Below are 57,671 nucleotides of genomic sequence, written 5' to 3'. Positions count from 1 at the left end.
TTTCCACGCTCAGGTCGATCGGGCTGTGCAGCAGGGAGCAAGAGGAGCCAATCCACAGTTGCGGGCGTTGCCCCACCAGCGGTTGCAGGCGCTCAAACCAGCGGCTGAGATCAGCACGCCAGACGTTGCGACCGTTGATCACCCCGACCGACAGCAGCCATTCGGCAGGCAGTTGTTGGTGGAGTTGTTGAATATCGTCTTTGCCGTGCACCAGGTCAACGTGCAGGCCCTGCACCGGCAGCGCTTTGATCACTGCCAGGTTTTGACCGATGCTGTCGAAGTAGGTGGTCAGCAGCAGTTTGGTTGCCCCCTGTAGCGCGTCATAAGCGGGTTGAAACGCCGCGCGCCACGCCGCTGGCAGTTCCAGCGACAGTGCCGGTTCATCAATCTGCACCCATTCGATACCGCGTTTTTTCAGTTCAGCCAGCACCTGTTGGTAGACCGGCAGGATCGCTGGCAGCAATGACAGGCGGTCAAACTGTTCACCCTTCACTTTACCCAACCACAGGTAAGTCACCGGACCGAGCAGCACAGGTTTGACGTTGTGACCGAGCGCTAGCGCTTCGTCCACTTCGTCCAGCAATTGGGTCCAGGTCAGTTTGAACTGCTGCCCACGGGTGAATTCCGGCACCATGTAGTGATAGTTGGTGTTGAACCATTTGGTCATCTCCGCGGCAGCCGCTGGTTCACCGGTCGGAGCACGGCCACGGCCCAGGCGGAACAGGGTATCGAGATCGACTGAACCCGCTTTATTCTGATGACGTGCCGGTACGTTGCCCAGCAGCAGGCTGGTGGTCAGTACGTGATCGTACCAGGCGAAGTCGCCCACGGGCAGCAGGTCCACACCCGCATCTTTCTGTTGTTGCCAGTGGCGCGCGCGCAGTTCACGGCCCACAGCCAGCAGCTCTTCCTGTGAACTGTTACCTGCCCAGTAGCTTTCCTGAGCTTTTTTCAATTCACGACGCAAACCGACGCGAGGGAAACCGAGTGTGTGGTTCAGAATGGTCATTTGTTGTTCTCCAGGTATTCTTAACTGTGCAGCACGCGCTTCAAATCAGGGCCAACATAGACTGGTCACCACGCTTGCTGGAGATGTTTAGCCGTCCAGATGTTTACACCGCTATATTCTGCGGGTACTGTATGTTCCTCAAGCGCAAATTGTTCAATCTCGATGTGAAGGATTCTCATGATCGAACTCAAACACCTGCGAACGCTGCAAGCGTTAAGGAATACCGGTTCGCTGGCTGCCGCCGCTGCCCAGCTTCATCAAACGCAATCGGCGTTGTCTCATCAGTTCAGCGATCTGGAGCAACGGCTGGGCTTTCGCCTGTTTGTGCGTAAGAGCCAGCCGCTACGCTTTACGCCACAGGGGGAGATCCTGTTACAACTGGCTGAGCAGATCCTGCCGCAGATTCAGCAAGCCTTGCAGGCTTGTCATGAGCCGCATCAAACCACGCTGCGTATTGCGATTGAGTGTCACAGTTGCATTCAATGGCTGACGCCTGCGTTAAATAATTTCCGTCAGAGTTGGCCCCAGGTAGTGATGGATTTTAAATCTGGCGTGACCTTTGACCCACAACCAGCCTTGCAACAGGGTGAGCTGGATGTGGTGCTGACCTCGGATATTCTGCCGCGCAGCGGTTTGTTCTATTCGCCGATGTTCGATTTTGAGGTGCGTCTGGTGATGGCCCCGGATCATCGACTGGCAAACGTTGAGCACATTTCACCGGAAGATTTGGCAGATGAAGTGCTGATGATTTACCCGGTGCAGCGTCAGCGTCTCGATATCTGGCGAAACTTCCTGCAACCGGCAGGCATCAGCCCAGCCCTGAAGAGTGTCGATAATACCCTGTTGTTGATTCAGATGGTGTCAGCCGGTATGGGCATTGCAGCGTTACCACATTGGGTAGTGGAGAGTTTTGAACAACAGGGTTTGGTGGTGACGAAAACGTTGGGGGATGGGTTGTGGAGCCGTTTGTATGCGGCGATGCGCGATGGTGAGCAGCGTCAGCCGGTGCTGGAGGCGTTTGTGCGCTTTGCCCGTCAGCATGCCTGCGAACATTTGCCTTTTGTACGTGATGCTGCGCGCCCGGGTTCGTTACAGCCCCTGTCTTCCTGAGTTAGCCTGCTCTATAATGCGCCGCCTTAACCCGCGACCAGGAGATTTTCACCATGACTAATAACGATGTGCTGCGCAGTGTGCGCTATATGCTGGACCTGAGCGACAGCAAAGTGGTGGAGATTTTTGCTCTGGCAGGCAGCGATGTGCCGCTGGAAGATGTTCAGGCATGGCTGAAGAAGGACGATGACGCTGCATATCGTCCTTGCCCGGACGTGCTGATGGGGTATTTCCTTAACGGTTTAATTTTCCATCGTCGTGGTAAAAGCGAAGATGCGCCTGCGCCGTCGATTGAGCGCCGGATGAATAACAACATTTTCCTGAAAAAACTGCGCATCGCGTTTGCCCTGAAGACCACGGATATCCCCGAGGTGTTGCTGAAGGCGAACTTTAAAGTTTCTCAGGCGGAGATTGGCGCGATTTTCCGTAACCCGGATCATAAAAACTATCGCGAGTGCGGTGACCAGATTCTGCGTAACTTTTTGAAGGGGTTGACGCTGGTGCAGCGTCCAACCCCCGTCAAAAAGGCTTAATGGCTGGTGGTGGTTTTTCCCAACACCCAGCGTTTATGAACGTAAAGTGACGCAAAAATCACGATGGCTCCAGCGATAAAGCTGGGCCAGTGCGGTTTTTCCTGCCAGATCGCCAGGTTCACCAGCAAGCCAGCCGGAACGTGCATATTGTTCATAATCCCCAGCGTCCCCGCATCCACCTGGGTCGCGCCGTAGTTCCACATAAAGTATCCCAGGCCAGACGCCGCAACGCCGAGCCACACCAGAATGCCCCATTGCAGCGAAGTGGTCGGCAGTTTGTTGGGATTACCCCACAGGCTCCAGGCAATCACCGCAATAATCACCGCGCCGAGGTAGAACCAGGAAAAGGCGGTGTGCTGCGGCATCGGACGTGTTTCCTGCAAACGCTTGTAACCTACCATGCCGATGGCAAAGCAGATATTCGCCGCCTGCACCAGCAGCAGGCCAAACCAGAAATGATCGCTGACTTTGTCGTAACGGATAATCGCCGCGCCAATCACCGCCAGCATGGCGCTAAAGGCATAGCCGATGCGCAGTGGACGCCGACTGAGCAAATCATAAATCAAAGTGACATACAGCGGTGTCATCACAGTGAACAGCAGGAATTCGGTGACGCTCAGATAGAGATAGGCTTCGAAACTCAGCAGGTACATGACACCCAGTTGCAGCATTCCCACCAGCATATACAGCAAGATGGTTGAAGCGCGATAGCCACGCCAGCGCAGGAAGGGCAGGAACACAATGGCTGCCAGCGCCAGGCGCATCAGCACCGAGAACCAGGAATCCACCTGACCCGCCAGATATTCCCCGATTAAACTAAAGGAAAAAGCCCACAGAATGGTGGTAACGATCAATAACAGCACGGTAACGATCCCAAAATGAACAGTGCCGCTAGTGTAAACAAACTGTCGCTGCCTCGTTGAATTATCTGGTTTACAATCGGATAAAACACAAGCACCCGTAGCGGCGCGATTATCGCGCGGGTTTTTCCTGCAACGCACACGAAATTGCGCGATAAATCGCGCCGCTACGGGTCAGGTTATGCCAGGAACAATTTACGCAGCGTCTGCGGCACAGCGTCTTCGGCATTGCTGCCAATCACTTCCAGCGCAGGCAAGGTATCTTTCAGGCGCTGATGGGCATTACGCATGATGCAGCCCTTACCGGCCATGCTGAGCATCTCGACATCGTTCATGCCATCACCAAACGCGATGCACTCTTTCAATGAATAGCCGAGCTGTTTTGCCACCGCTTCCAGCGCATGTCCCTTGGAGACACCCCCCGCCATCACTTCGAGACAGGTCGGCAGCGAGAAGCTGACGTTGACCCGATCGCCCCAACGCGCCTCAATCGCCTGCTCCATCGGGATCAGATGCTCAGGATCGTCGCAGGTAAAGAACACTTTGCTGATGCCATCACTCGGCAGCATCCCCGGCTGGTAAACCTGGTAGTTAAACACCGATTCACGAAAATAATCCTGCTCCGCCGGGCGGTGACGGCTGATAAACCATTCGTCGTCACGGTAAACGTGGGTCAGAACCTGTTCATCGTGGTATTTCAGGCCATACAGATCCTGGGCGATGTCGGCATCCAGGTTATGGCTGAAGATCAACTCGCCGTCAGCATTGTGCACGCGTGCGCCGTTGGAGGTAATCATATAAGCCGGGATGCCGAGTTTGTCGCGCATCTGGCCCACATCGATATAGTGACGACCGGTGGCAAAAACGAAATGGACATCGCGTGCCACCAGCTCCTGCAACGTGGTGCGTGCGAAAGGGGTCAGACGATGGTCCGGTGAGAGCAGCGTGCCATCCAGGTCGGATGCGACGATGTGGTACATGGAAACCTCTGGTATTAATGTCGGTTGGCCGTAGCCGGAAAATAAAAAATCAATTAAACGTGGCGCGCAAAAAAATCCACCACCGCATTTAGCGCCTGGGCGCGCATCGCGTCTGTTTCAAACAGGATCTCATGGCGCGCGCCTTCAATCACATAAGGCGTGACACCCTCGCAGGGATGCCCTGCTGCTGCCATCGCCTCACAAAACAAATCCTGCGAGCGGTTATCCACCACCCGGTCTTCGCTGGCCTGCATCAGCAGCATCGGCGTGGTGATGTTATTCACCTGACTGATAATGCTGCGCCCCGCCTGTACCCCTTCACGTACCCAATGGTAAGTCGGGCCACCGACGCGAATCGCCGGATCGTCAGCGTAAAAACGTAAGTTGCGCTGATAACGTTCCCGGCTGTGGGTCAGCTGGTTGATGCCGAAGGGATGGGCCCGCCAGCGCCCGGTGCCGAGGGCATAACCATCGCGCAGCGCGGGCATTTTCTCTGCCCAGTCAAGAATGCGGTGCGCGAGGAAAGGCGGCAGCGGCAAGGTAATACCAAACATCGGTGCCGCCAGCGCCACGGCGTGAAACGCCCGTGGCTGACGCGCCAGAAACAGCGCAAGGATCGCCCCGCCCATCGAATGCGCCAGCGCATAGCGCTGCCGGTAATGACCACTGACGATCTCTTTCAGATAAAGCGTTTCCAGATCGTCAACGTAATCATTGAAATCCACCACATGCCCGCGGTGGGAATCTTCCAACAGACGATCGGAGCGTCCCTGACCTCGATGGTCAATAATCACCACATCAAAACCACAGTGGAACAGGTCATAGGCCAGCTCCGGGTATTTGATGTAGCTTTCAATACGTCCGGGAACAATCAGAATGACACGATGATGTTGCGGAGAGGTGAAACGAACATAGCGCAGGGTGAGATTACCCACGCCGGTAAATTCACACTCTTCACGACGGTGCCAGAAGTCGAGCAGCGGACCGGTAGCAAAGGAGGCAAACGCCTTTTCACGCCTGAGCCAACTCTGTTTTATCTTCTGCATCCGCCCTCCTGAAAAAAACGTCAACGCCACACGTCCACTCCATAGCGTGCCGCGATTTTCTGGCGTATTGTGTCACACTTCGCTTACATCAGGGAATGTCACACATGACCATTGAATGGTGGTTAACCTACCTGCTTACCACAACCATCCTTAGCCTCTCGCCGGGTTCCGGCGCGATTAACACCATGAGCACCGGCATCAGTCACGGCTATCGCGGCGCAGTGGCCTCGATATCTGGCCTGCAAATTGGTCTGTCGGTACATATCGTGCTGGTGGGTGTGGGTCTTGGCGCGCTGTTTTCTCAGTCGCTGCTGGCGTTCGAAATCCTGAAGTGGGCCGGTGCCGCCTATTTAGTGTGGCTGGGTATTCAGCAATGGCGCTCGGGTGGCGCGCTGGATCTCAATGCTGTCGCCAAAGCGATGCCGCGTCGTCGCCTGTTTAAGCGCGCGGTGTTGGTTAACCTGACTAACCCCAAAAGCATTGTGTTTCTTGCCGCGCTGTTCCCGCAGTTCATTCAGCCGCACCAGCCACAGCTGATGCAATATCTGGTGCTCGGCGTCACCACGGTTGTCGTAGATATTATCGTGATGATTGGTTATGCCACCCTCGCCACCCGCATCGCCGGTTGGATTAAAGGGCCGAAGCAGATGAAGGCGATGAACCGAACGTTTGGTGGTTTGTTTATGGCCGTCGGTGCGTTGTTAGCCAGCGCACGCAGAATCGCCTGATAGTTCGTAGCGGTGCGATTTATCGTGCGCCTATAAACCCGCGCGATAAATCGCGCCGCTACGGATAAAATTACCGTGAAATGATCAGGTGGATGCCGAAGCCGGCAAACAGGACACCCGCCATGCCATCAACCCACTTCGCCATGCGCTGATATTTATCACGCATCCACGGCAGAGCAAAAATCGCCGCCACCACGGTAAACCAGGCGAAGGTTTCCACCAGAATCAGCAGGAATAATCCCCAGCGCTCCATTGCGCCGACATCATTGCCAACAAACAGCGAGAATACGCTGCCGAAATAGATAATGGCTTTCGGGTTGGAGAGGTTGGTCAGCAAGCCTTTAAGGAAGCTCATCCCTTTTTTCGGCAGCTCCACGACGGGTGCTTCGCTGTTTGGCTGCTGATGACGCTGACGCGCCGAACGCATCAACTGCCAGCCCATCCACAGCAGATATAAGCCGCCACCCACCATGATGATTTGATGCAGCCACGCCATTTTTTCCAGGATCAGATGCAGGCCCATCAGCGCCACACCGGCCCACACCATTACCCCCAGCGTGATCCCCAGCACACCCATCATCGCTTCTTTACGCGAGCGGCTGGCAGCGGTCTGCGAGACAAAAAAGAAGTCCGGGCCAGGACTCATCAGCGCGACCAGATGTACCAGTGCGACGGTAGCGAATAACATCAACATGCTTTTTTTCCTTTACTCTTCATCAAGATGTTCTTTGATCATCACCAGGAACGGTTTACCAAAACGTTCCAGTTTGCGATGGCCGACACCGTTCACGCTCAGCATTTCTGACGCGCTCACCGGCATCTGTTCCGCCATCTCAATCAACGTGGCGTCGTTAAACACCACATACGGCGGAATATTCTCTTCGTCAGCAATCGCTTTACGTAACTTACGCAGCTTGGCGAACAGTTTGCGATCGTAATTGCCGCCATAGACCTTCGGCGAGCTGCTGCGTGTTTTCACCGTCACAATGCGCGGCACCGCCAGCATCAGCGGGATTTCTGCACGCAGCACCGGACGAGCCGCTTCGGTAAGTTGTAACGCGGAATGCATGGCGATATTTTGCGTCACCATGCCGAGATGGATGAGCTGACGCAGCACGCTGACCCAATGTTCGGTGCTGTTATCACGGCCAATGCCGTAAACCGGCAATTTGTCGTGGCCGTTGTCGCGAATACGCTGGTTGCTGGCACCGCGCAAAACTTCAACAATATAGCCCATGCCGAAGCGCTGCCCGGTGCGATAAATGCTGGACAGCGCTTTCTGCGCCTCCACCAGACCATCGTAACGACGCGGTGGATCGAGGCAGATATCGCAGTTGTCACACGGCTGCTGACGTCCCTCGCCAAAATAGTTGAGCAGCACCAGACGACGGCAGGTTTGCGCTTCAGCAAACGCGCCCATCGCATTGAGTTTATGGCGTTCAATATCCTGCAACGGCCCAGGCGTTTTCTCTTCCAGACATTTACGCAACCAGGCCATATCGGCCGGGTCGTACAGCATCATGGCTTCGGCAGGCAAACCGTCACGTCCGGCGCGGCCCGTTTCCTGATAATAGGATTCGATGTTACGCGGAATATCAAAGTGCACCACAAAACGGACGTTGGGTTTGTTGATGCCCATACCGAACGCCACGGTAGCCACCACGATTTGCAGGTCATCACGCTGGAAAGCCTCCTGCACCCGCGCACGCTGAGCGCTGTCGATACCAGCATGATAAGCACCCACGCTCAGACCACGGCTTTGCAGGCGGGCAGCGGTGTCTTCCACCTTGGCGCGGCTGTTGCAGTAAATAATGCCGCTTTTGCCGCGCTGGTCCTGAACATAGCGCAGCAGCTGCTCGGTCGGTTTGAACTTCTCCACCAGCGTATAGCGGATGTTCGGTCGATCGAAGCTGCTGATTTGAATCAGGGGATCGTGCATCTGCAACAGATGCGCGATGTCATTACGCGTGGTTTCGTCAGCGGTGGCGGTCAGCGCCATCACCGGCAGCTCCGGGAAGCGCTGGCGCAGTTGGCCCAACGCACCATACTCCGGGCGGAAATCGTGGCCCCATTGCGAGATACAGTGCGCTTCATCCACCGCCAGCATCACCGGATTCCAGTGGTGCAGGCTGTCGAGGAAGTTATCCATCATCAGGCGTTCAGGCGCGATATAGAGCAGTTTCAGGCGACCGCTACGACAATCGGCAAACACCTGCTGCTGCTCTTCACGCGTCTGGGTGGAGTTAAGGCAGGCCGCAGCCACACCGTTAGCCAGCAATTGATCGACCTGATCTTTCATCAGGGAAATCAACGGCGAAACCACCAGCGTTAATCCCTCACGCACCAGCGCCGGAATTTGATAACACAGCGATTTGCCGCCGCCGGTGGGCATAACCACCAGGCAATCGCGCCCTGCCAGCGCCGTTTCGATGATGGTTTGCTGGCCGGGACGAAATTGCTGGTAGCCGAAGGTATCCTGTAATACCTGCTGCGCCAGCGTTTCCTGATTGAGCACTGCCGATGTTGCCACGGTAATCCTGTTGTTTGCTTATCAGAACAGATCGTTGAGCGTTACGCCGACACCCACACGCGTCTGGCGGTGGTTGTAGTCGATGAGCGATTCACCATAGCCGCTAAACAGCTGCGTGTAAAAACGCACATGCTCGCTGATCGGGTAGCTCCAGGCAAAGGTTGCACCGCCGTAGCCACTGTTCCAGTTGTAATTGCCTTCCACGCTAAAAATGCTTTCGCCGTACATGTAACCCAGCTTCGCGCGGTAATAGCCCATGTATTTGGTGATATCCGGGTTGTCATCATTGCTGGCGCTTTCCGGGATACGATACCAGGGTTTGATCTCAGCGAGGAAATTGCCGTTCTCCGCCATCAGGCGCGCATATACGCGGTTCCAGCTACGAGAAGTCGGATCGCTGCGGCCGTTTGACTGATGGTTCAGACCCATCTCCACATCGCGCAATGTCCAGCCACCCAGCGAGTAATCCGTCGCCCAGCCGAGGAAAATCTGCGGCTCATAGTTGGTTTCACGAAACGGTGAAGAGGCGCCACGATTGGAGAGCTGCCACCAGGAACGCTGGGTATAAGACGCCGCCAGTACCGAATTGTCGCCCAGAATACCGCGCCACAGCGGAAAGGCCAGACTGAGCTGGAATTTTACTTCATCCTTTTTGGCTTTGTCTGCCCAGTCGTAAGAGGAAATGGCCTCTTTGTTCATGTCGCTGGTGTAGGTGTAAAGCAGATAGTTGTTTTCGTAGGGATAAAGCACGAATGGGTTATCGTGTTTCTCCAGCAGGTTAGCAATAATACTGCCCTTTACCGTTGGTGCATCATGAACATCTTTAATCGTGGCTTCATCCGCCTGCGCCATAGCAGGAATTAACAGAGCCGCTGCCAGCAAGGCGCGCTGCTTACGCATAGAATTCTCCAGTGGGCACTGCATAGTCGTTTGGTAACGGTTTAAAAAAGCAGGTCATTCTACACACAAACTTAACCCTTGATTAGCGACGATTTCTGAAACTGGAAAGCGGCTCTAACGCGGCATAATATACACAATTCTTTAACATCCATCGCCCCGTACAAGGGGTTGTTTGAAGGCCACCACCATGTCATCACCGATGCTGACACCGCAGGAAGCACGCCGTCTGATTGGCGAAATTTTTGTTTATCATATGCCGTTTAATCAGGCACTTGGGCTGGAACTGGATCGGCTCGAACCCGATTACGCCGAACTGGGTTTTGCCAATAAAACCATGCTGGTGGGGAATGCCGCGCAAAGTATTTTGCATGGCGGCGTGATCGCCTCGGTACTGGATGTTGCCGCTGGCCTGGTTTGCGTCAGTCATTCGCTGACGCGCCAGGAGAACATCAGCGAAGAGGAGCTGCGCCAGCGCTTGTCGCGGATGGGTACGATTGATATGCGCGTGGATTATCTGCGTCCGGGTCGCGGCGAGCGTTTTGTCGCCACCAGCAGCCTGCTGCGTGCCGGTAATAAAGTCGCGGTCGCCCGCGTTGAAATGCATAACCAGCAGGGTGATTACATCGCTACCGCCACTGCGACTTACCTGATCGGTTAGGAAATCATGGATACACAACAAACGCGCCAGGGTATCGGCTACGCACTCGGCGCCTATTTCCTGTGGGGGGTGGCACCGGCCTACTTCAAGCTGGTCAAGGTTGTCCCTCCACTTGAAATCATGACGCATCGGGTGATTTGGTCAGCATTGTTTATGCTGCTGTTGATCACCCTCAGCCGTAACTGGAACCAGGTATGCAGCGTGATGCGCCAGCCAAAAAAAGTGCTGTTGCTGGCGTTCACCGCCTTCACCATCGGCGGCAACTGGCTGCTGTATATCTGGGCGGTGAATAATCAGCACATCCTTGAAGCCAGCCTCGGCTATTTCATCAGCCCATTGTTTAACGTGGTGCTGGGGATGTTGTTTATGCGCGAGCGCTTCCGTCCCCTGCAATGGTTGGCGGTACTGCTTGCCGCGCTCGGGGTGCTGGTACAGCTGTGGAAGTTTGGTTCGGTGCCGATGATTGCCCTCGGGCTGGCGCTGACCTTTGCGTTTTACGGCCTGATGCGCAAGAAAATTCAGGTCGATGCGCAGAGCGGTATGCTGATTGAGACGCTGTGGATGTTCCCGCTGGCGGCGATTTATCTGTTTGGTTTTGCCGATAGCGCCACCAGCCATCTGAGCGCCAACCCGCTAAGCCTTAACCTGAAACTGGTCGCCGCCGGGATTGTCACCACGGTACCGCTGATGCTGTTTGCCGCCGCCTGCACGCGTTTGCGTCTCTCAACGATCGGTTTTTTCCAGTATCTCGGTCCGACGCTGATGTTCCTGCTGGCGGTGGTGTTTTATGGCGAAACCGTCACGCCAGATAAAATGGTGACCTTTGGCTTTATCTGGCTGGCGCTCGCCTTTTTTATTGTCGATGCCGCGATTGCCTCAGCTCGCACGCGCGTGCGCGTAGCGTGAGATAAAACGTGCCAGCGCCGGGCCGGTAAGCAAAATGGTGAACAGACGCAAGGTCTGCAACGCCATCACAAAAGCGATATCGACCCGGCTGCCTGCGGCAATGATCGCCACCGTATCCAGCCCGCCAGGGCTGGTTGCCAGATAAGCCGTCATCAGATCGACGTGCAACACCCGCGTCAGCATCCACGCCAGCCCACCACACAGCAACATCAGACCAATAATCGACACCACCATTTGCGGCAAAGTGCGTAGCGCCAGCAGGAAAATCGGGCGGGTGAAGCGCAGTCCGACGCTCCAGCCGATTAACGCATAGGCCAGCGCCAACAGCCATTCCGGCACCTGTAACGTTGCCACGCCCGTGCCCTGCATCGTGGCGCCAATCAGCGCCGGTAATAACAACGCGCCAGACGGAATCCGTAACTTTTGCCCCAGCCAGGCACCGGCCACCATCACCACCAACGTCAGAAGAAAGCTGCTGTTGAGTGCAGGAAACCAGACCAGCTCGGCGTTACCGCCGCTGCTACCCAGCCCGATACGCGCCACCACCGCAGCGGCCGTGGCAACAAACAACACGCGCAGATACTGCATAAACGCCACCAGCCGCACGTCAGCACCAAAATCACCGGCCATCGCCACCATCGCCGAGGCACCACCGGGAGAGGAGCCCCAGGCACCGGTTGGTCCGGGCAGATTACTGAAACGCACCAGCAGGAAACCAGACAACCCACTGGCGGCCAGCGTCAGTGCCAACACCGCCAGCACCACCGGCCAATCCTGCAACAGGGGTGGCAGTATCGCCGGTGACAGGGTTTGCCCAATCATGCACCCCAATACCGCCTGAGCCAGCACAAACAAGCGTTTATCGATGCGCACCGACGCGCCAGAGAGTCCCATGACGGTGCCGACAATCATCGGGCCGAGCAACAACGCCGCAGGCAGGTGAAACAACTGGAAGATAATTCCCAGAATCAGTGAAGCAATCAGCAGAATGGTCCACTGCTGTCGCAAAGAGAGACGCGCCATAAGGTGGGATACAACGAATTAGTTAATCAGCAGGAAAGAACAGGTTACGCAGAATTGTGATTTATAGCCAGAAAATCGGGCCGTGTAGACGGCCCGACAATTGTTACATATTGCATGCGTAGCGGCGCAATTTATCGCGCAATGTTACAACCAGTTTTTACGTTTGAAGTAGAGATAAGGTGCCAGACCCGCAAGAATCATCAACCCAATCGCCGCCGGGTAGCCGAAGCTCCACTTCAGTTCTGGCATAAATTCGAAGTTCATCCCGTAACTGGACGCCACCAGCGTGGGCGGCAGGAACACCACCGACACTACCGAGAAGATTTTGATGATGCGGTTCTGCTCGATGTTGATAAAGCCCATCGCCGCCTGCATCAGGAAGTTAACCTTCTGGAACAGCGATTCGTTGTGCGGCAGCAGAGACTCGATATCGCGCAGGATCTCACGCGCCTGCTCCAGTTGGTTCGCCGGTAGACGCGCTTTGCGCACCAGGAAGTTCAGCGCACGCTGGGTATCCATCAGACACAGACGGACCTTCCAGCCGATATCTTCCAGTTCCGCCAGACGCGACAGCGCTTCGTCGTACTCTTCGCCCTGCTGCCCTTCCATAATCACGCGGCTCAGCTTTTCCAGCGCGCTGTAGATGTTTTCGATCTCATCCGCCAACTGTTCGATTTTGGTTTCAAACAGATCCAGCAGCAGTTCAAACGCATTACCGTCAATCAGGGTTTGGTTACGGGCGCGCATACGATAGAGACGAAACGCGGGCAGTTCACGCTCGCGCAGCGTATAGAGGCGATCTTCACGGATGGTGAACGCCACGGTCGAGTTACCGGCATGATCTTCCGCATCTTCATAAAAGAAGAAGGAGTGAATATGCAGGCCATCTTCGTCTTCAAAGAAACGCGCCGAGGCTTCGATGTCTTCCAGCTCCGGGCGTGTTGCCAGGCTCTGGCCCAGCTCACTTTGCACCCGTTCGCGCTCGCCTTCATCGGGCTCGATCAGATCAACCCACACGGACGCGTTGAGTTTGTCGTTATGGTCTTCCAGTTCGAGACGCGTCAGGCGGCTGCGATCCAGTTTAAATGCGCTCAGCATAGCAATACTCCCCATTGCAGACTTAATGGGACAAGGCGGTGAACCGTTGCGCTTACGCAAAACGGGCACGGCAAAGCCTGAACACCGAAACTTTCGCCTCAAGGTATACCCTAAATAATTCGAGTTGCGGGAAGGCGGCAAGGATGTGAATCCCCGGGAGCTTACTGTAGTAAGTGACTGGGGTGAATATCCGCAGCCAACGCACCTGCAACTTGAACTATGACGGGTATAATCAGTGCTGACTCATGCGACGGGACAAAAAGGGAGGTCGCTGATAACCGCTAAGGCTACCAGCTAAGAGGTAGCCTTAGATGTTATTCCTGTGAACCAGGGGGTTGAGCCAGCATCGACTGGGCGTGTCCAAGGCATTGTCCTCTCATGATAATAGTGGGCGCATGTTACGCTGAGACGAAAAAGTCGTCAAGGCAGCGCAACCGCGCTACACCGTTTCCAGCCGGGCATAGGCAGCAACCAGCCATTTGATGCCCTGTCCCTGAAAAGCGACCTGCAAACGGCTGTGCTCGCCGCTGCCTTCGAGGTTGATAATGGTACCTTCGCCAAATTTGGCATGGCGTACACGCTGGCCCAGCGCGAAGCCGCTGTCGTTTTGCGCGATCGGTGTTCCCATGCGCTGATGATTGACCGGACGGCTCACGCTGGCACGTAAACGTACCTCTTCCACGCAATCTTCCGGCAGTTCACCAATGAAACGTGATGGCCGGTGATACACTTCCTTACCATAAAGGCGCCGTGTTTCCGCATAAGTCAGCGTCAGCTTTTCCATCGCACGCGTCACGCCAACATAAGCCAGACGACGCTCCTCTTCGAGACGGCCACCCTCATCGAGTGACATCTGACTTGGGAACATGCCTTCTTCCATCCCGACGATAAACACCTGGCTGAACTCCAGACCTTTCGCCGAATGCAGCGTCATCAACTGAACAGCATCCTGCCATTTGTCGGCCTGGCCTTCTCCTGCTTCCAGCGCTGCATGGGAGAGGAAAGCCTGCAACGGCATCAGATCTTCGTCTTCATCCTGATAGCTGAACTGACGCGTTGCCGTCACCAGTTCCTCAAGGTTTTCGATACGCGCCTGGCCTTTTTCGCCCTTCTCCTGCTCGTACATCAGCCACAGCCCGGAATCTTTGATCACCCGGTCAGTTTGTACATGCAACGGAAGTTCTGCGGTTTCACTGGCCAACGCATCCACCAGTTCGCAGAAACGTTGTAGCGCCGAGGCTGCACGCCCCGCCAGCACCCGATTTTGTAGCAGTTCACGCGTTGCCTGCCACAGAGTCAGCTGTTGTTCGCGCGCCGTCTGACGTACCACGTCAAGGGTACGATCGCCCACGCCACGGACCGGGGTATTCACCACGCGTTCAAACGCCGCATCATCGTTGCGGTTCGCCATCAGACGCAGGTAAGCCAGTGCGTCTTTGATTTCCTGACGCTCGAAGAAGCGCATGCCGCCATAGATCCGGTATGGCATGCTGCCCTGGAGCAGCGCCTCTTCCAGCACGCGTGACTGGGCGTTGCTGCGATACAGAATCGCGCAGTCGGCCAGCGCGTTACCGTTCTCATGCCAGGCTTTGATGCGGTTGACCACGAAGCGCGCTTCATCCAGCTCGTTAAAGGCGCAGTAGAGGGAGATCGGTTCGCCATCGCTGCCATCGGTCCACAACTCTTTACCGAGGCGGCCATTGTTGTTGGCAATCAGGGCGTTCGCCGCTTTCAGGATGTTATTGGTGGAACGGTAGTTCTGCTCCAGGCGGATGGTTTCTGCGCCAGGGAAATCCTGCAAAAACCGCTGGATGTTTTCCACCTGCGCACCACGCCAGCCGTAGATCGACTGGTCATCATCGCCAACGATAATCACCCGGCCAGTATCACCCGCCAGCATACGAATCCATGCGTATTGAATGTTGTTGGTGTCCTGGAATTCGTCCACCAGCACGTTACTGAAACGCTCGCGGTAGTGATTGAGGATATGGGGTTTATTCAGCCACAGTTCGTGCGCACGCAGCAGCAGCTCGGCAAAATCCACCAGACCGGCGCGATCGCAGGCTTCCTGATACGCCTGATAAATCCGCAGCCAGGTTTGCTCCACCGGGTTGCCGTAGCTTTCAATATGTTTGGGGCGCAGACCTTCATCTTTCTTGCCGTTGATGTACCACATGCCCTGACGCGCAGGCCATTGTTTTTCATCGAGGTTCATCGCTTTGATCAGACGCTTCAGCAAGCGCAGCTGATCTTCGCTGTCGAGGATCTGAAAATCCTGCGGCAGCCCGGCATCAAGATGGTGGGCGCGCAATAAACGGTGCGCCAGGCCGTGGAACGTGCCGATCCACATGCCGCCCTGGCTGGTGCCGATCAGTTGATCGATACGATGGCGCATCTCTGCGGCGGCTTTGTTGGTAAAGGTCACCGCCATAATTGAGTAAGGCGAGCAATTCTCTACCGACAACAGCCAGGCAATGCGATGCACCAGCACACGGGTTTTGCCACTGCCTGCTCCGGCCAGCACCAGCAGGTTGCTGCGCGGTGCGGCGACCGCCTCGCGCTGTTTGTCATTTAAGCCGTTAAGCAGATCAGAAACGTCCATAAGCACCGTTTAAAAAAAGAAGATCACCCAATAGCTGGGTAAATATACAGCCATTATAGCAGCGAGGTCAGTGATGCCAACTGCGAAATTTCAACATGCGGCAGCAGGCGCGCATCATCAATGTGCATCAGGTTGCCGTCGCGCAGGTTAATCCAGCACGCTTGCATCCCGGCACGTAGCGAACCGGCAACGTCGGTGGTGAGATCGTCACCCACATGCAGAATGTGTTCCGGGGCAATGCCTAAACGTTCAGACGCCAGCTGATACATATCCTGCCACGGCTTCGCGCGGCCATGTGGTCCGGCGCGCAGCGCGAACTCAAAATAGTGTGAGATCCCAAGTTTTTGCGGATCGGCATTGCCATTGGTGATCGCCACCAGCGGGACTTTATTACCGAGCGCGGTCAGGGTCGCATGCGTTTCTTCCGGCATGTCCACTTCGCTGCGCCAGCGATGGAACACACTCATCACTTCACTGGCGCCTGCGGTCGCTTCCGCTGTGGATAAACCGACGTTGATCAACGCCAGTTCGACCGAACGACGCCGCCACTCGGACACGTCGTGATAAATCTCCGGCTCGCGCGCCAGCAATTCATCACGCAGCGCCTGATATTCTGCCGGGGTGAAATCGCATAAGGCCGGATGATAAGCCTGTAACGCCGCATGGGATTCTGCGGTGGTTTTGCGGATCACCGGATGGTTGTCATATAAGGTGTCGTCGAGATCAAAGGTGATCGCTTTGATCGCACGCAGTGGACGGTAAAACTTCATTACGACTTTCCTCGTTTGGCGCGTGGGTGTGCGGAATCGTACACCGAGGCCAGATGCTGGAAATCAAGATGGGTATAGATTTGCGTGGTCGAGAGATTAGCGTGGCCGAGCAGCTCCTGCACCGCACGTAGATCGCCGCTCGATTCCAGCAAATGCGTAGCAAAAGAGTGGCGCAGCTTATGCGGGTGGATGTGGCTGGCGACGCCTTGTTTGATGCCCCATTCGGCAAAGCGTTTTTGCACGTTACGCGCCGAAATGCGGCTTCCACGGCTGGAGACAAACACCGCGTCATCCTGCGGTGCAAAGCTGGCACGCAGCGGCAGCCAGTGCTGCAACCAGGTGACTGCGGTGCCACCAATCGGCACGCGGCGTTCTTTGCTGCCTTTGCCCAGCACCCAGACTTCGCCCGCCTCGAGATCGAGGTGGCGGATATCCATATGCACCAGCTCCGACAGACGCAACCCTCCACCATACATAGTTTCCAGCATGGCGCGATCGCGTACCGCCAGCGGATCGTTGAGGTCAATTTCCAGCAGTTGATTGACCTCGTCGACATCCATATTTTTCGGCAGATGACGCGCATTACGCGGGGTGGCGATGCCTTTGGCCGGATTACCGCTCAGCATCCCCTGGCTGACCTGCCAGTCAAGGAAACTGCGCAACGCTGACAAGCGTAACGCCAGGCTACTGGCACCTAAACCCGCACGGCGACTGCGCGCGGCGATGTTACGTACCTGCGCCGGTTCCAGCTGTGTCCAGGCGGTGATTTTCATCTCATCAGCCATCGGGATGATGGCCTGAAGCTGGCGAGCATAGTTTTGCTGCGTCAACGGGCTAAGCTGGCGCTCGACTTTCAGATAACGCAGGAAGCCCTCAACGGCGGGAAGCAGCGGGCTGTCGCTGCTCATGCACGTTCGACCCAGCGTGACAGCAATTCTGGCAGCATCAGCGCCAGATGTTGCAGCAGCAACGTTCCCATGCCCGCCTGATAATGCTGGTTGTCACGGCTGCTGAAGATCAACACGCCCAGTTCACCGCGATCGCCCATCAGCGACATGGCTACGGAACCGATGGCTTTCGCCTGTGGCAACAGCAGCAGCAACTCAGGACCATTGAGGTGACCAAGATAATGGTGTTCATTGCCGAAGCGCTGGATACGCAACGGCTCAAACGCCTGGCGTGACAGGCCCAATTGGGTGAAATCGGACGGTGCGCCGATGTGCCATTTGTCGCTGAACAAGCGTACATTGGCTCCGGCAAGGCCCAACTCACGCGCCCAGCGATGCAGACGCGTCAGCATATCTTGCAGGCTATCTGCGGCGGCGAGATGCCCCTGTAACGACAGCAGGCGATCAAACAGTTGATGGTTGGCCGTTGCCTGCTCCATCAACAGCGTGATCTCCTCTTCCAACTGCTGGATATGGTTACGCTGCCGCGCCATATGCCATTCCACCAGCGACACGCTGCCGCGTACCGGATGCGGCACCATCATCTGTTCGACCTGGCGCGCATTGCGAATAAAAAAATCGGGGTTCTGACGCAGAAATGCGCTGACCGCCTGATCGTCCAGCAGCACCGCGCTGTCGGTCTGCTCTTCGACATTTTTCATAGATGAATAAACCCATCGTAGACGTGTGTGGCTGGCCCGGTCATAAACAGCGGTTGACCGGCCCCTTTCCAGGCAATATGCAGCGTTCCGCCGGGCAGATCAACGCGGACTTTCTCCGCCAGAATGCCCTGCTGAATACCGCAGGCAACAGCGGCACACGCGCCACTGCCGCAAGCCTGGGTTTCACCCGCGCCGCGTTCATAAACGCGCAGACGAATGTGTTCTGGATTGACCACTTCCATAAATCCGACATTCACGCGCTCCGGAAAACGTTCATGGCTTTCCAGTACCGGGCCGAGGGTTTCCACCGGCGCGGTTTTCACGTTCTCAACCTGGATAACACAATGCGGATTACCCATCGACACGGCGCCGAACATCACGGTCTGGTCGGCCACGCGCAGCAGATAGAGATTCTCGGCTTTGTTGGCGCGGAACGGGACCTGCTGGGGTTCGAAGTTTGGCTCACCCATATTGACGCGCACCAGCTCGTCATTGGTGACGCTCAGCACCATCCGGCCAGTTTGGGTACTGACGCGGATATCGCTTTTGTTGGTCAACCCTTTCAGACGCACGAAACGGGCGAAGCAGCGCGCACCATTGCCACACTGCGCCACTTCACTGCCATCAGCGTTGAAAATTCGATAGTGGAAATCAAGATCCGGATCGTAAGGCGGTTCGACAATCAGCAGTTGATCGAAACCGATCCCCAGATGGCGATCCGCCAGACGGCGAATCAGCTCCGGCGAAAAAAAGACGTTTTGCGTCACGGCGTCCACGACCATAAAGTCGTTGCCAAGACCGTGCATTTTCGAGAACTGCATTTTCTGCTCCGCCGGATTACTCATGGGAGATTAATTCCCCTGCATGCCTTGTTTGTCGGTAACTAAACCACCCACATCCGCACTTTTCGCTGCTTGCTGCTGCTGTTCAGTGGGCTGGGTATTGGTTTTTTTCGGTTGTTCCGGAGGCGGAAAATATAAGGGGCCTTTCAGACCACAGCCTGCTAAGCCGACCAGTGCCAGCGCCATTCCCAGCTGACGTATCATTTGTCTCATTCTGTCTGCTCTTTCTGTCCTTTCCTGGATGCTTATCATCGCAGTTGACGTTGTAAAAGCAACAGGAAATACCGGCAAACACGTTACAGGTCCGACACCTGCCACGCGAGCGCGGGCAGGATCAGTGCATTTGATAACGCGGCTGGAAATCGCCGTTGTCGTTGTCAGGCTGTGTGGCGCACAGCTGCGTCAGCGTCTGACTGCGGAAGGGGATCACCTGGAAGCGATCGCCAGCATTCACAATCTGATAGAACTGCGGCAAGTTGAAGTTGATAAAGCTGGAACCGTAGGTAAAACGGTCATGCGATGACGAGTAGAAACGGCTGACGTCACGCACCAGTTCTTCTTTGCTGCCTTCGCAATGATGGTACACCTCAACGCGGTTGGTTTCGTCGAGGATATAAATGTTGAAGCCGCGATCATCATTGGTATCTTCAAAGAAGAACTGGATGATGCCTTCGCTGGCATAGCCGTTGACCACCGGTGGCAGCGGCGTCTGGTTCGACTCCACTTTAATCGACAGTCCATGCAGCTTGTTATTGGAAATCGCGCCGTAGAACTCGACCGCATTTTCCAGTTTCTGCACCGACACGCTCATGCGTTCAAAGAACAGCCCCCAGGTCTGGCCCGCCATGCGCAATGCTTTGAAGCGCCCCGGTTCCTGACGGGTACTGGAAAGACGCAACTCGATGCATTCTGACACCAACTGCTGGACGCGGGTACGAATCAGGCCGCGCAGATGCTGGCTGTAGCAGAACACCTCTACCGTATCCGGCGGGGCAGCATCCTGATGCATTTTACCAAGGATGGTTTTCAGCGCTTCGATCATCGCCTGCTCGCCGCTGAAGTGCAGCGTACGCACCTCATTCCACGAGTTGCGGTACAACAGATCGATGCTGCCAATCAGGCATTGCTGCTGCTGACCGAAACTGAACACGTCCAGTTTACGGAAATCGAAATGCACCACCTGATTGCGGAACGCGGAGGTGGGATCGTGTTCGAGGTTAACGATAATCGCCAGGTGTCGAATTTCACACGGGCTGTAGAGCGCTTTTGGCGTCGGTGCCGGTACGCGCAGCGGGAAATGATGCGAGACATCATTCACCAGCTCCTGCAAACGCGGCAGATCGCAGAGTTCATTGCCCTTGATATGCAGCCGGGTTTTGCTGGTCATCAAACCGTTAAACCACGCCCACGCCACCAGTTTGTTCAGGTAGCGGTTATATTCCAGCGGCTGATGGCTGATGATGGAACTCATGTCCGGCGACTGGTTATACAGATACCAACCTGCGCGATTGGCGCGACCAGCCGGGACGTGAATAAAGGTCAGATTATCTTCCGACAGGTCGGGCGAAATCTGCGGGTTCACCAGCGTCACCTTGCCCGGTAGCGCTTCAAAGGCAGCATACAGTTTACGCGTCAGCACGCCGATGTCCTGCGGGCTGGCGCTGACGCTTAAATTGTTTCGGCGTGCGAAACGGATCAGGTTGCGATAGCTCTGCATCATCGCATCCAGCAATTCATTGTGCGCTTCACGCACGCGCTCGATTTTCCACTGCGCGCGGTTATCCAGCACCGCCAGCTTCTCGTCGTCCCAGCCCCACTCTTTCACCAGCTGCGACAGGATTTCGCGACGCCAGCCGGAGCGGTGATGGTTCTCTTCACTGGAGAGTTTTTCACATACTTTGAGGTAGAAGCAGCGACGCACCAGATCAAGACGTGCCAAATCGTCGATGCTGGTGAGATAACGCGTCACGCGTTCCAGCATCATGCAGTAGGGATCAAGACCGAAGCAGACAATTTCGCCGTCGTGCAGGCGCTGCTTGATGTCCATCGCCAGCAGTTGGGTATTGGGATATTCCCAGCTATAGGCTTCCAGCAGCAGCGTTTTCAGCACTGCTTTGTACGGTGAATCGATGCTTTTATACAGCTGCCACAGGCTGGCACCGAAATACTCTTCGGCTGACAGGGTACCGAGGCCACCCAGATCAAGCCATTCGTTCGGTGTCAGCACGCCCTGGGCGTACAGCGACATGACGTAATCGTCGTAATGATGCTCCTCTTCACCGGGCACCATGTTCCACAGGATACGTTTACCGGCCATACGCACAGCGGTACGGTAAAATTCATCCAGCAGCAAAATATGTTGGGTCGAGCCGCAATCTTCTGCACCGAGACTGCCGCTTTCGTTATGACGGAAACGGTTCTCATCGATCAGGAAGAAGCTGACTTCCACCCCCATTGAGACGCACCATTTCTGCAACAAGGTACATTTACGTTGCAGGTTGAGGCGCTCTTCATTATCCAACCAGGATTGATGACAAACCCAGATATCAAGATCGGAGACGCTGTTCTGGCCGACAGAGGAGGTGCTGCCCATTGAGTAGATGCCGGTGATCGGCATTTCGCCTTTGGCACCGGTGCTGAGATGCAGCGGCTGTTTACCCGCCAGATCCTGCAACAGTTGCTGTTGGTTTTCATCAGGCGTGTAAAAGCTGATGCCATGTGGAACGTTACCCTCAAGGTAACCCGGCATCAGCGGATGATGATAATGCAGTAATGTTGGCAGCAGACTGTAGACGTGCTGGAAAGCAGGTCCCATCGCAGCCAGCGCGCGATCTACACGCAGCTGGTTGATAGCATCCAGTCTCTGTTTCAGTGTCTCAATGTAGAGGTACAAGACGTTTCGCCTGATTGTCCCAGTGTTAAGCACCCTGTTTCCGAAACCTGCCACTTAATAATAAAGATATCGGGCAAATTATTGCTGGAAACGTGATCAATCTAACACCTGGCAGATTGACCGTAAAGAAAGTTGCGCTACTTAACAGTTTAGCACGTTCCGAACTAACCCCTGTGTTTTCGGACTATGACCTCAGATTATTCCCCGGTGATCGCGGTGAAATCTGACATCAGAGTCTTTTCAATCCGTTGAAACTGACAGCATTCCCCTATCGATGGTAGGATATTCGATGAACGATCAAAACGGTTAACAGCATGTTAGACAAAATTTTCAGAATTGCTACAAGACAAAGTCCCCTCGCACTCTGGCAGGCACAATATGTCCAGCAACGCCTGATGACGGCGCACCCTGGTCTGCGCGTAGAGCTGGTGCCTATGGTCACCAAAGGTGATGTCATCCTTGATACGCCGCTGGCTAAAGTGGGGGGAAAAGGGCTTTTCGTCAAGGAGCTGGAGTTGGCGATGCTGGAAAATCGCGCCGACCTCGCCGTGCATTCGATGAAAGATGTGCCGGTAGATTTCCCTGAAGGACTCGGCCTGGTCACCATCTGCGAGCGCGAAGACCCGCGCGACGCCTTTGTCTCCAATCATTACGATTCTATCGATGCACTGCCGCAGGGCGCGGTCGTCGGCACCTCAAGCTTACGCCGTCAGTGCCAGCTCAGCGCACGCCGTCCCGATCTGGTGATTCGCTCGCTGCGCGGCAATGTCGGTACCCGCCTGGGCAAACTGGATGCCGGTGAGTATGACGCCATCATTCTGGCTGCTGCGGGCCTTAAGCGTCTTGGTCTGGAAGAACGCATCCGCTTCGCGTTACCCGCTGAAATCTCATTACCGGCCGTCGGTCAGGGCGCAGTCGGCATTGAATGCCGCCTCAACGATGCCGAACTGATTGCCCTGCTCCAGGCGCTGAATGACGGCGATACCGCGGTTTGCGTTCGCGCCGAACGCGCCATGAACACCCGTCTGGAAGGCGGCTGTCAGGTACCGATTGGTAGCTTTGCGGTGCTGGAAGGCGATCAGCTGTGGCTGCGTGGTTTGGTGGGTTCACCAGATGGCAGCCAGATGATCACCGGCGAACGTCGTGGCCCGCGTGATCAGGCGGAGCAAATGGGTATTTCGCTGGCGGAAGAGCTACTGGAAAATGGCGCACGCGAGATTCTGCGTGAGGTTTATCAGGGGCAGCCGCCTGCATGACCATTCTCGTGACCCGTCCCGAGCCAGCAGCCAGTGAACTGGTCGCACGTTTGCGAACCCAGGGGAAACTGGCGTGGATCTTACCGCTGATTGAGTTCACACCGGGTCGCGATATTGTTCACTTGCCACAACAACTTGCCGCACTGCAACCCGGTGACCTGGTGTTCTTGTTGTCACAACAGGTGGTGACCTTTGCCCACCCGGCGTTGCAAAGTCAGGGCTTCGCCTGGCCCACGCATCTTGATTACTACGCCATTGGCCGCAGCACCGCGCTGGCGTTGCATACCGTCAGTAATCTGAAAGTAGACTATCCTCATGCGCGGGAAACCAGCGAAGAACTGGTGCGTCTCAACCGTTTACAACAGGTGAACGGCAAACGTGCCTTAATTCTGCGCGGCAGTCCCGGTCGTGAGTTGCTGGCAGATACCCTGACGGAACGCGGTGCCGATGTGCGTTACTGCGAATGCTACCAACGTTGTGAAAAAACCTATGACGGTGCCGTTGAGGGGCGTCGCTGGCGCGATCGCGGAATTACCACGCTGGTGGTGACCAGCGGTGAAATGTTACAACAACTGTTTGCGCTGTTTCCGCCAATCGATCGACGGGAATGGTTATTACACTGTCGGCTGGTGGTCGTCAGTGAACGTTTGGCTACCCTGGCGGCCACACTGGGCTGGCAGGATATTGATGTAGCCGATGGTGCCGATAACGATGCGCTGCTGCGTGCGTTACGCTGAACTTAACATTGGGATGAGCCGCAATGACGGAACAAAAAGCCTCCTCCGCCGTGGTTGACGCAACCACACCAGCGGGCGACAACGCTACTCCTCCAGCTAAAAAATCACCGCGCGACAACAAACGCGATGGCAAGGTGCTGGGTGCGGTGGCGATTGTGATTGCGCTGGCGATTGGCGCGGGCCTTTACCTGAATGGGAAACACCAGGCCGACTTACAGGCTCAGACTAACCAGAATCTGAGTGAGCAACTGAGCGCACTGCAACAGCAACTGGGCAGCGATAAACAACAGCTGACGCAGCAACTGGAAAGCGCCAACAGCGCCTTGCAGGAAGCACGTAACCAACAAGACGCCAGCGCCAAAGAGCTGGAAGCCTTACGGCAAAAAGTCGCCACTATTTCGGGTAACGATACCCGCACCTGGCTGCTGGCGCAGGCTGATTATCTGGTCAAACTGGCGGGGCGTAAGCTGTGGAGCGATCAGGATGTCACCACCGCAGCCGCGTTGCTGAAAAGCGCAGACACCAGCCTCGCGGAAATGAATGATCCGAGCGTAATGAATGTACGTCGCGCCCTGACTCAGGATATCAGCTCGCTTTCAGCCGTCAGCCAGGTCGATTACGACGGCATCATCCTTAAGCTGAACCAACTGTCGAACGGCGTGGATAACCTGCGACTGGCAGATAACGACAACGACGATTCGCCGATGGATGCCGACAGCGGCGAGCTTTCCAGCTCACTGCATGAATGGCGGCAGAATCTGGTGAAAAGCTGGCACAACTTTATGGACGGCTTTATCACCATCCGCCGCCGCGATAACACCGCGCAGCCGCTGCTGGCACCTAACCAGGATGTCTATCTGCGAGAAAATATCCGTTCGCGTCTGCTGATCGCCGCCCAGGCCGTGCCACGCCATCAGGACGAAATCTACAAACAATCGATTGATGCCGTCTCCACCTGGGTACGTGCCTGGTATGACACCAATGATGCCGCGACCAAAGCCTTCCTTGATCAGCTAGACGAGCTGAGCCAGCAAAGTATTTCGATGGATGTCCCTGATTCGTTGGAAAGCCAGCAACTGCTGGATAAGTTGATGCAAACCCGCGTGCGTAATCTGTTGGCGCAGCCATCGGTTGCGGCTGACCAGCAGGGAGGCTAAGCATGCTAAAAGTATTGGTACTTTTTCTGCTGTTGATCGCCGGTGTGGTGCTCGGCCCAATGTTGGCCGGTCATCAGGGTTATGTGCTGATCCAGACCGACAACTGGAACATTGAAACCAGCGTTACCGGCCTGGCCATCATCCTGATCCTCAGCCTGCTGGTGATTCTGTTCGTTGAGTGGGTGCTGCGCCGTCTGTTCCGTACCGGCGCACGTACCCGTGGCTGGTTTACCGGTCGTAAGCGTCGTCGCGCGCAGCGTCATACTCAAACCGCGCTGATGAAGCTGGCAGAAGGCGATTACAAGCAAGTTGAGAAACTGCTGTCGAAAGATGCCGATCACGCCGACCAGCCAGTCGCTAACTATCTGCTGGCGGCAGAAGCAGCGCAGCAGCGTGGCGACGAGCTTCGCGCTAACCAGCATCTGGAACGTGCCGCCGAGCTGTCGCAAAACGACACCATTCCGGTGGAAATTACCCGAGTTCGTCTGCAACTGGCGCGCAATGAAGACCACGCCGCCCGTCATGGCATCGACCGTTTGCTGGAAGTGGCACCACGTCACCCTGAAGTGTTACGTCTGGCTGAGCAGGCCTATATCCTTACGGGTGCCTGGGGCGCGCTGCTGGATATCCTGCCCTCGATGCAAAAAGTGCAGATCAACGATGATACCCAGCGCGCAGCGCTCCAGCAGCAAGCATGGCTGGGCCTGATGAATCAGGCGATGGCCGACCAGGGCAGCGATGGCCTGAAACGCTGGTGGCAAAATCAGAGCCGTAAAACCCGTCAGGAAACTGCGTTGCAGGTGGCAATGGCGGAGCATCTGATTGAGTGCGATGACCCGGATACCGCGCAAGCTATCGTGCTGGATGGGCTGAAGCGCCAGTACGACGATCGTCTGGTGCTGCTGATGCCGCGTATCAAAAGCGGTGATCCAGAGTCGCTGGAGAAAGCGCTGCGCAATCAAATTAAACAGCACGGCGCAACACCGCTGCTGCACAGCACGCTGGGCCAGATGCTGATGCGTCACGGCGAGTGGCAGCAGGCAGCAGAAGCCTTCCAGCAGGCGCTGGCGCAGCGTCCCGATGCGTTTGATTACGCATGGCTGGCAGATGTCTACGATCGCATGCACCGGCCGGAAGAAGCGGCGAAGATGCGTCGTGAAGGACTCCTGCTGACGTTGAAGAACAACCCCAGCGCCTGATTTCTCGATTGTTATTTTTGTGCACGCCGGGCTTGCCCGGCTTTTTTTTGCGCTAAATTCTATCATCAGGCGTGATAAATCACGCCGCTACAGAATTTATGTGATGGTAGCGGCGCGATTTATCGCGCAGATTTTGCAGATAAAAAAACACCTGCCAGAGGCAGGTGTAAGATCAGGTCGGTAAGACAACTGATGGTATCCGACTCAACGTAATGTCCGGGTTTGCAGTAAGGCTTGCGCGATGCTGCCTGGCTGGACAACGGATACCGTAAGGGGCTCTGCATCATTCCCAGGTTTATGCAGCATCAGCAGACATAAGAGGTGGAATGAGCATCTACGAAGATATTATTGCACAAGCCGTGCCAGGTTTGCAGATGACAAATTAAATCTATATTTATCAGATGGTTATTTTTATCGATGTGCTAAAGCCAAACGATGCTGTCGGGATACAGCGACAAATCGGCTCCAGATTGTCTCCGCTGAGCGACAGGCAATGCAAGGATATGTAAAATACATACAAATCAACAGGTTGCATGTCTCAGAACAGAGACAATGGCATGAAATTACTTTTCTACAGACGAAAAAAAACCTGCTCTTAGCAGGTTGTTTTTCATATTAAGATGGTCGGCGAGAGAGGATTCGAACCTCCGACCCACTGGTCCCAAACCAGTTGCGCTACCAAGCTGCGCTACTCGCCGATTTTTTTTATCTTAATATTTTGCCTGGTGCGAAGAGAGGGACTTGAACCCTCACGTCCGTTAAGACACTAACACCTGAAGCTAGCGCGTCTACCAATTCCGCCACCTTCGCATGTCCCAGCAAAATCTGGGGTGGCTAATGGGACTCGAACCCACGACAACTGGAATCACAATCCAGGGCTCTACCAACTGAGCTATAGCCACCATAAATCTTTTTACTGCCTAACGCGGTATTTAAAACCACCGAAGCTCTTGCGCACAAACTTAATGGCGCGCCCGACAGGATTCGAACCTGAGACCTCTGCCTCCGGAGGGCAGCGCTCTATCCAGCTGAGCTACGGGCGCGTAGCGCCGTTGCGGATGTGCATACTACGGACCTGATACCAGACTGTCCAGTGCTTTTTTCATAAAAAAACGCGTTTGGTTACGCTTTGTGCATTCCGTCGATAAATACTGCACTTTATGCCTGCCCCAACCAGAAATTGCTGCATTAATCAGCAATATCAGAGATCGCCGCGCCAGTGATAGCCTAAATATTTCAGCAACTTTATTTGGCGTCGCCAGCGCGAAGGCTGACGAATCAAGCGATACAGCCATTCCAGCCCAAGTTTTTGCCAGCTACGGGGCGCGCGCGCCACCCGCCCGGTAAACACATCATAGGTGCCACCTACCCCCATATACAGCGCGTCGGGCCAATGGGCGCGGCAATCACGCATCAGCAACTCCTGACGTGGCGATCCCAGCGCGACAGTCACAATCTGCGCTTTGCTGGCAGCAATACGCGTAAATAACGCCTCGCGCTCATCCGGGGTAAAATAGCCATCCTGGCTGCCGACAATGTTCACCTGCCACTGACGGCGTAGTTTTTCGCAGGTTTCCTGCAACACAGCGTCATGACCGCCAATCAAAAAGACCGGGATGCCACTGCGGCCAGCACGTTCCATCAATGCCTCCCACAAATCGGCTCCGGCAATTCTGTTTACCCGTAGCTGCGGATATTTCTTGCGTAACGAATGCACAATGCTGATGCCATCGGCATATTTAAATTCGGCTTGTTCAATCAACGCACGGACTTGTGCATCGCTTTCCAGCGTCAACATCTTTTCGGCATTGATCGCCACCAGCGTGCCACTGCGCGGCTTCTCGTCAGGCAGAAGAAAGTCGAGAAAGGACGCCCCATCCTGAAAAGCGTAGAGATCGATACCGCGTAGCGAATAACGCGGCTCCTCTTTTTTTATCGTATTCAACGTCAAACGTTTTCCTGTTGTCCCCGGAGGTTAAAAAGGGCTGGGTAACACCGGCTCACCGCGTTGTCGGATCAATCCGGCACGGTCCAGCAGCCAGTAAAGCAACTTCGCCACCAATAAGCAGGCGGCAAAAATAACGCAGAAAAACACCACGCGTGACCCGAAGGCATCCAGCCCCTCACGCGCCAGCACGATCATGTTAAACACCGCACCAAAACAAAAACTTTGCAAAATGGCCCCGTTATAGCGATTAGTCTCATGACGACCACGCGCGTACAGCGTATCGAAGCCTTTCATTAACAGGCCCACCGCAACGGCACCCAGCGGAATAAACCACACGCCACCCATCACCAACAGCGACCCAAGTAACGTTGGCGAGATCGCCAGCCCGGAGTGGTTATTCAGCACTTCCCAGGTAAAGTAGTTAGCGCTGTTCAGCACCATCGACGGACGTCCCGGCCACAGCCAGCTCGGAATAAATACGTAAAAATCACGCCACATTGGGGCCAAGCCCTGAAACGAGATTTTGTCGTAGTGCTGCAACAACAACGCCAGATTCTCCCACGGAGAGAAGGTATCGCGCGTCAGATAAAGGAAGGTGTAAAACGCCTCATCCCCCATCACATTGAGGTTATAACGACGCAGCGCCAGCCAGAACATGCCGCCAATCGCCAACACCCCCGCAGCAGCCAGCATCCACAGCGTGATCCAGCCGCGGGTAATACCGATAAACAGGAACAGCGCAAAGGCGATGATGATGTTCGCGCGCGTGCCCCCCACCAACGCATAGGTCAGCAGGCCAAAAGCCACGGAAACCAGCAAAAACAGCAGCCACTGACGCAGCGTCGGGTTGAGGAAGTAACGAATCAACATCGCCGGGATGAAGAAGTAGAAGAAGCGTTTTAGCGCCACACCGGAGACTTCGCTGGAGAAGATCTGGTTATAGGCCGTTAGCCGGAACAGCAGCAGGCCATTATGCAGGAAAAACACCGTTACGGTGCCGATTGCCACCAGCGCCAACAGCAGACAGGTGAGATGGGTTTCCACCCGGTTCATCTGCAACCAGGGTTTGCGCGGCACGCGAGTGGCCGGACGCAAACGGACTTTGTAGCTCACGTAATAGATGGCATAGAAACTGGTGGCAGCCAGTAGCGCCTGCAACAAAAATTCTGCGGGCACCACCGCCATATTGAAGCGGAACACCAGAATGCTGGTCAGTGGAAAGCCAAAATAAAATGTCAGTAAAAAAAGAATGGTAAAGAACAGGTGGAAGTTGAAACGCACCCGTTTAAATTCCCGCCAGGTCAGAGTCAGGATAAAACCCAGCGAGAACAAATACACCACCAGCAGACCGCTGAACTGCAAGAGGGTCATAAGTTCTCCGTTTCACTCAGAGTGAGTGCCTCGCGCCACCCTGCCAGATAGCCGGGGGCAAAGAATGCGATGGAGGCAGGATCGCACTGCATCAGCTGGCGCTGTGCCTCTGCGACCCGCGCGCTGTCCAGAGCATCGTCGCTGAACAACACCGGTAATCCCTGCTCACTAAGATCGCGCCAGAACGGGTTTTTGCGGCTGAGAACAAACGGAATGCCAGCCTGAATCAGCAGGCAGAGGGTACCAATCCCCTGCTGGCGTTCAAACATAAAATAACCCAGGTGGCAACGGCTGAGCAGCGCAAGATAGGCGTCAAAATCGATCTTATCGCGCAACAGCGTAACCTGCCCATTGGGGAAAAGTAACGCGGCTTCAGTAGCGACTTCGTTAATATATGTATCATTATTAGCGGGATAGCCAAGCGGTATCACCACCTTTATTTGGTCACCAAACTGTGACTTGATCGCCTGCAAACCCGCGATATGGCGATTGCTGCGATCGCCCGAATTACCCAACAACACGGTAAAATCATGCGGTTCTGTCGCAACAGGCACGGCACATTCCGGCATCCGTGTCGGGAAATAAAGCAAAGATGTCGGCACCCGCGGATGCCGTTGCTGATAATGGTACAGGTCGCCGCGTGTCGCGAACACGCGTGCCATACGTCCCTGCGCGAGACGCCGCAGCAGATAGAACAGCTGATACTTCAGACCGCTGCCCTCTTCATATAAATCTGCGCCCCATACATGCCAGAACGCCTGGTTGCGCCGCAGTTTGCCACTCAACAACGCCAGCCAAAGCCCGGGATTAAATTGACCGTGGAAAAAGAAGCGCTGCTGCCGGTCTGTCGCACGGTTGATCACCGCCCGTGCCAGCGCCCGCTTGTCGGGAAAGGTTTCAATTTGCAATGCCTGATAAGCCTGTAATGCGTCTGGCGTTGGTGTGACCACCATAAATCGACGAGGCGTATCCTGCGGCAGTTGCGCGCTGATCACATCATTAAAGAAGCGCAGCACGGTGTGATTATGATGGGGGATATCCGATCCCAGCACATGAGTTAACGTCATTTTCTTCGGCAATAAAGGGTAAAGGCGCCACAGCAGAGCGCAAAGTAGCAAATGTAGGTCGCCATGTAGGCTTGTGCGGCACCGACCGTCCCATGTAGCGGAATCAACCAGTGGGAAAACGCCATCAGTAAGATGAACTGGCTGACTTCCGTCAAAATATAGAAACGCAGCGACGCTTTAGCGATTACCAGGTAACCAAAGACATAGGCACCGACTTTGAACACGTCACCACACAGTTGCCAGACAAACAGATCGCGCATCGCGGCGAACTTTGTGGAGAAAAGCAGCCAGATGGCCACATCACGCAATAACCAGACGCAGAAGCTGGCAGCCGCCACTGCGGGCAGAACAAAGCGCAGCGCGCGCAAAATTTCCCGCGTAATCTGTGGCTTATGCTCCAGCCGGGCCAGGGTTGGCAACAGCCAGACGCTAAAGGTGGCGGTGATAAATTGCAGATACGCATCAGAAATGCTGGTGACACCTTGCCACAACCCGACCTGCGCCCAGCCTTGCTGTTGCGCCAGCAGGTTTCGCATCAACACCCAGGCCACCGGCAGCGTCACCGAGGTGATCAGCGCCATGAGGGTAAACTTCGCCAGATTGCGCGCCAGTTCCGGCTCCCAGACCGGTTTTAACCAACGTAGTGGCAACACCTGCTGATGACGTCGCAACATCATCAGCGCTGGGATCACCACCAGCGCAGGCACCAGCGCTAACCCAACCAATGCTCCGGCGTAACCGCCGATCCACCAGCACAGCGCATACGCCACCACGCCAATCAGGCTACCGGCAATCAGCGCCAACGCGTTACCGCGTGCATCACGAAAACCTTTCAACAATGCCAGCGTCAGATTCGCCCAGGCGATACCAAGCTGGAGAAATGCCACGATGCGTACCACGCCCTGATAATGATCGTGGCCGAATAACGCCCGGCTAATCGGTGCCGCAGCCAGCAAAAACACCACCGCCAGTAGCGTGGAGAAGCCAAGCACCAGCGCGGATGCCGTTCCGGTGACAGCCCGTAGCGACGCGGGTTGCTGCTGAAATTGCGCCACATAGGTGGTCACGCCGTTAAATATGCCGGCACCGGCCAGCACGCCAAGCACGGTAATCAGCTGACGGAAGTTTCCGGCCTGGCCGACGCCTTCCGGGCCGAAACTGACGGCCAGCAATTTGACCACCAGCAACCCGGCAACAATTTTGACCAGCGTGGACGACGCGGTCCACACCGAGGCTTTAGCGAGTGACATCAGGCAAAGAAGCTCAACAGGGAATTGATCACCGTGCGCTGATTGTTGTCCGACAGATTGTAGAACAGTGGCAAACGCAGCAAACGTTCGCTCTCACGGGTGGTAACAACATCATCGCCGTGGAAGCGGCCAAAACGCGCGCCCGCCGGTGATGAATGCAGTGGGATGTAATGAAAAACGGTGAGAATTTCGGCTTCTTTCATCCAGTTGATCAGCGCCTGACGATCGCTGCTGTCACGCAGTTTGATGTAAAACATATGCGCGTTGTGGCGGCAGTCGCCTGGCACCACCGGCAAGGCAAGGCGTCCGGCAGCCGCCAGCGGCTGAAGCGCCGCATAATAGTTATTCCACAGGCGCAGGCGCTGCTGATTGATACGCTCGGCCACTTCGAGCTGCGCCCAGAGATATGCGGCCTGTAAATCCGCCATCAGATAGCTGGAGCCGATGTCGCGCCAGGTGTATTTATCCACCTGGCCACGAAAGAACTGGCTACGATTGGTGCCTTTTTCCCGGATTATCTCGGCACGTTCGACCATTTTTGCGTCATTAATCAGCGTAGCTCCGCCTTCACCACCTGCGGTGTAGTTTTTGGTTTCATGGAAGCTAAAACAACCAATATGACCGATGGTGCCAAGCGCACGCCCTTTGTAGTTTGACATCACCCCCTGCGCTGCATCTTCAATCACGTAAAGCTGATACTTTGCCGCCAGCGCCATAATGGTGTCCATTTCGCAGGCCACACCGGCGTAATGGACTGGCACGATAGCGCGTGTTTTCTCGGTGATCGCCGCTTCAATCAGGGTTTCGTCGATGTTCAATGTATCGGGACGCACATCCACAAACACGATTGTGGCACCACGCAGCACAAAGGCATTGGCCGTGGATACAAAGGTGTAACTCGGCATAATCACTTCATCGCCGGGCTGGATATCAATCAGCAACGCAGCCATCTCCAGCGAGGCCGTGCAGGAAGGCGTCAGCAGAACCTTTTTGCTGCCGAAATGCTGCTCCATCCATTGCTGGCAACGCCGGGTAAAGCCGCCATCGCCGCAGAGCTTGCCGCTGGCCATCGCCGATTGCATATATTCAATTTCGCTGCCCACGATCGGGGGCGCATTAAATGGGATCATGTGCGTTCCTGTAGAACCAGTAAGCCGTGCTTTCCAGCCGTGCACCGCTGCGTAAATAGAGACGCATCGCCGTCAGATTGCTGAGTTGAGTAGCAACACGTAGCCGATTAAGCTGGCGCACCCGCCCCCAGTCAGCGGCCGACAGCAGCAAGCGCTGGCCGATACCCTTACCCTGCGCTTCCGGCAACACCGCCAGCAGCCCAATGCGCGCATCACCGTCCTGCTCGCGTATCGAGACAAAACCCTGCAATTCGCCCTGCTCATCGCAGGCAATCAGGCACTGGTTATCAAACGTGCCGCGTACTGCGTTCTCAATCCACTGTGCGTAGAAACGGCTGCTGTCATCCGCCTTAAACCACGGGGTACGAAAGCGGCTCAGACGAAACGCCACTCCGGCGGCGGCGCGCAATGCCGGGATCTGCGCTTCACGCGCGATGCGCACGCCAGTTTGCCGCTCGGTACGTTTGATATTGATGGCGAGATCGGCTTCCCCTTCCACCAACTGAAAACCGTGCTGGCTGATGGCATCGATCACATCGTTGCGTTCAGCCGCGACCTTGATTTGCCACAAGCCACAGGGCTGCTGCAATGCGTGCGCCAGCGGTGTGTCGCCATCGATATCGAGGCGCGCGGTATTCAGGCTAAAGAAGCCACTCTCCCACGGCAGTGGGTTAATGCTGACACGGATGGACATGGTTGTTGACCAGAAAGTGTTTCATCGCCAAACCCCTTTAGTATCGACAATCCACGCCTGCGTGACCTGCGCAGCATCAATGTCACGGAACGGCGTGTGATCAACCAGCATCACCAAAATATCAGCCTGTTGGAGTGCCTCGTTGGTCGTTACCAGCTTAGCTTTACCCGCCAGGCGGTTAGGGATCGTGTTGATATGCGGTTCAACTACCCAGGTGGCGCCGCTGTGCCAATCGGCAATCAGTTCTGCCACGGTCATGGCCGGGCTTTCACGTAGGTCATCAATATTGGGTTTAAACGCCAGGCCAAAGCAGGCGATACTAACTTCGCTGGCGCGTTTGCCACTGGCGGTCAGGCATTCGGCTAACGCCTGCTTCACCTGATCCAAAACCCAGAGCGGTTTGGCATCGTTAACTTCTCGCGCGGTGCGGATCAGACGCGCCTGCTGCGGGTTTTGCGCCACGATAAACCAGGGATCGACAGCAATGCAGTGACCGCCCACACCAGGGCCGGGTTGCAGAATGTTGACGCGTGGGTGGCGATTCGCCAGCGAAATCAGTTCCCAGACATTAATTCCCTGTTCAGCGCAGATCAGTGACAGTTCATTGGCAAACGCGATATTAACGTCACGGAAGCTGTTTTCTGTCAGCTTGCACATCTCCGCCGTGCGCGCGTGGGTTTCTACACACTCGCCACGCAGGAAGATGCGGTACAACTCGCTGGCACGCGCGGAGCAAGCGGGTGTCATGCCACCGATCACGCGATCGTTTTCAATCAACTCCACCATCACTTTGCCAGGCAACACGCGCTCCGGGCAGTAGGCAATGGCGATATCGGGTGCCTCACCATGCTGCGGAAAACGCAGGTCAGGACGCGCAGCCGCCAGCCAGGCGGCCAACTGTTCCGTCGTCCCAACCGGGGAAGTGGATTCGAGAATCACTAAATCGCCCGCTTTTAATACCGGAGCGATAGAAGACGCTGCCGCCTGGACATAGCTGAGATCCGGCTGGTGATCACCGATAAAAGGCGTGGGAACCGCAATCAGAAAGGCATCGGCTGCTTCCACCTGGGTCGTGGCGCGCAGAAAACCGCGCTGCACGGCCTCGTGGACCACTTTGTCGAGTTCCGGTTCAACAATGTGAATTTCACCACGATTGATGGTTTCGACTGCGTGGGCATTGATATCAACGCCCACCACTTTAATTTCCCGAGAGGCAAAAACGGCTGCGGTCGGCAGCCCAATGTAACCCAGTCCAATAACGGAAATGGTTTGAAAACTCATGGTTAAACTCTATGATTTTTAAGAACCTGCAAAATGCGCGCGCAGGCCTGGCCGTCGCCATAAGGATTGTGCGCATGGCTCATCGCCTGCCAGACTTCATCGTTGTCCAGCAACAGGCTGACTTCTGCCACAATTTTATCAATATCCGTACCCACCAACCTGACCGTGCCAGCAGCAACTGCCTCCGGGCGTTCGGTAGTGTCTCGCATTACCAACACCGGTTTGCCAAGTGACGGCGCCTCTTCCTGAATACCACCAGAATCCGTGAGGATCAGCCATGCGCGGTTCATCAACCAGACAAATGGCAGATACTCCTGCGGCTCGATCAGAACGATATTTTCGATCCCGCTCAGAATACGATTGACCGGCTCGCTGACATTCGGATTGAGGTGCACCGGGTAGACGATCTGCGCCTGCGGGTGGCGACGGGCAATCTGCGCCAGCGCGCTGCAAATGCGTTCAAAACCGTCGCCAAAACTCTCCCGTCGATGCCCGGTGACCAGAATCAGCTTTTTCTCCGGGTCGAGGAACGGATAATGCGCCGTCAGCCGGGCGTTCAGATCGGCGTCGTCCAGTACGCGATCGCGCACCCACAACAAGGCATCAATCACCGTATTGCCGGTGACGAAAATCCGCTGTTCCGGCAGATTTTCGCGCAGCAAATTCTCTCGTGAGTTTTGTGTAGGCGTGAAGTGATAACTTGCCAGATGCCCAGTCAGGGTACGGTTAGCCTCTTCCGGCCAGGGCGACATCAGATTCCCGGTTCGCAGACCGGCTTCCACATGCCCTACCGGGATTTGGTGATAAAACGCCGCCAGGCTGGCAGCCAGCGTCGTGGTGGTATCACCATGTACCAGCACCACATCGGGACGGAAATCGGCCAATACGGTTTTCATGCCCTGCAAAATACGACAGGTGATTTCCGTCAGCCCCTGCTCCGGTCGCATGATATTGAGGTCATAGTCGGGTTGCAGATTGAACAAACGAAGCACCTGATCAAGCATTTCACGATGCTGGGCGGTGACGCACAGGCGCGATTCAAACGCCGAATCCTGGGCCAGCGCTTGCACCAGCGGTGCCATTTTGATCGCCTCAGGACGAGTACCAAATACGGTCAGAACTTTCACGCGGCTTCTCTCAATGACTCGTTGGTGACATCGGGCGCGGACGGCGCACCAATGCAACCCCCGCTCCCACCAGCGCGCCGATGACGCCCCACATGATCATCATAAACAGCCGACGTGGGCTATCACGCTTTACCGGTTCTTCTGGTGTACGCAGATAGCGGTAGGTCTGAAACTGTTTATCCACACGCGGCCCGGCCTGCAATGTACTCAACATCGCTCTGTTTTGATCATAGCTTAAATCGTACGTCGGACCGCTGGCCTGCAAGGTATCGAGCTGCGCCTGCAACATTTGCTGCCCCAGCAGGAAGCGGTCGCTGTCCGGTAGCGTTTCACCCGTCACCGGCGCGCGGTTTTCTTTGATACCTTGCTGGCTGGCGATTTTCAGCGCCTGCTCAATACGCTGGCGCTGCCGGGCAAATACCGCCTGTGCCACATCTTCCTGACGCTTCACCTGCGCCTGCAACTGTTCGGCTCGCGCCTGCCAGGCACCTTTCAGCTCCGCATTCAAATGGCGCGCGGCCCGTTCGCTGGCGTAAGCAATGTACTGTCGCAGCAGGTTATTGGCATCACTGGCGCTTTCGGCCACCAGCCTGACGCTGTTCAGCGTATTGTGAGCCGGATCGGCAGGTGTGAACTGAATATTGCTGATCTGATCATCAAGTAACGCCGCATCGTTGTGGGCGTTACCGCTTTTGCGGCTTTTATAGTAGTCGGTCTGCAACCAGAAATCCCGCCGAGTGTCCCATGAGGCCAGTTGCATGATGAATTCCTGGTAGACATCATCCATGACCGTTGGCCCAGGCGAGCTGAGATTTAGCGTGTTGTTACGCACATCAAGGTTTTTGAGCAGTTGCTGTTGGACGAAGAAATCCCCCAGCATGTTGACGGTGGGCCGATCGGTGATCGCCGTGGTGCTCCATGTCTGTTTCATCAGCATAGACACCAGCCATGCCAGCAACGCGAACAGCAACGCCAGACCAACGATCCAGCGTTTACCACGCCATAGCGTACAGCACAGGCCGCGAATATCCAGTTCGTTCTCAACAACTCCAGAGGTCATAACAAGGGATCCTTTTCTGGGTACTGATTTATTTCTTATCATCGCCAACGCTTTGCCAGCGACGTTTGATTCGGCGAACTTTGCGTGCCACACGCCAGGCGTGCTTCAGGCAATAGCCATAGAAGAAAAATGCCAACAAAAACAATACCAACATTACCCATTCCGGGATGAAGGCCAAATACTCACCGAGGACACCAATACCCGCCAGAATCGCCGCCGCCACGGTAATCAACAGGAACGCCTGTCGTGACGTAAAACCCGCACGCATGATCAGATGATGGATATGCTGGCGATCGGCAGAAAATGGGCTCATCCCTTTGCGCAGACGGCGATACATGATGGCAACCATATCCATCAGGGGAATGGCAATCAGCCACAACGCGGTGACCGGGGTTATCGGATGACTTAATCCCTGGGTGGTTTCCAGCAGGATCCAGATGATGGTGAAACCAATCATGGTACTGCCTGCATCACCCATAAACACTTTATAACGCCGTCCGAGGAAACCAAGGTTAAGCAGGATATAGGGGATGGTGGCGGCAATCATGGCAAAGCACCACATTGACAGGCTGGTTTGCCCGTCAAAGTAAAGAATGATCCCCATCGCACCGAAGGTGACTGACGACAGCCCGCCCAGCAGGCCATCAATCCCATCCACCATATTGAAGGCGTTAATTGCCGCCCAAACGGCAAACAGCGTCAGTACATAGCCAAACGGCCCGACAATCAGTTCGACCGGGCCGATAATAAAACCGAGGCTAAGCAGATAGAGTTTGGCTCCGGCCATCATCACTATCGCGACTGTAGCCTGCACCGTAGCACGGATTTTCACGCTGATATCGAAGCGATCGTCCAGCGCGCCAACCAACACCAGCATCCCGGCGCAGCCGAGGTACAACAAGGAATGCGGGAGATAGTAATTCGAAATGAGAAAAGCGAAGCAGATCCCCGCATAGACGGAAATCCCGCCGACGAGCGGAATCGCTCCATGATGGCGTTTTCTGGAGTTTGGCGTGTCAACCAGTCCGATTTTTTTAGCCACTTTGCGAGCAAAAAACAGGAACGCTAAGGAAAACAGAAAAACTAAACCAAGCTCAGTACTCATAGTGAGTAAATTCACATTAACGCTCTCAGCTAAAATCGTGGACAACAATAGGCGAACTTTTTGCCTTTGCCGTTCATCCTTAGTCCTAATTCTGCTCCAGAGGTGCGCGTTTGGTTAAAAAACCAGCACTTCCGCCACAGTCATTATCAATACTCCCGGCTCGCATAATCCTAATGCCCGAAAATAAAAAACGCCACGTTAAGACGTGGCGTTGGCGATAAATCCTGGCAATTTGTGCGAAAAGTCTGTCTGAGAGACTTTTCGCCACTGACACGTCAGGAACGCTTCATCATATCGAAGAATTCGTCGTTGGTTTTGGTCATTGCCAGTTTGTTGATGAGGAACTCCATCGCGTCGATTTCACCCATCGGATGGATGATTTTGCGCAGGATCCACATCTTCTGCAACTCTTCAGAGGTGGTAAGCAGTTCCTCTTTACGGGTACCGGAACGGTTGTAGTCGATCGCCGGGAACACACGTTTTTCCGCAATTTTACGGGAAAGGTGCAATTCCATGTTGCCGGTACCTTTAAATTCTTCGTAAATCACTTCGTCCATCTTCGAACCGGTATCAACCAACGCGGTAGCGATAATGGTCAGGCTGCCGCCCTCTTCCACGTTACGCGCCGCACCGAAGAAACGCTTCGGACGATGCAGGGCGTTGGCGTCCACACCACCGGTCAGTACTTTACCTGAGGCCGGAACCACGGTGTTGTAGGCGCGAGCCAGACGGGTGATGGAGTCGAGCAGAATGATGACGTCTTTTTTGTGCTCAACCAGGCGCTTGGCCTTCTCGATCACCATCTCCGCAACCTGCACATGGCGGGAAGCCGGTTCGTCGAAGGTTGATGCGATAACTTCGCCTTTAACCAGACGCTGCATCTCGGTCACTTCTTCCGGACGTTCGTCAATCAGCAGCACCATCAGCACACAATCCGGGTGATTGTAGGCGATGCTCTGGGCGATGTTTTGCAGCAGCATGGTTTTACCGGCTTTCGGCGGTGCTACGATCAAGCCACGCTGACCACGACCAATCGGTGAAGCCAGATCCAGAACACGCGCTGTCAGGTCTTCAGTAGAACCATTACCACGCTCCATACGCAAACGGCTGTTAGCGTGCAGCGGCGTAAGGTTTTCGAACAGAATCTTACTACGCGCGTTTTCCGGCTTATCGTAGTTAACTTCATTCACCTTCAACAGGGCAAAGTAACGCTCACCTTCTTTCGGCGGGCGGATTTTACCGGAGATGGTGTCACCTGTGCGGAGGTTGAAGCGGCGAATTTGGCTGGGAGAAACGTAGATGTCGTCGGGACCGGCGAGGTAGGAGCTGTCTGCGGAACGGAGGAAACCAAATCCATCCTGCAATATCTCCAGCACACCATCACCGAAGATGTCTTCGCCACTCTTCGCGTGCTGCTTCAGAATGGCGAAAATAATATCCTGCTTGCGCATACGCGCCAGGTTTTCCAGCCCCATATTTTCGCCGAGAGTAATCAGCTCAGAAACCGGCGTATTCTTTAATTCGGTAAGATTCATAGTGATGGGTTCTTAAACTCGGGGTAATTCTCGAAATGTTTGTCGTGAATGGTATGGCGAATATTCCATGCCTGTTTAATGGCTCTTTTTCGACTCTGCTCGACGGATATCGTCAGGGATGGCGATAGAAAGCGAGGAGACGGTCGATAATGTTGCCAGGGGTACTAGCCGTCAGATTGCCAAACCACGAAAACGTTCAATGCGAATAGGGTCTGACAAGGGAAATCTTTTAGATGCAAACTACAAGGTAAGTGCGTAATGCAGTATTGACAACTTATCACGCTAAAAGGGAGACGTCCAGCAGTGGAGAAAAAATTCGCCACTGCGGACGAAACACCGCGCCGGGCTTAGCCCAGGTTAGCGTTCAGGAACTCTTTAAGCTGGCCTTTTGACAGCGCGCCAACTTTCGTTGCCGCCACCTCGCCGTTTTTGAACAGCAGCAGGGTTGGGATACCACGAATGCCGTACTTCGGCGCGGTGCCCGGGTTGTCGTCAATGTTCAGCTTGGCGATGGTGAGCTTACCGTCGTACTCTTCTGCGACTTCATCAAGAATCGGTGCGATCATTTTGCAAGGACCACACCATTCAGCCCAGAAATCTACCAGTGTCACACCGTCTGCTTTCAGCACATCGGTGTCGAAACTGTCATCGGTCAGGTGAACGATTTTATCGCTGCTCATGTTTTACTCCAAAGATTATGCCTGGCGAATTGGCGTAATATTTACCAACGTAGGTTGACTTTATTTCATCGGATACGCTTTCGTAAAGCGATAGTAAGCTGATATTCTACCACACTATGAGCAAAACACACTTAACAGAACAGAAGTTTTCCGACTTCGCCCTGCACCCAAAGGTAGTGGAAGCCCTTGAAAAGAAAGGCTTTCATAACTGCACGCCGATTCAGGCGCTCGCGTTGCCTCTTACGCTTTCAGGGCGTGACGTCGCGGGTCAGGCGCAAACCGGTACCGGCAAAACGATGGCGTTCCTGACGTCAACGTTTCATCATCTTCTTACGCATCCTGAGGCTGAAGGCCGTCAGGTGAATCAGCCGCGCGCCTTGATCATGGCACCTACGCGCGAGCTGGCGGTACAGATCCATGCCGATGCAGAACCGCTGGCACAGGCCACCGGCCTGAAGCTGGGTCTGGCCTATGGCGGCGACGGTTACGATAAACAGCTGAAAGTGCTGGAACAAGGCGTGGATATTCTGGTGGGTACCACCGGTCGCCTGATCGATTACGCTAAACAGAACCATATCAACCTGGGCGCGATTCAGGTGGTGGTGCTGGACGAAGCTGACCGCATGTTCGATCTCGGCTTTATCAAAGACATCCGCTGGGTGTTCCGCCGTGTTCCTCCTGCGACGCAACGTCTGAGCATGTTGTTCTCCGCCACCCTTTCCTGGCGTGTGCGTGAACTGGCGTTCGAACATATGAACAACGCCGAATATGTGGAAGTGGAACCGGAGCAAAAAACCGGCCATCGCATCAAAGAAGAACTCTTCTATCCTTCAAATGAAGAGAAGATGCGTCTGCTGCAAACCCTGCTGGAAGAAGAGTGGCCAGACCGCGCCATCGTCTTCGCTAACACCAAGCACCGTTGTGAAGACATCTGGGGCCATCTCGCCGCCGATGGTCATCGCGTTGGCTTGTTGACCGGTGACGTGGCGCAGAAAAAACGTCTGCGTATTCTCGACGATTTCACCAAAGGTGATGTTGATATTCTGGTAGCAACCGATGTCGCTGCTCGTGGTCTGCACATCCCTGCGGTAACCCATGTATTTAACTACGACCTGCCCGACGATCGTGAAGATTACGTGCACCGTATTGGCCGTACCGGCCGCGCGGGTGCCAGCGGTCACTCCATCAGCCTCGCCTGTGAAGAGTACGCGCTGAATCTGCCAGCCATTGAAGAGTATATCGGCCACGGTATCCCGGTGAGCAAATACAATAGCGAAGCGCTGTTGAGCGACCTGCCACCACCGAAACGTTTGACCCGTAACCGCTCAGGCAATGGCCCGCGTCGTGGTGGCAATAACACCAACCGTCGCAGTGGCGCACCGCGTAACAACAACCGTAAACGTTCGGGTTAAGCACACCATGCTAAGCGCATCGTCCCTTTATGCTGCGATTGATCTGGGTTCCAACAGTTTTCATATGTTGGTGGTGCGCGAAGTCTCTGGCAGCATTCAGACGGTCGCGCGCATAAAACGCAAGGTGCGCCTGGCTGCGGGTCTCGACAAAGAGAGCCAGCTCTCGGCAGAAGCAATGCAACGTGGCTGGCAGTGCCTGAAACTTTTCTCCGAACAACTCCAGGACATTCCTCCTGAACAGATTCGCGTGGTTGCGACGGCCACGCTACGCCTTGCTGCCAACGCGCAGGACTTCCTCACTACCGCAGAACAGATCCTTGGCTGCCCGGTTAACGTCATCAGTGGCGAAGAGGAAGCACGCCTGATTTATCAGGGTGTGGCGCATACCACCGGTGGCTCCGACCAGCGTCTGGTCGTCGATATCGGTGGCGGCAGTACCGAGCTGGTGACCGGTGAGGGTTCTCATGCGACAACGCTGTTTAGTCTGTCGATGGGCTGCGTCACCTGGCTGGAGCGTTACTTCAGCGATCGTCATCTGGCAAAGGAGAACTTTGCTCAGGCCGAGCAGGCAGCGCGTGAGATGATCCGCCCGGTAGCGACGACACTGCGCGAAAAAGGCTGGCAGATTTGTGTGGGTGCCTCGGGCACCGTGCAGGCGCTACAGGAAATTATGGTGGCGCAGGGGATGGATGAACGTATTACCCTGAGCAAACTGCAACAGTTGAAACAGCGTGCCATTCAATGTGGCAAGCTCGAGGAACTGGAGATTGAAGGGCTGACCCTGGAGCGCGCGCTGGTGTTCCCCAGCGGCTTGTCGATCCTGATCGCCATCTTTCAGGAACTGAATATCGAAAGTATGACGCTGGCCGGTGGCGCACTGCGCGAAGGGCTGGTGTATGGCATGCTGCATCAACCCATTGATCGCGATATTCGCAGCCGTACCCTGCAAAACGTCCAGCGCCGTTTTACCATTGATGTGGATCAGGCCGAACGCGTGCGCCAGTTGGCTGAAAGCTTTTTCCGTCAGGTAAGCGCCGCATGGAAGCTGGATCATCGATGTCGCGATCTGCTGCTTAGCGCCTGTTCGATTCACGAAATTGGCCTGAGTGTTGATTTCCGCCAGGCTTCCCAGCACGCTGCTTACCTGATTCGCCATCTCGATCTTCCCGGCTTTACCCCCGCCCAGAAAAAACTGCTGGCCTGCCTGTTACAGAACCAGAGCGGCAGCATCGATCTGGCGCTACTGACCCAGCAGAATGCGGTACCACCGCGTCTGGCTGAGCGTCTGTGCCGTTTATTGCGTCTGGCGATTATCTTCTCCAGCCGTCGTCGCGACGACACCTTACCGGCGGTACGTTTGCAGGCGGATGATGATGCGCTGCATCTGACGTTGCCTCCGGGCTGGTTGCAGGCGCATCCGTTAAGGGCGGAGCTGCTGGAGCAGGAAAGCCATTTCCAGTCTTATGTGCACTGGTTATTAACCCTGTCCTGATGTACCCCGTAGCGGCGCGATTTATCGCGCTCTTTTAAAACCTGCGCGATAAATCGCGCCGCTACGCGCCTTTTTTTGCATTCTCCAGCATCGCACGTAAACCGGCGACGCGAGTCTGCCTCGTTTTCATTTGTTCCTCAGCGCTCACCACTTTCTTCTCGCGCTCCCATACCATATCATCCTGCGGCAGTTCCAGCAGAAAGCGGCTTGGCTCCGGCCGCACCAACTCGCCATACTGACGGCGCTCGCGACACAACGTGAAGGTTAGCTCCTTCTGCGCACGGGTAATCCCGACGTACGCCAGACGGCGCTCCTCCTCGATGTTGTTTTCATCAATGCTGCTCTGGTGCGGCAGAAGCCCCTCTTCCATTCCCACCAGATAAACATACGGAAACTCCAACCCTTTTGAAGCATGCAACGTCATCAACTGAACCTGATCGACATCTTCGTCGCTCTCACCACGCTCCATCATATCGCGCAGCGTGAAACGGGTGACCACCTGCGCCAGCGTCATCGGCTCATCCAGCTCACTGCCTTCCAGCATTTCCGTCATCCACTGGAACAACATATTGACGTTTTTCATGCGCATTTCAGCAGCTTTCGGGCTGGGGGAGGTTTCGAACAGCCAGCTTTCGTAATCAATACCGCGAATCAGATCGCGTACTGCATTGATTGGCTCACGCTCAGCCAGTTGAATGATCTCATTCAGCCAGGCGGTAAAACGTTGCAGATGCTCCAGTCCACGCCCGGTCAGGGTCTGTCCCAACCCCATATCGAAACTGGCGTTGAACAAACTCTTGTTGCGCAGCGTGGCCCATTCACCCAATTTTTGCAGCGTGGCAGGGCCAATCTCACGCCGCGGCGTATTCACAATACGCAGAAACGCGCTGTCATCTTCCGGGTTGGTGAGCACACGCAGGTAGGCCAGCAAATCTTTAATCTCCGGGCGGGAGAAAAATGAAGTCCCCCCCGAGATACGATATGGAATACGGTTCTGCATCAGCAGCTTCTCAAACACGCGCGACTGATGGTTGCCGCGATAGAGAATGGCGTAGTCCTTGTACTGCGTCTTGTTGATAAAGTGATGCGCAATCAATTCGCCGGCCACGCGTTCCGCCTCGTGGTCCTCATTGTTTGCCATCAGCACCTTCAGCTCGCTACCGATCCCCAGCTCAGAAAACAGTCGCTTTTCAAATACATGCGGATTGTTGGCAATCAGGATGTTGGCAGCCTTCAGGATGCGCTGAGACGAACGATAGTTCTGTTCCAGCTTGACCACTTCCAGTGCCGGAAAATCCTCTTTCAGCAGCACCAGGTTTTGTGGCCGTGCGCCGCGCCAGGAATAAATCGACTGGTCATCATCGCCCACTACGGTAAAACGCGCCCGTGCGCCGACCAGCAGTTTCACCAGCTCGTACTGGCTGGTATTGGTGTCCTGATATTCATCCACCAACAGGTAGCGGATGCGCTGCTGCCAGCGTTCCCGGACTTCCTGATTGCGTTTCAGCAGCAGCGTCGGCAACAGAATCAAATCGTCAAAATCCAGCACATTGCAGGCTTTCAGGTGTTGATCGTACAACTGGTAGCAATGGGCAAAAATCTGGTCACGCTGAGATTTCGCCATCCCTGCCGCACCCTGGGGATCAACCAAATCGTTCTTCCAGTTGGAAATGGTCGAAATCAGCTGCTGCAACTGGGTCTTATCTTCTTCCAGCCACTGTTTGGTCAAATCCTTCAGCAACGCCAGCTGATCCTGATCGTCAAACAGGGAAAAGCTCGATTTCATCCCCAACGCGGCATATTCGCGTTTGATAATTTCCAGCCCCAGGGTATGGAAGGTCGAGATCATCAGACCGCGCGCCTCTTTGCGCCCCAGTGTCTGCGCTACACGCTCTTTCATCTCGCGCGAAGCTTTATTGGTGAAGGTCACGGCGGCGATATGACGCGCCTGATAGCCGCAGTCGCGGATCAGATGCGCAATTTTATTGGTGATCACACGGGTTTTACCCGAGCCAGCACCGGCCAGCACCAGACAGGGACCGGTGACAAATTCGACAGCACGTTGTTGGCCGGGGTTTAAACGCATAACGGAAATTCACTCAGTTAACATATTGCACATCTCCTTCTCCCGCTGGCGGGAGAAGGTCGGGATGAGGGCATCACACAGCACCTTAACCGCGCGATAAATCGCGCCGCTATCATTCGGTGCAGGCTATAATGCGCGACGATTATACACAACAGGACCGAATCATGGCGAAAACCGCGGCAGCTTTACACATCCTGGTGAAGGATGAAGCAAAAGCAAAAGCGTTACTGGCCCAGCTGGAAAAAGGTGCGAACTTCCAACAGCTGGCAAAGAAACACTCCACCTGCCCCTCCGGACGTAACGGCGGCGATTTAGGTGAATTCCGTAAAGGCCAGATGGTCCCGGCCTTTGATAAGGCGGTCTTCAGCTGCCCATTGCTGCAACCCTATGGACCGGTGAAAACCGCCTTTGGCTACCACATCATTAAGGTGCTGTGGCGTAACTGATCATTTCTTCTGCTTCATCTGCTGCAACACGTTGCTGCATTGATTGCTGTCGGTATCGCTGGGTGAAACCAACGCCAGCAACGCGGCGGCCGGTGCCACCACCGCGCCTAATGCCAACGCTGCGGCACCGCGAGCAATCAACGGCCCAGCTTTCACCCCGGCATCCGGTTTTTTGAAGGTGCCGCGCACATACAACGGCGAGCGCAGCGTAATGATGCGGATACCTTTACTCTCGGGATCGATGGTCAAATCGAGGCGTTCATTAGCAAAGTTGGCGCTGCCTGACACATTAATCACCGCGTTCTCGGTATCGAAGACAAACAGTTTGGGCGTCGCCAGCCCATTGCGAATGTTGAGATCGGTGGCCGCACAGTTGATACGCACCTCGTCATCGCCAAACAGTTTTCCCACCACATAGTTACCGACATTTAGTCCGGCAATCTCCATCAGGCTGCGACTGATCAACCCATCGTTCATCAACAGCTTCAACTCGCCATCACTGGTGCCCAGCAAATCCGCCACTGAATTACCGGTGCCGCTTAACGTGGCGTCACCGTTCAACTGACCAAGGCTTTTCTGCATCGCTTGCACATTGGGAAACAACTGCCGCAGCTGAAGTTTACGCACATGCACATCCGCCCGGCCACGCATGGGGCTGCGGTTCCCTTCCAGATGGATGGTGGAGTTAAGCGCTCCGCCCGCCATACCAAAGCGCAGCGGATCAAGGCGCAAATCACCGTTATTAAGCTGCAAATGGGTATAAAGATCGCTTAACGGCAGCGAATTGCTATGTTCGATGCGCTTACCGCTGAACTTCACATCGGCATCCATCACGTCCCAATTCTTGGTATCGAACTTGTCGTGCGGCAAAACACGATCGGCAGGCTGCGTCGAGGCTTCGCCACGCTGTGCTTTCGCCTGCTGCGTTTTCTCACTGCCCTTACCAGAATTAACCCCAATTAACGGCCCCAAATCGGCCATACGCAGTTGGTTCGACGAGAGATCGCCGGTCAGGCTCGGACGGGGTTTGCCCTGACGGTACACCAGCGAACCATGAATATCGCTGTCACCGATATGACCATTGAATTTTTCGTAGCGGAACACTGGGCCTTTGTCGTCATTAAAACGCGCAATCAGGTGACCATCGGTTTCATAGGGCGGCGTATCAGGTAACAGCACGCCAGCCAAACCGTACAGATTCGCCAGCGTATCGCCGGAGAAACGCAGCCGTACATCCAACCCACCCAGATTCAGGGGGTCCTGCAATGTCCCTTCGACGCGTACCCGCGTGGTGCCATTGCGTACATCAACCTGCAACGGGAACGGCGTGGTCTGGCTGCGCAGTGACAACATGCCGCCAATTTTGCCCTCGCCCTCTAAGCGCTGATTGTTATAGGTACCGCTCGCCTGCCAGCCAAAGACAAAGTCACCGGCACCCTGCTGTTTATCATCACCTCCCGCCACCTGCGCATAGGGCACCGGCTTACCGAGGGGATTGAGGGTGACGCTGACATCCGCTTTATTAATGGCGTCGCGATAGCGTACCTGCCCTTGATCGAACAGGATATTATCGAGACGGAACGTCCAGGCCGAAGGGGCCGCATTGGCCTCGCCGTTGTTATTGCTGGCAAGGTTGAAGGTCCAGTTGTTTTGTTTATCCGCAGTCTGCACCAGGCGTGCATCGGGTTGCTGGAGTTTGATCCACGGCAGATAAACCTGTTTATGCAGCAACGCCAGCGGCGCTAACGTCGCCTCCACGCGCTGTAAATGCACCATGGTGACATCAGGGATAGCGGGCGGATTGCCCAGCATAATATCGTCGGCATGCACCTGCGGCCAGGGCACCCAGCTACGCCAGCCGGGTTCTTCACGATTGCGTACCCAGGCTACACCGAGATCGCCGCGAATGGCGAAAGGTCGATTCAATTCTGCCGAGACTTTCTGGTTGATGGTTGGTTTCAGGCGATTCCAGTCAAAGGTCGCAATCACGACCAACATCACCACAACCAGCAACAAAAAAATCCCGATGACCCAACTCAGGACTTTTCCTGTTCGTGACATGCTGCTTCCTCCTTGTCCTTCCACGTCTCATTTAAAGATAGTCGAGACGTTGAGGAACGTTATCAGGGAAGCGCCAGCGCCATGTTTTCCAGTTCGCTAAACGGAACCGGGCGGGAGAAGAAATAACCTTGTGCGGCCATTGCGGGCGAGCTACGCACCTGCTGCCACTCTTCCTCGGTTTCCACGCCTTCGACAATCACCCCGTTGCAATAACGGTTGATCAAGGCCAACAGCATGGAAAACAGGCTGCGACCTTCGTCGGTAGAGCGCAGCAGCATAAATAGCTCGCGTGACAACTTAATGTAGTCATAACGTAGCTCGGTCAGGGCGGAGAAGTTCGCCATACCGGAACCAAAATCATCCAGCCACAGCGGGCCAAGCTCCGGCATCTGCGCAATCATCTCTTCCTGCGGCAACACATGATGTTCTGTCAGTTCAAAGCGTACCCACGGCAGTTGGGTTATCAGGCTGCGGATTTGCGGATGTTGTTGGATTGCCAGCAGCGTAGGGCCATCGATATTGACCGAAGCCACCAGTTGGCGCTGATTAAAAAGAGCCGACCACTGCATCAGCAGCTCCAACTGCTCCTGCACCACATCGAGACGCTGAGAAATCTCCAGCGCATCAAAATAGATTTCCGGCGAAAGCCTTTTTTCTGGTGCGGATGGATGTGTCACCGCAGTCAGTAATTCAATAGCCAGTAAGTGGCCCGAGACCTGGTAGATCGGCTGGAAAGTATAGAATCGTTGGCACTGCTGCCAGAAGAAACGCGTTTCCTGTTGTTGCTCCAGTTCAATTGAAGAAGGCAGTCGATGACTAAAATTCTTCATCACCATGGTTTTTTCCTGGTAGGTGGTGAGTGCCTGCAAATAGCATCATCATCCTGAGCAGCCACACGAGCTCTTGAGTGTAACAGTGCGTCTCACGCTTAATCGGTAAAACAAGCAACAATTTCGCGGCTAAATTACCCTTAAACCCCCTGTTTCACACCTTAAGTGGAATTAAAACGCCGTTTTGAAAAACATTGACGGCTGCCATACCAGACGCGAGACTAGGGGAAGAATTCACTACAGGCCGAAGACCATGACGCAGAAGAAAATCGCCATCCTTGGCGAATGCATGATTGAGCTGTCCGAAAAAGGTGAGAACATCAAACGCGGTTTTGGCGGCGATACGCTGAATACCGCGGTATATCTGGCGCGTCAGTCTGACATTGAGCAGCTGCGCGTTGATTACGTAACCGCCCTCGGCACCGACAGCTTCAGTGACCAGATGATTGCCGCCTGGCAGCAGGAGCAGGTACAAACGGGATTGATCCAGCGACTCGACAACAAAATGCCGGGTCTGTACTTCATCGAAACCGACGAGCACGGCGAGCGGACCTTCTGGTACTGGCGTAGCGATGCCGCTGCGCGCTACTGGCTCGACAGCCCGCAATCTGAGGCCATTTGCCAACAACTGGCCCATTACGATTATCTCTATCTCAGCGGTATCAGCCTGGCGATTTTGCCTGCCGCCAGCCGCGAGAAGCTGATGAACTTGCTCAGCGCGTGCCGCCAGAACGGCGGCAAAGTGATTTTTGATAATAACTATCGCCCGCGCTTGTGGGCCGATAAAGCCAGTGCGCAGCAGGCGTATGCTGCGATGTTGCAGCATACCGATATCGCCTTTCTGACGCTGGATGATGAACATCTGTTATGGGGTGAACAGCCACTGGAAGCGGTGATTGCCCGCACCCGTAACGCAGGCGTGCAGGAGATTGTGATCAAACGTGGCGCTGAATCCTGTTTGGTGGCCGTTGGTGAGGCGCCGCTTTACGATGTACCCGCCATCAAACTGGCAAAAGAGAAAGTGATCGACACCACTGCCGCCGGCGATTCCTTTAGCGCAGGCTATCTGGCGCTGCGTTTACAGGGTGCGGCACCGGATGCCGCCGCCGCCCGCGGTCATCTCACCGCCAGCACCGTGATTCAACATCGCGGCGCGATCATCCCTCTGGACGCAATGCCACAGTAATGCCTCTACGCCCTGCTCGTCAGGGCGTCTCAAACATCACGCTGGCTAACAAACAATTGCCAGAAATTTACCTTAAATCAGCACTTCCTCCCGGCAGTTTCCGCTGACGCCTGCGGAGATCCATTTTCCTGCCAATCCATGCCTGACTACTTTAGCCGGGCTTAAGATCTAATTTTAAATTCAATACGTTATGGCAACAAAAAGGTGCGCCAGGCATAGTCCGATTCTGTCTGAATTACGGCTTTTCGGCTGGACGATCGCCATAAAAAAGACCATGTTTTAATCAATAACAGCAGGATGCTGTTGATCCGGCCGCGACCACAAAAACGACAACATGATTCGCTCAGGACCGATTTATGCACACAGAAATTATTAATATCTGGCCGCACGGTGATGCACCGGGTGCCAGCGACTCACGCGCACAGCCGCAGATTGTCGATCTCGCCAAAGAATATGAACCCTATGATCGTGCTGCCACCGGGGTACGCTGCCCGGAGATGGCTATCTGGCACCCCGAAAACTCCAACGGTATTACGCTATTGGTGGCTCCGGGCGGCGGTTATCAACGGGTGTTGATCGATCGCGAGGGCAGCGCACTGGCGACGTTCTTTACCTCAATGGGCTACACGCTGGCGGTCATGACCTACCGTTTACCTTACGACGGTCATCACGAAGGCCCGGATGCGCCGCTGGCCGATGCGCAGCGTGCCGTGCGGGTACTGCGCGATCGGGCGCAGCGTGCGATGAACGGCAAATATATCGTGATGATGGGTTTCTCCGCCGGTGGTCATGTTGCCGCCAGCCTCGGCACGCGGTTTTCTGAGAAAATCTACCCGGTGCAGGATCAGGCTGACAGCCTCTCGCCCCGACCTGACGCGATGGTGCTGATTTATCCGGTGATCAGCATGCGTGACGGGCTGGCACATGAAAGCACCCGCACCCGGCTATTGGGTGCCTGGCCGGATCAAAAAACCATAGATGCCTATTCGCTGGAAACACGGGTGCATAGCCAGACGCCGCCGACGCTGCTGATCCACGCCGCTGACGATGAAACGGTATCAATCAATAACAGCATGGTGTTCTTCAGCGCGCTGCGCGAACACAGCGTACCAGCAGAAATCCACTTTTATCAGAAAGGCGGCCACGGATTTGGCATCCGTGGCGTGGCGGATTTGCCCTTAGCCAGTTGGCCGATGCTGGTGACCGAGTGGCTGCGGGCAAAAACCTGAGGCTTATGACGATGGCGGGGCCAGCTCACTGCTGCTGGCGTTGCCGTCGTTTTTGACATCATCCGGGCTGGCTGGAGTGGTCGGTGTCTCTGGTGGAGTCATCACCTTATCCCAGCTTTCCTGCAACATTTTCACATTGGTTTCCGCTTCACCTTCCGGCTGGATCAACACCATCGTCAGTTCCTGGGTCAATTGCTGACGCAGTTCCTGATTAAGCTGATCACGCGTTAACCCGCCCAGAAATGACTGGCGCAGTTTTTGATATTGCTCCGGAGCGATATCCACCACCGCATTTTGCTGTGAACGCAGACGCTGCCCCATCAAAATATCGGTGTCGGTACGTGCGTAGGTGGTGAACAACTTATTCAGCTCCAGCAGCTTTTGCGCCATCAGAGCGTCAAACTCATCCTGCGGCAACCCTTTATCACGCACCGCCGCCAGCTCTTTTGCCACCAGATTCATATTCTGGGGCAGCGAAGCGTTAGGGCTGTCCATATTGATGGCGCACTGGGCGCGTTGATACAGCACACGACAGTCGAAGCCCACCTGAACGCTCTGCGCTTTGCTGTCGGCCAGGGCACGCTGTACATGCCAGAACAAGGCTTCACGCGCCAGATCGCTCTGCCAGTAACGCTCCAGGTTCTGCGAATCGCGAATCGGTTGCCACGGGCTGTCCCACACCAACGACAGACGATCCTGATTTATCGCTCCATTGACCAGGTTCACCGGTTGATGCGGCAACGGCGACAGCGTCGGCATTGCCGCTGGCGATGCCCGTTTACCTTGTAGCGGCGCAAAGGCTTTGTTGATCTGCTCCGCCAGACTGCGGCTGTCAACATTGCCGACCACATATAAGGTCATGGCGTCTGGTGTGTACCACTGCTGATAAAAATTCTTCAGCTGTGCGATATCGACTGGCGCGCGTGGTTGTTCGCCAGGATCGTGCGCCAGCAGCGTTGAGCCTTTCAGGCGATAGCGCCACCAGACATCCTGGGTGTTGGGCGGCCAGGTGGCGATTGGATCGGACGCGCTCAGCGCGGTCGTCACCACCTGTTCATTCAGTGCCATCTTGCCTGCGGTCGCCGACAGCCAGTTCAGTGCTTCTTTCAGCAGCTCCGGACGGTTATTCGGCAGGCTCAGATTGTATTGGGTGAAATCATATGACGATATGGCAGGCGGCAGCGGACGATGCGGATCCATCGCCTGTTGCCATAAAGCGCGTTGCTGATTGGTATCGAGCGCGGTGTTATGCACCAACGCCAGACGCGGTAACAAATGGCTGAAGCCGGTTTGTTGTGCACTCTCCACCAGCGAACCGGTGTTAACGATCAGGCGCAGCTCTATGCGGTCACTGGGACGCTGCGGCGTTGTCAGCAATTGCCAGCTAAAACCATTGTCCAGTTTGCCTTCCTGCCAGGCGGGATCGGGCTGGAGTGTTTCGGCATGCACGCCAAAACCGGATGCTGCCAACAGCAATCCGCCAACCAAAAGCCGAATTCTGGTGCCCTGCATGTGAACCCCTATCAAACAGATCAACACTCGTTATCACGGCGCGTGCGGTCGCTCAGAGGCTGACCGATGCGGCAGTTTGCCGCCACGTTTATTCTTCAACTGACTCTTTGACCACAAGATGGCCGGGATGTCGCGCAACGAGGTGAAAAACCGGGAAAAAAATCAATGGGGTTTATTATGCAAATGCCCGCTGTGAGGGCAAGTCACAGCGGGCATTTCCCGGAAAATTAACGCAATTGTCGCTTTACAGCGAAGATTCCGGTGCGTTTTTCACCTTTTTCGCTGAAGAAAGCGTCTCATTCAACTGGCGCTCGTCCAACTGACCGACCCACTTCGCCACCACCACGGTCGCCACACCATTACCGACCAGGTTAGTCAGGGCGCGCGCTTCGGACATAAAGCGGTCAATCCCCAGAATCAGCGCCAGTCCGGCCACCGGCAGATGTCCCACCGCTGACAAGGTTGCCGCCAGCACGATAAAGCCACTGCCGGTCACACCCGCCGCACCTTTCGACGACAGCAGCAGCACCACCAACAACGTGATCTGATGGATGACGTCCATATGCGCATTGGTTGCCTGCGCAATAAATACGGCGGCCATCGTCAGGTAAATGGAGGTACCGTCAAGGTTGAACGAGTAACCGGTCGGGATCACCAGACCTACTACCGATTTCTTACAGCCAAGCCGTTCCATCTTGTCCAGCATACGCGGCAACGCAGATTCCGAAGAGGACGTGCCCAGCACGATCAGCAGTTCTTCTTTGATATACGCCACGAATTTAAAGATGTTGAAACCTGCCACGCGGGCAATCAGGCCGAGCACCACCACCACGAACAGGATACAGGTGATATAGAAACAAATAATCAACTGACCGAGTTGTACCAGCGAACCGACACCGTATTTACCAATGGTGAACGCCATCGCACCAAATGCGCCAATCGGGGCCAGACGCATAATCATATTGATGATGCCAAAGATAACTTTCGAGAAGCTTTCAATCACGTTGAAAATCAACGTGCCTTTGTCACCCAAACGATGCAGGGCAAAACCAAACAGAATCGCGAACAGCAGCACCTGCAAGATGTTGCCGCTGGCAAAGGCACCAATCACGCTATTGGGGATCACATCCAGCAGGAAGGCAACCACGCCCTGCTGTTCCGCCTGCTGTGCATACATGGCAACCGCTTTCGCATCCAGCGTGGCGGGGTCAATGTTCATGCCCGCGCCAGGTTGAATCACGTTGACCACAATCAGGCCAATAATCAGCGCGATGGTGCTGACAATTTCGAAATAGAGCAGCGCCACTGCGCCAGTCCGCCCAACTGCTTTCATGCTCTCCATGCCGGCAATACCGGTCACCACCGTACAAAAAATCACGGGGGCGATGATCATCTTGATCAGCTTGACGAAGCCATCTCCGAGCGGCTTCATCTGCGCGCCTAACTCAGGATAAAAATGGCCTAACAGAACGCCGATGCCAATGGCAACCAGCACCTGAAAGTAGAGGCTTTTAAACAGCGAGGTTTTCATAACAGGTGTCCAGTGAAGACGGATTTATCCGTCATTTATTTAATTTAATGATGTCATGCCATGTAGCGGGTCCGGGAAAGGCCCTGCCGACGTTGAGGAAAATAACATCCGGTTAACGCGATTAATATAGGCTTACATTCCTTACAAAAGTTACAAAACTCTAACTATGAACTGAAACGCTTCAGCAAGCGAGAGTTATGTAAATTCACAAGGAAAATCAATAAATCAGGTGATTATTTGGTGGGTGATAGCTTGTCAAGCCAGCGTTGATTGAAGATGTTGAGCGGCAGTGCTTCAGCATACAGATAGCCCTGACCGATGGTAATACCGCGTGCCAACAGCCAGTCGCGCTGCTCGGCCGTTTCCACGCCTTCAGCAATAACATCCAGATGGATGATATCGGCGATGGCAGCCACGATACGCACCATAGTGTCATCATCCGGCAGCGCAGCAACAAAGCTGCGATCCATCTTTAACTTGTTGACCGGCAATGCTTTAAACTGATGCAGATAGTTCAGATTGGAGTAACCCATGCCGAAATCATCCAGTGCCACAGCGACACCCGTTTGCTGCAACATGCGCAGCAGCGCTATCGCCTGCTCGGCATCGCCAATCTTGGCAGTTTCGGTGATTTCCAGCACAAAGTTACCCGGCGTAATACGATGACGTTCCAGCAAACCCTGCAAATGCGTCACCACGCTGGCATCCCGTAGCTGAACCGCCGAGATATTCACGCTCAACGGGATGTTAATTCCCTGCTTCTGCCAGGCGGCGATAATGCGACACGCTTCTTCGAACACCCAGCGGCCAATCGAAGCAATCACGCCAATCTCTTCCGCGCTGGCAATAAACTCTTCCGACAATCCCCAACTACCATCCGGCTGACGCATGCGCAGCAAGGCTTCCGCTCCCGCCAGCTCGCCGGTGGCCATATTGATTTGTGGTTGCAGATAGAGCGCGAACTCCTCATCCTGCAACCCCTGCAAAATGTCGTGTTCCTGGGTTAAGCGCTTTTGCGCCCGCTCGGTCAGTGCCGGATCGAAAAACAGGATCTGATTTTTACCCTGATGACGTGCCGACATCATCGCTGAAGTCGCACGATCAAGCTGCTCGCTGGCGGAAATTGGGGTGTCGTCATGCAGCGCCAGACCCATGCTGGCGTTGGGACGTAACTGAAGTTGTTGCAGATTGACCGGCTGATTGATGCGCAACATCAGGTTGCGCGCCAGGCGCATCGCCCGGAACGGGTTGTGCGCACGCTTCAGCAGCAACGCAAAGTCACTCGGTCCGGTTTGCGCCAGCAGCGTATGATCGTCAATCGTGCTGCGAATTTTCTCCACCAACGTCAGCATCAGGGTATCGCGCTGATCGTCACTCAGTACCCCGTTGGCTTCCTGCAACGTATCAATGCGAATCACCATCACCCCCCAGGGATCAGGGCGATGCCGGTGATGGATATGTTGATCAAGCAGAGCCAGAAACAACGTACGATTTGGCAAATCAGTAACAGCAAAATGGGTGGTCAGTCGGCTCATCTCATCATGAATTGACTCCAGCACCTGCTGATTACGGTTATAGCTGCGGATCAACATGCCAATTTCATCATCGCGATGATTTTCCGGCAGCGTGAGTTTATGCGTCAGAATGGCCTGCGGTGGCAATTCCTGCAAATCACGCGAGATATTACGTAGCGGATGGACCACCAGCCGGTTAATACACCAGCTAATCGACACCGACAAAATCAGCGCCAGCAATAAATAGGTGGTAATCATGGTTGAAAGCGTACTCAGGATAAACTGATACACCCTTGATGAATCCGCCTGAAGGACCAGATAAGCAATCGGTTTTGGCAGCCCGGTTCGCTCAACAGAATAAAGCGGTAAGGTAATTTGCACCGGTAGCTCAAATAAACGCGCCACCAGCACCGGCACCGGCTTCTCTACCTCAAAATCGGCATGCAGTGCCTGGAATGCATTGGGTAACACCACATCCGCACGCGACAAAATACCGGCGGGCTTGAGGGTGTTAAGGATATGTTCTGCCTGAGGAATATCGGCTTTCAGGACCGCTTCAGACAGCGGCTGACGCACGGTATGCGCCACATTTTCCATTTGTTGGGCGTAGTCAATCCTGCGCTGCTGCACAAAATGAAATAACTGAATGACGATAAAAATACAGATGGTAACTAACGCCACGGTGGAGACTGTGGCCATCTGCTTTATCGTTAAGGAACGACTGACGCGCAACAAAATCTCTCCTGGCAACTCTAAGCCGTGTTATCAGACAGGAAAATGCGCAGCAAGTATATCCCAGATCACGGTTTTTTTTCGCCGGGAGAAAGTCGCAAAATCGGGGTTCGCGTGGTATCAAACGACGTTATTCGGATAAATACACATCCGTAGCGACGCGATTTATCGCGTGGGTTTTGCTTCACGCGACCAAAACATTGCGCGATAAATCGCGTCGCTACGGCGTCAGGCCATTGTTTACTGCGGATACGCCACCCAATCACCGCCGTTCAGGCGAATCCACGGCTTGCCCTGATACATCATCACCACCGCGTTATCATTCTCCGACACCACTGGCGTTTGCGGCAGATTATCGGTCAACGCGGACATATTCACATTCGGCGCGTTGAACACCTGGCCATCCACCACGCGGGAAATGATCTCGGAAAGCGCCAGCATGCTGGTCGGGGTATTAATTGTCAGTGGCTGGCCCTGATGCGGTGCCTTCATACCGATAAAGCTGATGCCCACCGGCACATGGGTAATCGACGGACTGGGGATATCGCGCAGACCTGACATCTGCATCTTATCGCCCTGCAATGCCGCACCATGCTCCGGCACCACCACCACCATCACGCGCCGGCCCGATTTCTCCAGATTGGTCAGGAAAGTATCGAGCTGGTCAAACAGCATTTTAGCGCGCGGTTGCCAGGCGGCCGTGCGCGTACTGCCCAGTTCACGGACGCCATCATGCAACGGAATCAGGTTATAGAAAGTGGCGCTGCGTGCATCGTTACTTTTGCTGCGGTCATCCAGCCAGCGCTGCAATAGCTGACCATCGTTGTAGATGGGCGAGCTGTCAAACGAGGTCAGTTCTGGCGCGATACCCGCCTGCGACATTAACGGAGCCTGGATATTCCCGTCCTCGCGCATCTCTTTCAGATAGTTGCCGAAGACACCGTTG

At 55.0% G+C, this 57,671-nt stretch carries 50 protein-coding genes and 4 tRNA genes (2 of these 54 running past the window's edge); 14 read left to right on the top strand and 40 right to left on the bottom strand.

The features are described from left to right. Window positions 1–1,009, bottom strand: partial view of a 5-methyltetrahydropteroyltriglutamate--homocysteine S-methyltransferase gene (gene metE / locus AC6I8R_RS01040; RefSeq protein WP_497831812.1) — the beginning only. The gene continues 1,262 nt to the left of window position 1, outside the view; 1,009 of the gene's 2,271 nt are visible here — the first part of the coding sequence; its start codon is at window positions 1,007–1,009; the stop codon falls past the left edge of the window. A gap of 177 nt (window positions 1,010–1,186) precedes the next feature. Between metE and metR the strand changes: the two genes are divergently transcribed. After that, window positions 1,187–2,119 (top strand): HTH-type transcriptional regulator MetR, encoded by a 933-nt coding sequence (gene metR / locus AC6I8R_RS01035; RefSeq protein WP_021183810.1) that lies wholly within the window; start codon window positions 1,187–1,189, stop codon window positions 2,117–2,119. 53 nt (window positions 2,120–2,172) lie between these two features. Continuing rightward, window positions 2,173–2,652: a YehS family protein gene (locus tag AC6I8R_RS01030; RefSeq protein ID WP_021183809.1), complete on the top strand. Its 480-nt coding sequence runs from the start codon at window positions 2,173–2,175 to the stop codon at window positions 2,650–2,652. On the opposite strand, the gene AC6I8R_RS01025 is transcribed toward AC6I8R_RS01030, so the two are convergent. From AC6I8R_RS01025 to pldB, 3 genes are all read right to left on the bottom strand, one after another. Further along, entirely contained in the window at window positions 2,649–3,515 is an 867-nt protein-coding gene (locus AC6I8R_RS01025; protein WP_021183808.1) for a carboxylate/amino acid/amine transporter, read from the bottom strand. The two genes, AC6I8R_RS01030 and AC6I8R_RS01025, sit on opposite strands and share 4 nt — an antisense overlap. 176 nt (window positions 3,516–3,691) lie before the next feature. Continuing rightward, window positions 3,692–4,492: a sugar/pyridoxal phosphate phosphatase YigL gene (yigL, locus tag AC6I8R_RS01020; protein ID WP_021183807.1), complete on the bottom strand. Its 801-nt coding sequence runs from the start codon at window positions 4,490–4,492 to the stop codon at window positions 3,692–3,694. 53 nt (window positions 4,493–4,545) lie between these two features. Then, window positions 4,546–5,538: a lysophospholipase L2 gene (gene pldB / locus AC6I8R_RS01015; protein ID WP_021183806.1), complete on the bottom strand. Its 993-nt coding sequence runs from the start codon at window positions 5,536–5,538 to the stop codon at window positions 4,546–4,548. 104 nt (window positions 5,539–5,642) lie between these two features. Here pldB and rhtB point away from each other — a divergent pair, with 104 nt between their 5' ends. Next, a complete protein-coding gene (gene rhtB, locus AC6I8R_RS01010) occupies window positions 5,643–6,266 on the top strand; it encodes a homoserine/homoserine lactone efflux protein (protein ID WP_021183805.1) in 624 nt (207 codons plus the stop codon). Between the two features lie 70 nt (window positions 6,267–6,336). Here rhtB and rhtC read toward each other — a convergent pair whose 3' ends face one another. From rhtC to pldA, 3 genes are read right to left on the bottom strand one after another with little or no spacing between them, the layout of a single operon-like run. Then, window positions 6,337–6,960 carry a threonine export protein RhtC gene (rhtC, locus tag AC6I8R_RS01005; protein ID WP_021183804.1) on the bottom strand — a complete coding sequence of 208 codons (624 nt, stop codon included), beginning with the start codon at window positions 6,958–6,960 and terminating at the stop codon, window positions 6,337–6,339. Window positions 6,961–6,972: 12 nt separating this feature from the next. Then, on the bottom strand, window positions 6,973–8,796 hold the full coding sequence (gene recQ / locus AC6I8R_RS01000; protein WP_021183803.1) for an ATP-dependent DNA helicase RecQ: 1,824 nt from the start codon (window positions 8,794–8,796) through the stop codon (window positions 6,973–6,975). A gap of 21 nt (window positions 8,797–8,817) precedes the next feature. Beyond that, window positions 8,818–9,696, bottom strand: coding sequence for a phospholipase A (gene pldA / locus AC6I8R_RS00995; RefSeq protein ID WP_497831811.1), 879 nt, complete (start codon window positions 9,694–9,696; stop codon window positions 8,818–8,820). Window positions 9,697–9,883: 187 nt separating this feature from the next. Between pldA and AC6I8R_RS00990 the strand changes: the two genes are divergently transcribed. Both AC6I8R_RS00990 and rarD read left to right on the top strand, forming a co-directional pair. Beyond that, window positions 9,884–10,354, top strand: coding sequence for a thioesterase family protein (locus AC6I8R_RS00990; protein WP_021183801.1), 471 nt, complete (start codon window positions 9,884–9,886; stop codon window positions 10,352–10,354). A 6-nt stretch (window positions 10,355–10,360) separates the two neighbouring features. Then, window positions 10,361–11,260 carry an EamA family transporter RarD gene (gene rarD, locus AC6I8R_RS00985; RefSeq protein ID WP_021183800.1) on the top strand — a complete coding sequence of 300 codons (900 nt, stop codon included), beginning with the start codon at window positions 10,361–10,363 and terminating at the stop codon, window positions 11,258–11,260. Here the strand turns inward: rarD and AC6I8R_RS00980 are convergent. From AC6I8R_RS00980 to AC6I8R_RS00935, 10 genes are all read right to left on the bottom strand, one after another. Further along, entirely contained in the window at window positions 11,231–12,283 is a 1,053-nt protein-coding gene (locus AC6I8R_RS00980; protein WP_021183799.1) for an AbrB family transcriptional regulator, read from the bottom strand. The two genes, rarD and AC6I8R_RS00980, sit on opposite strands and share 30 nt — an antisense overlap. A 144-nt stretch (window positions 12,284–12,427) precedes the next feature. Then, window positions 12,428–13,381: a magnesium/cobalt transporter CorA gene (corA, locus tag AC6I8R_RS00975; protein ID WP_021183798.1), complete on the bottom strand. Its 954-nt coding sequence runs from the start codon at window positions 13,379–13,381 to the stop codon at window positions 12,428–12,430. 307 nt (window positions 13,382–13,688) lie between these two features. Further along, window positions 13,689–13,745: a YsgD/CorL family protein gene (ysgD, locus tag AC6I8R_RS00970; RefSeq protein ID WP_367617716.1), complete on the bottom strand. Its 57-nt coding sequence runs from the start codon at window positions 13,743–13,745 to the stop codon at window positions 13,689–13,691. A 75-nt stretch (window positions 13,746–13,820) separates the two neighbouring features. Further along, window positions 13,821–15,983 (bottom strand): DNA helicase II, encoded by a 2,163-nt coding sequence (gene uvrD, locus AC6I8R_RS00965; protein WP_021183797.1) that lies wholly within the window; start codon window positions 15,981–15,983, stop codon window positions 13,821–13,823. Between the two features lie 53 nt (window positions 15,984–16,036). Continuing rightward, entirely contained in the window at window positions 16,037–16,753 is a 717-nt protein-coding gene (gene yigB, locus AC6I8R_RS00960) for a 5-amino-6-(5-phospho-D-ribitylamino)uracil phosphatase YigB (RefSeq protein WP_497831810.1), read from the bottom strand. Next, window positions 16,753–17,661 carry a tyrosine recombinase XerC gene (xerC, locus tag AC6I8R_RS00955; protein WP_021183795.1) on the bottom strand — a complete coding sequence of 303 codons (909 nt, stop codon included), beginning with the start codon at window positions 17,659–17,661 and terminating at the stop codon, window positions 16,753–16,755. The genes yigB and xerC overlap by 1 nt, the downstream gene beginning before the upstream one ends. Beyond that, complete coding sequence (locus AC6I8R_RS00950) at window positions 17,658–18,362, bottom strand: DUF484 domain-containing protein (RefSeq protein ID WP_021183794.1); 705 nt, start codon at window positions 18,360–18,362, stop codon at window positions 17,658–17,660. The genes xerC and AC6I8R_RS00950 overlap by 4 nt, the downstream gene beginning before the upstream one ends. Then, window positions 18,359–19,183 (bottom strand): diaminopimelate epimerase, encoded by an 825-nt coding sequence (dapF, locus tag AC6I8R_RS00945; protein WP_036625919.1) that lies wholly within the window; start codon window positions 19,181–19,183, stop codon window positions 18,359–18,361. The genes AC6I8R_RS00950 and dapF overlap by 4 nt, the downstream gene beginning before the upstream one ends. A gap of 30 nt (window positions 19,184–19,213) precedes the next feature. Then, window positions 19,214–19,417: an LPS translocon maturation chaperone LptM gene (gene lptM / locus AC6I8R_RS00940; RefSeq protein WP_036625841.1), complete on the bottom strand. Its 204-nt coding sequence runs from the start codon at window positions 19,415–19,417 to the stop codon at window positions 19,214–19,216. A 121-nt stretch (window positions 19,418–19,538) separates the two neighbouring features. Beyond that, window positions 19,539–22,097, bottom strand: a complete 2,559-nt coding sequence (locus tag AC6I8R_RS00935) for a class I adenylate cyclase (protein ID WP_497831809.1) — start codon at window positions 22,095–22,097, stop codon at window positions 19,539–19,541. A gap of 314 nt (window positions 22,098–22,411) precedes the next feature. On the opposite strand from AC6I8R_RS00935, the gene hemC reads away from it, so the two are divergent. The 4 genes from hemC to hemY are packed head-to-tail and all read left to right on the top strand — an operon-like array spanning window position 22,412 to window position 26,446. Continuing rightward, the gene (gene hemC / locus AC6I8R_RS00930) at window positions 22,412–23,353 is read left to right on the top strand and encodes a hydroxymethylbilane synthase (RefSeq protein WP_497831808.1); all 942 of its coding nucleotides are present in this window, start codon (window positions 22,412–22,414) and stop codon (window positions 23,351–23,353) included. Next, window positions 23,350–24,090 carry a uroporphyrinogen-III synthase gene (gene hemD / locus AC6I8R_RS00925; protein WP_021183789.1) on the top strand — a complete coding sequence of 247 codons (741 nt, stop codon included), beginning with the start codon at window positions 23,350–23,352 and terminating at the stop codon, window positions 24,088–24,090. Before hemC ends, hemD begins: the two co-directional genes overlap by 4 nt. Before the next feature lie 23 nt (window positions 24,091–24,113). Next, on the top strand, window positions 24,114–25,247 hold the full coding sequence (hemX, locus tag AC6I8R_RS00920) for a uroporphyrinogen-III C-methyltransferase (RefSeq protein ID WP_415174104.1): 1,134 nt from the start codon (window positions 24,114–24,116) through the stop codon (window positions 25,245–25,247). A 2-nt stretch (window positions 25,248–25,249) separates the two neighbouring features. Continuing rightward, complete coding sequence (hemY, locus tag AC6I8R_RS00915; protein WP_497831807.1) at window positions 25,250–26,446, top strand: protoheme IX biogenesis protein HemY; 1,197 nt, start codon at window positions 25,250–25,252, stop codon at window positions 26,444–26,446. 621 nt (window positions 26,447–27,067) lie between these two features. On the opposite strand, the gene AC6I8R_RS00910 is transcribed toward hemY, so the two are convergent. From AC6I8R_RS00910 to trxA, 16 genes are all read right to left on the bottom strand, one after another. Then, window positions 27,068–27,144, bottom strand: a tRNA-Pro gene (locus AC6I8R_RS00910). Window positions 27,145–27,169: 25 nt separating this feature from the next. Next, window positions 27,170–27,256: transfer RNA gene (locus AC6I8R_RS00905), tRNA-Leu, on the bottom strand. A gap of 16 nt (window positions 27,257–27,272) precedes the next feature. After that, window positions 27,273–27,348: transfer RNA gene (locus AC6I8R_RS00900), tRNA-His, on the bottom strand. Between the two features lie 64 nt (window positions 27,349–27,412). Then, window positions 27,413–27,489 (bottom strand) — tRNA-Arg (locus AC6I8R_RS00895). Between the two features lie 158 nt (window positions 27,490–27,647). Beyond that, window positions 27,648–28,397, bottom strand: coding sequence for a lipopolysaccharide N-acetylmannosaminouronosyltransferase (gene wecG, locus AC6I8R_RS00890; RefSeq protein WP_497831806.1), 750 nt, complete (start codon window positions 28,395–28,397; stop codon window positions 27,648–27,650). Window positions 28,398–28,421: 24 nt separating this feature from the next. Further along, a complete protein-coding gene (gene wzyE, locus AC6I8R_RS00885; RefSeq protein ID WP_021183785.1) occupies window positions 28,422–29,765 on the bottom strand; it encodes an ECA oligosaccharide polymerase in 1,344 nt (447 codons plus the stop codon). After that, window positions 29,762–30,832 carry a TDP-N-acetylfucosamine:lipid II N-acetylfucosaminyltransferase gene (wecF, locus tag AC6I8R_RS00880; RefSeq protein WP_415175039.1) on the bottom strand — a complete coding sequence of 357 codons (1,071 nt, stop codon included), beginning with the start codon at window positions 30,830–30,832 and terminating at the stop codon, window positions 29,762–29,764. The genes wzyE and wecF overlap by 4 nt, the downstream gene beginning before the upstream one ends. Continuing rightward, a complete protein-coding gene (gene wzxE / locus AC6I8R_RS00875; RefSeq protein ID WP_415175038.1) occupies window positions 30,829–32,082 on the bottom strand; it encodes a lipid III flippase WzxE in 1,254 nt (417 codons plus the stop codon). Before wzxE ends, wecF begins: the two co-directional genes overlap by 4 nt. Next, entirely contained in the window at window positions 32,082–33,212 is a 1,131-nt protein-coding gene (rffA, locus tag AC6I8R_RS00870) for a dTDP-4-amino-4,6-dideoxygalactose transaminase (RefSeq protein ID WP_497831805.1), read from the bottom strand. The genes wzxE and rffA overlap by 1 nt, the downstream gene beginning before the upstream one ends. Beyond that, entirely contained in the window at window positions 33,199–33,906 is a 708-nt protein-coding gene (gene rffC / locus AC6I8R_RS00865; RefSeq protein ID WP_021183781.1) for a dTDP-4-amino-4,6-dideoxy-D-galactose acyltransferase, read from the bottom strand. Before rffC ends, rffA begins: the two co-directional genes overlap by 14 nt. Window positions 33,907–33,927: 21 nt before the next feature. Continuing rightward, complete coding sequence (wecC, locus tag AC6I8R_RS00860; protein WP_497831804.1) at window positions 33,928–35,187, bottom strand: UDP-N-acetyl-D-mannosamine dehydrogenase; 1,260 nt, start codon at window positions 35,185–35,187, stop codon at window positions 33,928–33,930. Between the two features lie 2 nt (window positions 35,188–35,189). After that, entirely contained in the window at window positions 35,190–36,314 is a 1,125-nt protein-coding gene (wecB, locus tag AC6I8R_RS00855) for a non-hydrolyzing UDP-N-acetylglucosamine 2-epimerase (protein ID WP_208724533.1), read from the bottom strand. Window positions 36,315–36,324: 10 nt separating this feature from the next. After that, a complete protein-coding gene (gene wzzE / locus AC6I8R_RS00850) occupies window positions 36,325–37,374 on the bottom strand; it encodes an ECA polysaccharide chain length modulation protein (RefSeq protein WP_415175035.1) in 1,050 nt (349 codons plus the stop codon). 28 nt (window positions 37,375–37,402) lie between these two features. After that, window positions 37,403–38,479 carry a UDP-N-acetylglucosamine--undecaprenyl-phosphate N-acetylglucosaminephosphotransferase gene (wecA, locus tag AC6I8R_RS00845; protein ID WP_021183777.1) on the bottom strand — a complete coding sequence of 359 codons (1,077 nt, stop codon included), beginning with the start codon at window positions 38,477–38,479 and terminating at the stop codon, window positions 37,403–37,405. Window positions 38,480–38,754: 275 nt separating this feature from the next. Next, entirely contained in the window at window positions 38,755–40,014 is a 1,260-nt protein-coding gene (gene rho / locus AC6I8R_RS00840) for a transcription termination factor Rho (RefSeq protein ID WP_021183776.1), read from the bottom strand. A gap of 347 nt (window positions 40,015–40,361) precedes the next feature. Beyond that, window positions 40,362–40,694, bottom strand: coding sequence for a thioredoxin TrxA (gene trxA, locus AC6I8R_RS00835; protein WP_021183775.1), 333 nt, complete (start codon window positions 40,692–40,694; stop codon window positions 40,362–40,364). Between the two features lie 116 nt (window positions 40,695–40,810). Here trxA and rhlB point away from each other — a divergent pair, with 116 nt between their 5' ends. Beyond that, window positions 40,811–42,106, top strand: a complete 1,296-nt coding sequence (gene rhlB / locus AC6I8R_RS00830; RefSeq protein WP_497831803.1) for an ATP-dependent RNA helicase RhlB — start codon at window positions 40,811–40,813, stop codon at window positions 42,104–42,106. 7 nt (window positions 42,107–42,113) lie between these two features. Continuing rightward, window positions 42,114–43,598, top strand: a complete 1,485-nt coding sequence (gene ppx, locus AC6I8R_RS00825; RefSeq protein WP_415175033.1) for an exopolyphosphatase — start codon at window positions 42,114–42,116, stop codon at window positions 43,596–43,598. A 61-nt stretch (window positions 43,599–43,659) separates the two neighbouring features. Here the strand turns inward: ppx and rep are convergent, their stop codons facing one another. Continuing rightward, window positions 43,660–45,684: a DNA helicase Rep gene (rep, locus tag AC6I8R_RS00820; protein WP_497831802.1), complete on the bottom strand. Its 2,025-nt coding sequence runs from the start codon at window positions 45,682–45,684 to the stop codon at window positions 43,660–43,662. Between the two features lie 164 nt (window positions 45,685–45,848). On the opposite strand from rep, the gene ppiC reads away from it, so the two are divergent. Then, a complete protein-coding gene (ppiC, locus tag AC6I8R_RS00815; protein WP_013507331.1) occupies window positions 45,849–46,130 on the top strand; it encodes a peptidylprolyl isomerase PpiC in 282 nt (93 codons plus the stop codon). Here the strand turns inward: ppiC and AC6I8R_RS00810 are convergent, their stop codons facing one another. Next, complete coding sequence (locus AC6I8R_RS00810) at window positions 46,131–48,191, bottom strand: AsmA family protein (protein WP_497831801.1); 2,061 nt, start codon at window positions 48,189–48,191, stop codon at window positions 46,131–46,133. 62 nt (window positions 48,192–48,253) lie between these two features. Then, window positions 48,254–49,027, bottom strand: a complete 774-nt coding sequence (pdeH, locus tag AC6I8R_RS00805) for a cyclic-guanylate-specific phosphodiesterase (RefSeq protein WP_497831800.1) — start codon at window positions 49,025–49,027, stop codon at window positions 48,254–48,256. Window positions 49,028–49,274: 247 nt separating this feature from the next. On the opposite strand from pdeH, the gene kdgK reads away from it, so the two are divergent. Both kdgK and AC6I8R_RS00795 read left to right on the top strand, forming a co-directional pair. Continuing rightward, window positions 49,275–50,207 carry a 2-dehydro-3-deoxygluconokinase gene (gene kdgK / locus AC6I8R_RS00800; protein ID WP_021183769.1) on the top strand — a complete coding sequence of 311 codons (933 nt, stop codon included), beginning with the start codon at window positions 49,275–49,277 and terminating at the stop codon, window positions 50,205–50,207. A gap of 356 nt (window positions 50,208–50,563) precedes the next feature. Beyond that, on the top strand, window positions 50,564–51,436 hold the full coding sequence (locus tag AC6I8R_RS00795; protein ID WP_021183768.1) for an alpha/beta hydrolase: 873 nt from the start codon (window positions 50,564–50,566) through the stop codon (window positions 51,434–51,436). A gap of 3 nt (window positions 51,437–51,439) precedes the next feature. Here the strand turns inward: AC6I8R_RS00795 and AC6I8R_RS00790 are convergent, their stop codons facing one another. From AC6I8R_RS00790 to bcsG, 4 genes are all read right to left on the bottom strand, one after another. Then, entirely contained in the window at window positions 51,440–52,948 is a 1,509-nt protein-coding gene (locus AC6I8R_RS00790; RefSeq protein ID WP_415175068.1) for a M16 family metallopeptidase, read from the bottom strand. Between the two features lie 244 nt (window positions 52,949–53,192). Continuing rightward, a complete protein-coding gene (locus AC6I8R_RS00785) occupies window positions 53,193–54,479 on the bottom strand; it encodes a dicarboxylate/amino acid:cation symporter (RefSeq protein ID WP_208724526.1) in 1,287 nt (428 codons plus the stop codon). A gap of 233 nt (window positions 54,480–54,712) precedes the next feature. Continuing rightward, window positions 54,713–56,725, bottom strand: coding sequence for a biofilm formation regulator HmsP (hmsP, locus tag AC6I8R_RS00780; RefSeq protein WP_200864661.1), 2,013 nt, complete (start codon window positions 56,723–56,725; stop codon window positions 54,713–54,715). Window positions 56,726–56,965: 240 nt separating this feature from the next. Then, window positions 56,966–57,671, bottom strand: partial view of a cellulose biosynthesis protein BcsG gene (bcsG, locus tag AC6I8R_RS00775; RefSeq protein WP_497831799.1) — the 3' end only. It continues 950 nt past the right edge of the window; 706 of the gene's 1,656 nt are visible here — the last part of the coding sequence; its start codon lies off the right edge, out of view; the stop codon is at window positions 56,966–56,968.

It is taken from the genome of Pantoea sp. X-Soil-OKNW-713 (genome assembly GCF_059730685.1).
Note: the sequence above shows the minus strand (reverse complement) of the source record. Positions and strands in the feature narration are given on the sequence as shown.

Bases quoted from the DNA above. Each gene is read 5' to 3' on its own strand.
- yigL (WP_021183807.1), bottom strand. From the start codon at position 4,492: ATGTACCACATCGTCGCATCCGACCTGGATGGCACGCTGCTCTCACCG.
- rffC (WP_021183781.1), bottom strand. From the start codon at position 33,906: ATGTCCATCCGTGTCAGCATTAACCCACTGCCGTGGGAGAGTGGCTTC.
- ppx (WP_415175033.1), top strand. From the start codon at position 42,114: ATGCTAAGCGCATCGTCCCTTTATGCTGCGATTGATCTGGGTTCCAAC.
- rhlB (WP_497831803.1), top strand. From the start codon at position 40,811: ATGAGCAAAACACACTTAACAGAACAGAAGTTTTCCGACTTCGCCCTG.
- metR (WP_021183810.1), top strand. From the start codon at position 1,187: ATGATCGAACTCAAACACCTGCGAACGCTGCAAGCGTTAAGGAATACC.
- AC6I8R_RS00785 (WP_208724526.1), bottom strand. From the start codon at position 54,479: ATGAAAACCTCGCTGTTTAAAAGCCTCTACTTTCAGGTGCTGGTTGCC.
- AC6I8R_RS00810 (WP_497831801.1), bottom strand. From the start codon at position 48,191: ATGTCACGAACAGGAAAAGTCCTGAGTTGGGTCATCGGGATTTTTTTG.
- hemY (WP_497831807.1), top strand. From the start codon at position 25,250: ATGCTAAAAGTATTGGTACTTTTTCTGCTGTTGATCGCCGGTGTGGTG.
- xerC (WP_021183795.1), bottom strand. From the start codon at position 17,661: ATGAGCAGCGACAGCCCGCTGCTTCCCGCCGTTGAGGGCTTCCTGCGT.
- wecF (WP_415175039.1), bottom strand. From the start codon at position 30,832: ATGACGTTAACTCATGTGCTGGGATCGGATATCCCCCATCATAATCAC.
- hemD (WP_021183789.1), top strand. From the start codon at position 23,350: ATGACCATTCTCGTGACCCGTCCCGAGCCAGCAGCCAGTGAACTGGTC.
- rep (WP_497831802.1), bottom strand. From the start codon at position 45,684: ATGCGTTTAAACCCCGGCCAACAACGTGCTGTCGAATTTGTCACCGGT.
- AC6I8R_RS00795 (WP_021183768.1), top strand. From the start codon at position 50,564: ATGCACACAGAAATTATTAATATCTGGCCGCACGGTGATGCACCGGGT.
- wecA (WP_021183777.1), bottom strand. From the start codon at position 38,479: ATGAGTACTGAGCTTGGTTTAGTTTTTCTGTTTTCCTTAGCGTTCCTG.
- wzzE (WP_415175035.1), bottom strand. From the start codon at position 37,374: ATGACCTCTGGAGTTGTTGAGAACGAACTGGATATTCGCGGCCTGTGC.
- dapF (WP_036625919.1), bottom strand. From the start codon at position 19,183: ATGCAGTTCTCGAAAATGCACGGTCTTGGCAACGACTTTATGGTCGTG.
- AC6I8R_RS00950 (WP_021183794.1), bottom strand. From the start codon at position 18,362: ATGAAAAATGTCGAAGAGCAGACCGACAGCGCGGTGCTGCTGGACGAT.
- rho (WP_021183776.1), bottom strand. From the start codon at position 40,014: ATGAATCTTACCGAATTAAAGAATACGCCGGTTTCTGAGCTGATTACT.
- kdgK (WP_021183769.1), top strand. From the start codon at position 49,275: ATGACGCAGAAGAAAATCGCCATCCTTGGCGAATGCATGATTGAGCTG.
- rhtC (WP_021183804.1), bottom strand. From the start codon at position 6,960: ATGTTGATGTTATTCGCTACCGTCGCACTGGTACATCTGGTCGCGCTG.
- uvrD (WP_021183797.1), bottom strand. From the start codon at position 15,983: ATGGACGTTTCTGATCTGCTTAACGGCTTAAATGACAAACAGCGCGAG.
- ppiC (WP_013507331.1), top strand. From the start codon at position 45,849: ATGGCGAAAACCGCGGCAGCTTTACACATCCTGGTGAAGGATGAAGCA.
- lptM (WP_036625841.1), bottom strand. From the start codon at position 19,417: ATGAGACAAATGATACGTCAGCTGGGAATGGCGCTGGCACTGGTCGGC.
- corA (WP_021183798.1), bottom strand. From the start codon at position 13,381: ATGCTGAGCGCATTTAAACTGGATCGCAGCCGCCTGACGCGTCTCGAA.
- pdeH (WP_497831800.1), bottom strand. From the start codon at position 49,027: ATGGTGATGAAGAATTTTAGTCATCGACTGCCTTCTTCAATTGAACTG.
- wecC (WP_497831804.1), bottom strand. From the start codon at position 35,187: ATGAGTTTTCAAACCATTTCCGTTATTGGACTGGGTTACATTGGGCTG.
- AC6I8R_RS01030 (WP_021183809.1), top strand. From the start codon at position 2,173: ATGACTAATAACGATGTGCTGCGCAGTGTGCGCTATATGCTGGACCTG.
- wzyE (WP_021183785.1), bottom strand. From the start codon at position 29,765: ATGACCCTCTTGCAGTTCAGCGGTCTGCTGGTGGTGTATTTGTTCTCG.
- AC6I8R_RS00990 (WP_021183801.1), top strand. From the start codon at position 9,884: ATGTCATCACCGATGCTGACACCGCAGGAAGCACGCCGTCTGATTGGC.
- rarD (WP_021183800.1), top strand. From the start codon at position 10,361: ATGGATACACAACAAACGCGCCAGGGTATCGGCTACGCACTCGGCGCC.
- AC6I8R_RS00790 (WP_415175068.1), bottom strand. From the start codon at position 52,948: ATGCAGGGCACCAGAATTCGGCTTTTGGTTGGCGGATTGCTGTTGGCA.
- hemC (WP_497831808.1), top strand. From the start codon at position 22,412: ATGTTAGACAAAATTTTCAGAATTGCTACAAGACAAAGTCCCCTCGCA.
- pldA (WP_497831811.1), bottom strand. From the start codon at position 9,696: ATGCGTAAGCAGCGCGCCTTGCTGGCAGCGGCTCTGTTAATTCCTGCT.
- wzxE (WP_415175038.1), bottom strand. From the start codon at position 32,082: ATGTCACTCGCTAAAGCCTCGGTGTGGACCGCGTCGTCCACGCTGGTC.
- pldB (WP_021183806.1), bottom strand. From the start codon at position 5,538: ATGCAGAAGATAAAACAGAGTTGGCTCAGGCGTGAAAAGGCGTTTGCC.
- trxA (WP_021183775.1), bottom strand. From the start codon at position 40,694: ATGAGCAGCGATAAAATCGTTCACCTGACCGATGACAGTTTCGACACC.
- rffA (WP_497831805.1), bottom strand. From the start codon at position 33,212: ATGATCCCATTTAATGCGCCCCCGATCGTGGGCAGCGAAATTGAATAT.
- AC6I8R_RS00980 (WP_021183799.1), bottom strand. From the start codon at position 12,283: ATGGCGCGTCTCTCTTTGCGACAGCAGTGGACCATTCTGCTGATTGCT.
- rhtB (WP_021183805.1), top strand. From the start codon at position 5,643: ATGACCATTGAATGGTGGTTAACCTACCTGCTTACCACAACCATCCTT.
- yigB (WP_497831810.1), bottom strand. From the start codon at position 16,753: ATGAAGTTTTACCGTCCACTGCGTGCGATCAAAGCGATCACCTTTGAT.
- hemX (WP_415174104.1), top strand. From the start codon at position 24,114: ATGACGGAACAAAAAGCCTCCTCCGCCGTGGTTGACGCAACCACACCA.